The sequence below is a fragment of the Fructobacillus broussonetiae genome, assembly GCF_018437275.1.
GTDB lineage: Bacteria > Bacillota > Bacilli > Lactobacillales > Lactobacillaceae > Fructobacillus > Fructobacillus broussonetiae.
In genome coordinates this window covers 114,747-172,417 of sequence record NZ_JAAMFK010000004.1, presented here as the reverse complement: position 1 = coordinate 172,417, position 57,671 = coordinate 114,747, and the positions used below count along the sequence as shown (strand labels likewise).

Here is a 57,671-nt window from a genome sequence, read left to right as displayed (position 1 = left end):
TACAAAAGTAAACAAAAACCATCGCAAGTGAAAGAACATGGCTATATAAAACAGCCGTAAAACCAACAATTAGAGGCCAGAGTTCATTCCAGTTTTCTTTAATGCTCATAAGCTTTGTTGATTCAACTGATTTTGTTGCCAGTCGATATAAGCCAAGCAAAATTAATGGCATAAATGACATGGCAAAGGTTTCACCAAGAAGCCATTGCTGAATAGACTGTGAAACCAATGCAGTCGATGTCACAAAAATAACAGCTACAGTTGTCGCTTCAATATTTTCTAAGTTCATTTTTCTTGCTACGAATCTTGTAATCAGGAATTGAATCATAAACTGACACCAGATTAAGATATACATAGCTAAAATCGGCTTAAAAACAAACAGCATCAAAGCCCCTAAATATGTAGGGAATGATGGATACATAGCTATAACGTTACTTCCAATTTGATTAGCAGAAAATGTTGAAATGGTTGGAAAGAAATTCAATCGGCGAATATTTTCATGATATTCATACATTCGATTAAAATGAAACTGAAAATCAGCTCCATAAAATAATTCACCATTATGTCCCACCATAAACAACAGGGCCGCCATTGCTATACCAAATAATATAACTGGGATTCCTAGTTGAATTTTTTCATTAAATGTTAATTTCATACTTTTCTCTGTTAAATATTTTTATTATAGAATCACTTAGATTCTTTCGAAATATAAATTGGCCGATTCTTAGTCTCCATAAAGATAGCGGCCATGTATCTTCCAATCACTCCAAGACTCAGCATTTGGATTCCACCAATAAAGAGTATGATGGTAACCATTGATGGCCATCCTGCAACTGAGGTATTAGCAATTAAAGCACGAATCACAATAAAAATTCCCGCAAGAATTGAAATTCCAAACGTTAGCATTCCAAGGAATGTAACAATAGTCAGTGGCATTGTTGAGAATGAAACAATCCCTTCAATGGCATACTTAGTCAATGACCAAAAAGACCAAGATGTGTTTCCAGCAACACGTTCACGATTTTCAAATGGAATGTACTTAGTCTTAAATCCAACCCAAGTGAAAATCCCCTTTGAAAAACGTTGATTTTCAGACATTGCTAAAATGGCATCCACCATTTGACGAGTCATAACTCGGTAATCGCGTGCTCCATCTACAAGGTGCGTTTGAGAAATTTTATTCATCCATTTGTAGAACTGTGCGGAGAACCATGAACGAAGCTTTGCTTCTCCCTTACGGTCTGCTCGCCGTGTTCCAACAGCGTCATATTCTCCAGATTGAACTTCCTTCAACATTTCAGGTAACAGTTCAGGTGGATCTTGAAGGTCAACATCCATGACAGCGACATAGTCACCATTAGCTTGTTCAAGACCCGCGTATAACCCAGCTTCTTTTCCAAAGTTTCGTGAGAAAGAAACGTAGTGAACATGGCTATCCTTTTCACTTAACTCACGTAGAATCATTAGCGTACGGTCAGTTGACCCATCGTCAATAAAATGAAAGTCAATATCGGCCGTTACCTGACTTTTAATGTCTTGAATGGCTTGATAAAAAAGATGAATTGTATCTTCCTCATTGTGTACAGGTACAACTAATGATAAAACTTCATTCTGTGAGTTCGTCATACTTCTCTCCCTCAAATTAATATGTACAGGCTCCTTAGAGCCTTTCTAATTATAACTTACTTTACCTCATCATGTGCGAAGTTAAAGTCGTCATCAATATCAAATTCATCACGTACCGTGTTCAAAGCATCGTTAAACACTTGATCCATATCGAAGTAACGGTACTTTCCCAAACGACCACCGAAAATCACTTCAGGGGCATTCTCGCGTGCTTCCTGAACGTATTGCTTGTAAAGTTCCGTGTTCTTTTCGTTGTTCACTGGGTAGTAAGCTTCCTTCGTACGGTCCCAATCTTGTGGGTATTCACGCGTGATAATTGTTTTTCCTTCGTCAGCCAATCCATCGAAATGCTTCCATTCCATTTGACGGGTGAATGGTGTCTCAGCATCCGTGTAGTTAATCACGGCGTTACCTTGGTAGTTATCAGAATCAATTGTTTCTGATTCAAAGCGAAGTGAACGGTATTCCAATTCACCGTGCTTGTAATCGAAGAATTGGTCGATCATTCCCGTGTACAAAACGCGTGGGAATTCAGCCAAGAATTCATCCTTGTGGTCGAAGAAATCAGTGTCAGTCATCACATCAATCAAGCCATTTGAACGTTCAACCATGTTTTCAAAGATCTGCGTGTAACCACCAACAGGAATTCCTTGGTAACGGTGGTTAAAGTAGTTGTTGTCGTAGATAAAACGTACTGGCAAACGCTTGATAATGAAGGCAGGCAATTCGGTTGCCTTACGTCCCCACTGCTTTTCCGTGTAACCCTTGATCAAGGCTTGGTAGATATCCGTTCCAATCAATGAGATTGCTTGTTCTTCAAGGTTTCTTGGTTGACGGTCACCTAATTCCTTCAACGCTTCAGCCTTTTGTTCTTCAATCTTAGCCTTAGCTTCTGCAGGCGTCTTCGTTCCCCACATTTGGTAGAACGTATTCATGTTAAATGGCAAGTTGAACAACTTACCGTTATAGTTTGCCACAACTTGGTTTTGGAAACCGTTAAATTCAGCAAACTGACGAACATAGTCCCAGACCATCTTGTTATCCGTGTGGAAGATGTGGGCACCGAAATCGTGAACGGTGATTCCGTTTTCAACGTGGGTGTGGGTGTTTCCACCGATAAACGAACGCTTTTCAACAACGAGTGACTTCTTACCGCGCTTAGCTGCTTCGTAAGCAAAAGTCATTCCGAAAGGACCAGCCCCTACGATTAAGTAGTCATAGTTTTTAGTGTTAAATTTATTTGCCATTAGAAATGTACCTTTTTCTTTGAATTTGGGAAGAACTTACGTTTCAAGAACTGTGTTCCTTTATCCACCCAGTTAGTTTTTTCCAGTGAAACGACCGGCATCTCAGTGTAGGAATACCCCCTGGTGTATAACCAGGTGTCCATGAGGCGTTCGGACAGGAATCCGAACACCCGAAGATCTTGTCCCTCCAATGTGGACAAGTCAACACGGGCTTCAACTCTTTCCAAAACACCAAACAGGAAAGAGGCGTAATCCTCGAATATCTCCCTCTTCATCACAAACATGTTAAAGAGGTGAGCTTTCGTTGACTTTTCCATTTGCTGAAAGGCCGGATAGAAATCTGGAAAATCGTTTTTGAGCACGTCCTCCATGATGAAGTACGGTTCGTTTGCATGAGCATGCAAATAATGGTTTCTCTGATTCTCAATGAAGTAGTTCCTTGCCTTTGGTAAGATCACATCGTGAGTCCGCAACAAGTACTCCATTTGAACTTTAGTTAACCGATTCTTCACATCGTGCGACGAATTGCTACCCAAGTAACGACGGTAATGCATTAAACCAATCACATCGGAATTTGAATTCTTCCATGCCCAATAAATTGCAGTTAGCTCATTAAAGTTCGGATTTTTTGTTGAAATGTTATTTCCTGAATCATCCCGAAGGTATCCTTCTGGAATAGCATCTCTGAGTGCTGATCCAACCATAATTGGCTGGTAACACCCATCCTGCGGAATATCGTATTCTTTGTGCGTAGCAACATAAATGGTCATTGCTTCTGCTCCTTTCCAAGGCGTATAAGATGCTGACGATAAAAGAAAAACATCAATAAGTATGGCCATAAATAGATTTTCAAAATAAAAATTGAAGAAAATGCTGCCAATACAATCATAGTTATGAAAGATATATGAATCGCTTTTTCCCAACTGGAATTCTTGTAAACTAATTGCATTTTATATGATTTTAAAATTAATCTAATTAACAACCACAGAGCCGGAATCACAATTATAATTCCAAAAGTCGCTAACCAACCAAGGAAATCAGACAAAATTGGAAAACCATATTGTGAATACAAATGCTGATACTCAAAATTATGTGTTGTTACTTCAGGAACATTTTGAACTATAAAGAACGAAGTAAATCCAGACCCCACTCCCCATAGCGGGTGTTGTAAGAATGTTATCGCCAAAGCAATCGTTCCACCAAGGCGATTGTCGGTCCCACCTTTTGCAAACAAGAATTGGTTAAAAGTAGTATGAACAATAGAAACCTTAAAATAAGCGACAAATAAAAGAAATCCACTAAGTATCAAAGTGCTAAATAAAAATGCTCTAAACCCATTTTTGGACCAAATCATCCAAAGAATAAACGCTATTCCAGCAGTTAAAATTCCAGTCGTCGTTTTCGCTAAAACTAAGGTTAAAAGAACAGAAAAAGTAAATATCGTATTACCGATTAACTGTTTATTTTTAGAAATCGTCGTTTTCCACAAAGAATGTCTTGAAACTGTTAGTCCAATTAATAATGGAAGGTAAACAACTCCTAATAAGTTAGCTAAGTAGGAAGCTTCAGGTTCAAAACCATTTATACGATGCTGAGTTGTTACATACGATCCATGGGCATAAATATCGTATCCCCCCATAGTACGCCATCTCTGTTCAAACAGCGAAGCAAGAAAGTTTACATAAGAAGTTATTTTCTCAAAATGGAAAAGAACAAGGAATTGAGGAACGATTACAAATAATAAATAAAAAGCCAATCCAACTAGGCCAGCTTTAACAAACTTTTTTTCATCATCTGTACTTCTTACTGTTAATTGAATAACTGCCCAAGACAAATAAACAGCGAGCGTCCACCCTAATAATATTATCGACGAATGTATTATACCTGATGTGAGTTTACTTTCACCTGAAACACAGTAGGACAAAAACATTGAAACCAATTGACAAACCCAAAACAGTCCACCTAAGAGAAATGCCTTTTGAGAAGGTATAACTTCGACAACACGATTTGGATAGCGAAATAGTTGAATTACGATAATTAAAGTAAAAACAACAACCGAAATCATTGCCGTTGGTTCAGCTAAAGAGTAAGTATAAGTTTTTGAAAAAAAAGTGATTGGAAGCAGAAAATTTACCATTAGAATTTATATTGCCCTTTTGAATTGGTAATAATTTGTAATAGCACCTACTAAAAGAATTAAGAAAGCAGATAAGGCCAATCCGAATACAGCCCCAAATATTGTCAATTTCTTAGTAGATTTCATTCCTGATTGAATAACGTCAGATCCATTAGCTTCAGAAAGCAGCCGAACATCACCCATATCTGGGTAAATCTGAACTGCCTTTTTAGCAAATACCTCGGCATATGTGTTTGCTAATGTTTTAGCTTTTTCTGGAGTTTCCCCTCCTGACTTAAAGGCCAACATAAGCGTATCCGTTGGATTATCTACTGTTACAGCTGATGCGATATCTGCTTTTTTCATCTTAAATGGCAATGAATTTTTAACCTCAGAGATAATAGAATCATCTTGGGCAATTTTTTCATACGTTGCAATTAGAGACCGGTCTGCCTGAACCCTTGAATTTGGATCCTTAACATCAGTATTATTCTTAGCAACAATAACACTACGCGAAGCTGAGTAATTTGTAGTAACCTTAGCTGATTTAGAATACAAATACCCAATAGCAGAAAAAGCAATAACGGCTAATACAATTAACCAACTATAACGTACAAAACGTTTTAATAAATCTCTCAATGTAAACTCCATGGTTACTCCTTTAAAAAGCCCCATCGGCCTTAAAAATAGCAATGGCTGTCAAAATTAATATTTTAAAATCTAATATAAGGTTAGCATTCTCAACATAACTTAATTCAATTTCTGCTCGCTCCGGATACCCTATATTTGACCTTCCGGAAGCTTGCCACAGTCCGAAAACGCCTGGTTTAACAGACAAAAAGCGATTGATTCTTTCTTCGGTCCCATACTCTACTAATTCTTTTTCAACGACTGGTCGTGGTCCGATAATCGACATTGTACCAATCAAGGTATTCACAAATTGAGGAAGCTCATCTAACGATGTACGTCTAAGTACCGTTCCTATTTTTGTAATACGAGGATCCTCATTAGTTGGTAATTTATACCCATTTTGGACGAATTTTTGATATAGCTTCTTATTTGACCTCAGTATTTCATCTGCATTATCAACCATAGATTGAAATTTATATATTTTAAAATGTTTACCATTCTGACCCACACGGTCTTGGCTATAAAAAACATGTGACGTTCCCTTTGACAGTCTTATCCAGATTGCTATAACTAGAAACACTGGAGAAAAAACGACCAGTGCAACAATTGATACAACAATATCTAATATTCGCTTGGGAAGACGATAGAACAATATTTTTTTCAATGCTCCATTCTCCAGTTATTTATTATTTGTTCACAACCGCTAATTATACCAGAAAGTGACTATTAACGGAATAATGCACGTGTTAGAGATAGCTTTAAAATTGGAGCACGTAAAATAAATAATGCCAACAAATAAACAACTAATCCAATTGCAGATTCAATCACAGTAGAAAGAAAGCCGATATTATGAGTATTGACATAAAGCATCACCACTACATACATAACTGCTGATGCGACTATATAACGCCATATACCGATAAAGTGTGTTTTGATTGACATGTCATTTCTAGTGACTACAAGTTGATAAGCAATAACTGCAAATTCAGATATAGCTGTCGAAACGGCTGCACCCTCAACAGCCCAGAAGTAAATAAAGAAGAAGTTCAGCAAAATATTTACGAGAGCACCAAAAGTAACAGACCATGTATACTCATTTAATCGCTTTGTAGGAATCAAGAACTGATTACCAATGACATTTGACCAACCGATAAAGACGATGATCGGAGTTAAAAGAACCAGTGCAGTTCCAACTTCCCCCCATGACTTCCCCAAAAACCACAGCATAGCTGTTGGACCTACAGCTGCAATACCGGTAGCTAAAGGAATAGCAATTGCTGAAACAAAGTCCATTGAAGAATGAATAGCTTTTTTCATTTTCTCATGCTCCCCAGCAGCAAAATGAGCAGACATACGAGGTAACATAACCATTCCAACTGATGTAACTAAAGCTAAACATACTTTAATAATTTTATCTGCATTATCATATATACCTGATGATGCGGTCGCACCAGTAATAAACGGTAGCATCGTTTTATTAAGCTGCAAATAAATCTGAGTTGCTATCGTTGGTAAGAACATTAGGAAAACAGGGCCCCAATGCTTCTTAAATTCCAGTGATGACCACCTAGGTAACTTGAATTTACCAATAAGATAGAACCACATCGAGAGATTTCCAACAACCTGTGAAATTGCAAGTAATAAAATATATGGTCCCACATCCTGCGGTGTTTTTACTAGAGTAAAAATTAAGACAGTCATCAAGATTTTAATAAACATGTTGCGAAGAACAGTCTTCTTAAAATCCTCCAGCCCAATAAAATACCATGAAATATCAAGAATTCCGGAAAGGACAACCCAAATTTGATACCACAAAAACAGTTCATTATCGCGGATGCGTGTATTTATAGCTCCACCACCATATATAAAAACTATATATAGAACGATTGCCACAATACCGGCAAAAAAATGGATGATTTGAATTTCCCAAAACTTTTTTTGCCTTGCTTCTTTATCATTACGAACATAAGCTATTTCTCTAGATCCATATGTAACGATACCAAGTGATGCAATAAGTAAAAAATAAGTAGCCAGGGAATTAGTCCAAGAGGCAATTCCCACGCCTTCTTTCCCAAGCACTCGGGCTAAATACGGCAATGTGATAATCGGAACAATGATATTTAACAGCTGGTAAGCTGCATTATATAAATAGTTTTTTGCGACCTGCATAATATTATCCCTAATGTTTAATAATTATATTTTACTATGGAATGTAACCAAAATTGTTTGTTTTTAAGAAAATTTAATTAAAAGTAATTAAAAAAGCAAAGTTTTATAACAAAACTTTGCTTTTAGGCTAATTGCAACTCAACACAGAAGAAATAATTTAAGTTTTCAAATCAATAGTGGTTTCCCATATTATCGTAAAATAAAATCTCACCATTTACTTTTCGATATCCCTTAAAAAGAAATCCTGTTCGATAATCGTAAAATTGTTGATGACCATCAATAATCTGATCGCCGAACACCTTATTACCCATATTATCATAATAAAGTGTTCCACCGTTCACATCACGGTAACCTTTATAAAGAAAACCATTTTTATCGTAAAACTGCTGGTGACCATCAATAATCTGATCTCCAAACACTACATTCCCCATGTTGTCATGATACAAGGTACCGCCTTTTACATCGCGATATCCTTTATAAAGAAAACCATTTTTATCGTAGTACTGGTGATAGCCGTTTATATATAAATCACCAAATACCTTATTACCCATATCATCGTAATACAAGGTTTTACCATTTACATCACGATAACCCTTGTACAGGAACCCAGTTCGGTAATCATAAAATTGCTGGTGACCATCAATCACTTGATCGCCAAACACTACGTTTCCCATATTATCGTGGTATAGTGTCCCACCATCCACGTCGCGGTAACCTTTATAAAGGAATCCATTCTTATCATAATACTGGTGGTAACCATTAATAAACAAATCTCCAAATACCTTATTACCCATATTATCATAATAAAGTGTTCCGCCATTCACATCACGATAACCTTTATATAGGAATCCAGTTTGAGGTTCAAAATATTGTTGATGGCCATTAATTGTCTGTTCACCAAAGAGCTGTTTACCATTGTCATCATAGTAAACGGTTCCACCATTTACATCGCGATAACCTTTAGAGGTTGTTCCACCGTCTTCGGTTTTATATAAATTCCCCATATTATCATAGTAAAGTTTCTTACCGTTCACTGTGCGAACACCTTTAAAAAGGAATCCATTCTCATCATAATACTGATGATATCCATTGATTGTTAAATTACCAAAAACTTTATTCCCCATATTATCGTAATACAGCGTTCCTCCGCTCACATCACGATAACCCTTATAAAGGAAACCATTTTTATCATAGAACTGCTGATGGCCATCAATCACATGATCGCCATAGACAGCATTTCCCATATTATCGTAATAAAGTGTTCCACCACTCACATCTCGGTAACCTTTATAAAGAAATCCATTCTTATCGTAAAATTGGTGATATCCGTTGATGAACAAATCGCCAAACACTTTATTTCCCATATTATCGTAATAAAGTGTTCCACCGTTTACATCACGATAACCTTTGTACAGGAACCCAGTTCGGTAATCATAAAATTGCTGATGACCATCAATCACTTGATCGCCAAACACTACATTCCCCATGTTGTCATGATATAACGTTCCACCATTTACGTCACGATAACCCTTATAAAGGAACCCATTCTTATCATAATACTGGTGGTAGCCATTAATAAACAAATCTCCAAATACCTTATTACCCATATTATCATAATAAAGTGTTCCGCCATTCACATCACGGTAACCTTTATATAGAAATCCAGTTTGAGGTTCAAAATATTGTTGATGGCCATCGATTGTTTGTTCGCCATAGACCTGCTTACCTTTATCATCATAATAAACAGTTCCACCATTTACATTCTTATATCCTCTAAATTGACTGCCAGAATCATAAACCTCTGTCAAATTTCCCATATCATCATAATATAGACGTTTGCCATTTACAGTACGGTAGCCCTTAAACAGGAAACCTGTATCAGGTGAATAATATTGTTGGTGACCATCAATATTCTGATCACCAAACACTTTGTTACCTTCTTTGTCATAGTACAAAGTTCCTCCGGTAACGTCTCGATAACCTTTGTACAATAGGCCGGTTTTAACATCAAAGTATTGTTGATGACCATTGATTGTTTGTTCATCAAAAACCATGTATCCATTTTTATCGTAGTAAACAGTACCATTAGCTACATTTCGATAACCCTTGTACATAGCCCCATTTCGAGGATCAAAATATAGTTTCTTACCGTCTATTGTTTGGTCTCCAAAGACCATGTTTCCCATATTATCGTAATAATAAGTATTCCCCTGACTTACACGGTAGCCTTTGTGCAAAAATCCCGTCCCAGGTTCGTAGAATTGATGGTAACCATTTACAATCCAATCACCAAAGGCCTTATTACCCATATTGTCATAATAAACAGTGCCACCATCTACATTTCGATACCCTTTAAACAAAAATCCAGTTACTGAATCAAAGATTTGAGCATTACCATTAATAACTTTTTCACCGAAAACTTTGTTTCCCATGTCATCATAGTAAACAGTACCGCCTTCTACGTCTCGATAGCCCTTATAAAGCAAACCAGTGCGATAATCATAAAACTGCTGACGGCCATCAATAGTCTTATCACCAAACACCTTATTACCCATATCATCGTAATATACGGTCCCATCACTTACATTTCGATAGCCTTTATACAAAAATCCATTTCTAGAATCAAAGAATTGCCATCTTCCTTCAATGCATTGATCACCAAAAACTTTATTACCCATAAAGTCGTAGTACACAGTTCCGCCATCTACATCACGATATCCCTTATATAGTGCTCCTGTTGAATCGTCAAAATGCTTTTGGAAACCATCTATTACTTGATCCCCTTGTAGTCGAACTCCATCTTTATCGAAGAAGTAAGTATTTCCTCTCCAATTTTGCCAACCTTTTTTCTTTTCATTAGTTACGGTATTAATTAAGTACCATTTTCCATCAATTTCACGTTCTTCAAGTGGTTCACCCAGACCTGTTGCTAAGCCAGCGTAATCGATTGAAACGTCAAAAGTGCCGTTAATACCCCAAAATCCAGCATTTGAAGACCATTGCCACATACCGTATTGGCTATTCCATAAATTATTTGATGAAGGATGGTATGGATATCCCGCCATCCAAACATGCTTATCACCAACAAAATTCGTATCTAAATTCATTTGGTTACGATAATACATGTAAGTATATAGAGCAGTATTACGGAACCCACGGTTATGAAGTTGATCATTAAAAGCCCAGCTATTTCCTGATACCCCACCATTTTTTGTAGACTGGTCTTCAAGATCGTTAACCATTAAATCATCCTGATTAAAACCTAATTCGTAAGCATAATCAGAAAAATAGTTTGCTTCCCAGCGAGCCTCATCTTGATTTGTATATACTGAATAGTGGTATCCAGAAACTTTCAATCCTGCTGAACGTGCATTATTTGCTTGCGTACGTGCATATGGATTTCTATAGTAAGTTCCTTCAGTTAACTTAACAATGATTCCTTGAACACCATTATCACGCATGATTTGGAAGTCACGCACTGACAATGGACCATTATGAGAGGAAATATCGACTACGTCCATTCGAGGAATACCTGCCTGTCCCCCCGTGACCCGATCAATGCCCTCTGCACTGACATGTATCGTTGCATTCGAGGCACCTATACCTATAACTGAAAAGGCGGCAGCAGCTACTATACTTTTCTTAAACTTCATTTTAATTATCCGTATTGATGGAAATTTTGCTTAGCATAATCAACCACTGACACACCTTGTTGTGAGGCCTGGGTGATGATAGTTTTAATGTCAGATGGTGCCCAATAATCCACTGGTAAACCAGCATCTCTCAATTGCGCAGTTACATTCTTAATCATCGTAGCATCGACATTTTGGCCAGAAAGTGTCCGGTTAGGGTCATAATTTTGATTATTCTCTTCATTGTTACTATCTTGAACCGAACTGTTTTCAGAGCTTAGTTTAGATTTGGGAATAGATGAACTCACGACTTTACTACTTTTTTGTTTCGTTCTTGTTTCCTTTGTTGAGGTGTTTCGACCAAATTTATAAACACCAAATAGCACAAGTAAAATTAAGATAACTGAAATACTACTAACAATTATTTTTTTCATTTTATTTCCTCTTATATTACCTTTATTCTCTATTAATTTTACACAGTCTTGATCTTTTTTAAAGTGATAAATACCAATCAAAATACTTTCTTTAACATTTTGATTCAAAATAACATATAAAAAAGGAGTTAATAATAAAAAGCCTCCTTAACTATGTGAGGCTTTCTATTATTTATATCTCATTGATTATTTTTGGAATAATCAACTATAATTCCGCAAATAAAATTAATTAATACTAGCAATAGAACAATTGAAAACAGAATGAAAGGCCTAGTACTACCAACTAATATATTTGGCGATAGAGCAATAACTGAACTGGAGAGGATTCCAATTATTAATAATACGATGGTCTCTTTATAGTAATTAAATTTTTTGAAACTTTCATGAAATAAGTAGCAAAGTAATACGAATAACAGTGCATAATACAAATCAGGAAGCCAACTAGCTACATCTGTAATACTAGTTTCGGAAACATACTCTAGCGGATACTTTTTACTAATATTTAAGATATCATTATGAATCATATTTTGCAGTGAGTTAGAAGGAAATCCATACATCAAAACGAATAACGATCCTGCCAGCAAGGTTTCCACAATCTTTTTTTGTTTTATCAAGCTAACCAGCATAACAATAATCAAACCTGCTAATAGTATATTTTGAAAGGTCAACCAATCCATTGAAATTTGGAAAGTACTATCTATTTTTCTAAACAATGAACGCGTGTGATATTCCGGATATCTTTGATTCATAAAATAGGCTCTTGCTTTGTTTCCTGGAGAAACATAAGCATTTAAAATACCCATTAGAGATATAACCCATGTACTGAGTATGTAACATTTCGGAATAGTAACTATCTTATTATTTAATAACTTATAAATCAGAACAATTGAACTAAACATAAACAAAAAAATTGCTATTTGTTCTGAGTTAACAGCAATCATGCTTAATAGCGCTCCAAATCCAATCAGGATATATTGAACACTTTTATTTTCAAGCAACGTTGATTGCCATGCACAATAAAATGATAATATAACACAACAAATCATCCAATAATAATTATTCATTGTTGCGAATACACCAGCAGGAAATACTGTCACTTGGTTATCTGGCTGTAACCCACCAAGTAAATCAATAGAGAAAAAAGTCAATCCAACCAGAACTACCACAAATGATTTTTTAAAACTAATTTTGTATAAATTAGCAAATCCCCTTGAAACAATTATCATTGTCAGCAAAGTAATAGCACTACTTATAAATGACCAAAGAACAATATGCCTAGCCAGTGGAAAGGAAATTAGTTCAATTAAAAATCTTGAAGTCCAAACATGGTATCGATCAACTGCCACATGAAAATAACCACCTATTCCATGATAACTAGACACAGGTATATTTAAATGTGAATCATTACCAATAAAATAGGTAGCCATCCAATCTTGTGGATGTAATATTGTCGCTGCATAGAATAAAGCTGTTAAAAACAAAAACATTCCAATCAGAAATAATGGAAAATAAATGTTTTTATAAAATTTTAAAAATATCTGTTTCATATTGTATCGATCTTTCAATTAATACCTAGTAAAGTTTTCTTTTTTGCTTTAACTATATTTTTTGGATGAATAAAAAGAATTACCCACGCTATTATAGACAGGAACAATGCAATCACGCTTGATAACGGAATAAACTGCCTGATTGTTAGTACGTCTTTTTTTCCTAATGCTGAACTAATCGTAATTTGACCTTTATCAACAGTATAATCTAATCTTTTTTTATTAATATATACGTTAATATCAAAATTATTATACCCGAGAACCGGAAGTTTAATTGTATTTTTTTCAATATTTTCTTGGGATGATAATTTTATTTCTTTTAAACTAGCATTATATTGTTTAACCTCAAAATATTGTCCATTAACCTCCAATTGATGATCAGCTATGTGTGTTGCGTAAGAATCTTCCTTTAAGAATTTTGAAGACTTATTCGCAAGTATTTCACTAGGTACATAATCCGCAAAATTCATCAATCGCCATGTATTTGGATTCTTAGTATGTGAATCATCCATAGCTCCCAGATTAGTTAATTGATATCCATCCAATCCATCGTTCACATGATGATTTAATTGATCATCAGTTACGAGAATGCGTTCACCCTCATCATCAAAATTTGAATAATTAAAATCATGGAGCATAGTACTTGACAAAGCAACAATGAAAAGTGAACAACTACCTAAAATCTTCAATGAGTTCTTATTAAAGTTTATTTTTGTAAGACTAAATAATGAAAACAAAAGACACATAAACATACTATAATTAAAAACTCTATCTGAGAACTGTAAAACAGATAAACTAGTATTTTGCGCATAATAAAGCCAGCCAATAGCACTGGTTCCAAATACTGCCACACCAAGTGTCACCATTTGTCCCATGTTCATCATTCTGGTAACCAATATCATTACGACAATGCTAAAACAAATTATAAATACACCAGGAATTTGTAAAATATAATGTAAGGACCCTGTTCGCTCAAGAAAAACTAATTTTGGAACTTGGGGTGGAAGAATATTATTAGCCTTATCGGTAAGAACGATGGGTACTGTAATTACTAATGTTGTAAAAAAAGTATAAAGACCCGTAAATACATAGTTTTTAATTAGCAGAACTCTGCCTTTTCTTTGAAGCACAATCGACACAAAAAAATAAACAGTTATTAATCCAACTAAATAAGCCGCAGTTAATATATGAGAATAGACAGCCAGTGACACACCAACAACTAAGTAAAAATATGATTTTTGTTGATTCAACTTATAAAGTCCAAATGCAACGAAAGGAAAAGCTAGTCGAGCTAGTGTTTCTCCCCCAATAGTAGTTAAATCAAAAGAAAAAGCAAAAGCCCCCCAGATGAGACTTAAAAAAGTTGCTTTTAAAATTGGTGTATTTAACCCAAAATGTACTAGACAATAAAAAGATAAGAACATGAATATTAACATAATAAACATGAATATCTTATAAACAGTCATAGGCCCAAGATTAAGTGAGTGAGGTATAAAATCAACGATACCTTGCATCAATATTGATGGATAAAAAATATTCGTCGCACTACCTACTTGCCCAATAGTAGCAAAATTCTGTGGGTATAGAAAAGCAATAGGGCTACCATACAAATTATGGATTCTAGAAAAATGGTAGTAGTCGTCTGCGATAATTCTAATGGCGCCAAATAACTCATTATTAAGCACGATGAATGAAAAAAGAATCAAGAAAACAATCGGCACTGCTTCTTTCATCGCCTTATTCTTAAACAAAAACCTAATCACTTTATCTCTTCTTTCTTCAATTAAATAATTTATTCAAATTCAACAGAACTACTTAATTCTATCAAAATAAAAAGACATCTTTATACATAAAATGTCTTTTTTCATTATTGATATCTTTTTATCATATAATAATTACTTTCCCACGAATTGGCTCAACATACCAGTTGCAATTGAGAAGTAGATTAGGATTGATGCCCAGTCACAGACCGTGGCTACGAGTGGGCCGTTCACGATTGCTGGATCAATGTTGAGGCGGTTCAGCGCTGCTGGGACCAAGTGGGCCAGCAATGAGGCCGCGAGGATTGAGAGGGCTAGTGAGAGGCCCACCGCAATGGCGAGGCCATTGCTGCCTTGCCAGAGCAAGGTAACAAGTCCGAGGACGAGGCCTCCGATAATGGCGAGGACAACTGCCGAGATAAACTCGGATACGAGGTTCTTCCATCCGGATTGGTCTTGTCCGTTACCAAAGTGACGGATGGCCAAGGCCAATGACTGCGTTCCGGCATTTCCAGCCGTTCCCGCGATGATCGTGATAAAGGCGGCCAAGATTGGTGCTTCCCGGATTGTGTGCTCAAATACGCCCACAAGCGCCGTTGAGGCCAATCCCAACACCAACAACGTCAACAACCATGGAATTCGCTTAATCGCTGAATGCCAGGCCGTATCGTCCGTATCTGACACGTCAACGGCTGCCATTCCGGAATAGTCGCTCACGGCTTCTTCGTCGATCACATCGACGATGTCATCGACCGTGACGATTCCAAGCAAGTGGTCTTCGTCATCCGTTACCGGAATTGAGAAGAAGTTGTAGTCGGCAACGACCTGAGCAACGTCCTTCTGGTCGTTTTCGGCCTTCACGGAGATAACACGGGTGTTCGTGATGGAATCAATCGTCATATCGTCCGGGTGCGTCAAAAGGTCACGCAGTGACACAACACCAATCAGGCGGTGCGCTTCGTCCACAACGTAAACGTAGATGATTGATTCGGCCTCTTCCGCCTGCTTTTTAACCTGGACCAAAACGTCCTTGATCTTTTCTGACTTTTGGACGGCCAAGTATTCTGTGGCCATGAGTGATCCGGCCGTTTCGTCGTCGTAGTTAATCAATTGCTTGATTTCCTTGACTTCGTCGGCTGGCATCAAGGCCAAGTAAGCTGACACCGTGCGGGCTGGCATCGCTTGGAGGAGGTCCGCTTCGTTATCGGCGAACATGGCAACTAAGATGTCGGCTCCCTTTTGCATTGGCATTTCTTGAAGCAAGGAAACGATTTCTTCAGGGTCAATTTCCAAGTTATCAAAGACCGTGGCCAACGTTTCATCGTCCATGATGCGCCATGCCACTTCACGAATGGCTGAAGGTAATTCAGCGTAAACCTGTGCCTTCTCAAAATCGTGCAGCTTCGTGAATTGCGTCATGAAGAGGTCATCTTGACCCGTGGTAATTAAATTCGATAAGTCGTGGACCGCGTTTGCTAACTGCTGGTCGTTGTCTAGTTCCATCGTTTTGTTTCCTTTCAAGGCTGCGGGATTGCAACCTTCAGAGTGTGTGATTTTTTATTTGATTACTTTAAAGGACTCTTTGGTGAGGCCGTTAACCCGAATCATGGGGTTACGGGGCCGGTACGGCCCCGACTTTTGTATACGTCTAAGAGAATTAATCCTCAACGGCCTTCAAGGCCACCAAGTCCTCCGGCAAATCCGTCTGCAGGTGGCGCGTCTCTTCCGCGAATGGATCGTAGAAGGCCATCTGGTAGGCGTGCAAGGCCTGGCGCTTCAAGCCGTACCAGAGCGGACCGCCGTAGAGGTCATCCCCCACCAGCGGAAAGCCGATGTGCTTGAAGTGCACGCGAATCTGGTGCGTGCGTCCGGTGTGCAGCTGCACCTTCACCCGCGTCATGGGGTGATCCGGATCCTTTTCGTATCGCTGCTCCACCCAGTACTCCGTCTTGGAAGGCTTACCGTCTTCCGTCACCGCTCGCTTGATAAAGTCCCCTTCAAGACGTCCGATTGGCGCCTCGATGATACCGTGGTCGTCAGGCAAGATGCCCGAAACGTAAGCCGTGTAGAACTTCTCCACCGAGTGGTCCTGCAACTGCTGGTCCAACACGGCGTGGGCGAAGCGGTGCTTGGCGAGCAACACGATTCCGGAAGTGTCCCGGTCCAAACGCGTCACTACGTGTGGCACCAAGTCTTCGGCCTCTTGGTCAATCAAGTGACCCTTCACGCGGTTGACCAACGTGTGCAGCCGGTCGGCGTGACCAGGCACCGTCGTGACCCCGTAAGGCTTGTCGACGGCCAGGAAGTGGTCGTCTTCGTAAATCACATCAAGCGGCGTGAAGTCTGGCACGACCAGGTCGTTTCCAGCTTCCACCGGCATGATGATTGTCACCACATCCCCCTTCTTAATGTAGTCGGATGTGTAAACTTGCTTATCGTTTACCAGGATGGCGCCGCCGTTGTGCTTCATCTGTGAAAACATACGGTGGGACACGCCGTGACCCTGGAGGAACGAGCGAACCTTGCGTTCGTCGTCCCCTTCAAATGTCCAAGAAAATTTCATTTCGTGATTTTCGCGGTAACGTCTTGTCTCCGCGTCCTTTCAGGTGAGTGAGTTTGGTTGGGTAATTAATGTTAATTGCTAATGATTAGCGTTCCATAGGCCTTACTTTCGACGTCGAATTTATTCGCTGTCTGAAATGAAGGCCTGTTGGACGCGGTGCCAGAAATCCAAGTGCCGATAGGAAGCAAAGTTAATCTTTTGCTCCGCCACTTCGAATGTCACTGACACGACGTTTTCGGCCAAGATTTCTAGCTGGTCACACGTGATCAGGAAGGAATCATGGTATGGCTTCACCGTGATCTTTTGTCCCGTTGGCACCACCAGCGGTGAGCCCAAGGTACGGAAGATGCGGTTGTTAATCGAAGCGATTTCAGACATCTGGATGGCCGGCAACGTTGGGTGGATAATCGCTCCCCCGTTTGCCTTGTTGTAAGCCGTTGAGCCAGTTGGCGTCGCAATGGCCACACCATCACCCCGGAACCCTTCAAAGAGGTGATCGCCCAAGAAAATGTCGGCGACCAAGGTTCCAATTGGCTGCTTGATTGTTGCTTCGTTCAAGGCCAAGTAGGACTTCTCGCTACCGTCCGACTGACGGGTCGTCAACTTCAAGAGTGGGTAGGAAACCTTCTCCCCCTTGTCGTGAACCAGTGATTGAACGAGTTCCTTCACCTCGTCACCCAGCCAGTCGGTGTAGAAACCAAGGTGGCCGGTGTGGAGTCCCACGAATCGAATGTCTTCTGACTTCCCGATGTATTCGTGGAAAGCACCCAAGAGCGTGCCATCACCACCGACGGAAATCACCAAGTTTGGATTCTCATCGTCGAGTGTTAACCCGTTTTCCTTGAGTTCCTTCTTCAGTTCTTCCACAATCGCTAAAGACCGTTCCTGGTCATTATGATAGAGGGCGACGCGCATAGGGTTCCTTTCTTCTAAATAATAATAGACGACTTTGTCTAAATGATGCTGGTTCGTGGGCGACTTTTATAGCATTACTTTACCCGCGAATGTCTGAGATTTCTTGTTCCAGGGCAAAGGTCTGCTCTGAAATCTCCGTCAACTTCTTGGCCATCTCTTCGTCGATGTCACCGTGCTTGTAGCGGAGATCGTGTTCAATCGTTGCCCAGAAGTTCATCCCCATCGTTCGGATCTGAATCTCGGCCAAGACCTTCTTTTCACCCGAGTACAACTGCACCGGGTACTCGATGACCATGTGATAGGAACGGTAGCCGGATGGCTTCGCGTTCACCACGTAATCGCGTTCTTCCAAGATCGTGAAGTCGGTCCGCTTGCGCAGCCATTCCACCACCGTGTAGATGTCCTCGATGTACTTGGTCATGATGCGCAACCCGGCAATGTCTTGCAAGTCCAGGGCCAAACGGTCCTCGTGCAAGTGCCGGCGCACAATCTTTTCTTCAATTGAGGCTTGTGACTTCACACGGCCGGTCACGGCTTCAACGGGACGTGCCCCGTTTTTTAACTGCCCGTGCTTCAAGTAGCCGAGCTTGGCTTTTAGTTCTGAAACCGCTTGTTCATAGGGTTCAAAAAATGTTTGCCATTCCATGATCGGACCTCCTTTTTTGACGTTAGCAAAATAACGCCTAGATTACTTTCTATTCTACCATAAATGGCAAAAAGGCCGACAAAACAAAAAAGAGTAATCCGTACGGATTACTCTTAAAGGTTTAATGTCTTACTACTTGTTCTTTGCCAATGAAGCGGCACCGATAACACCGGCGTCGTTTCCAAGTTCGGCCAACTTAACAACCGTTGACGTACGAACCGTTGGGAAGGCAAATTCAGTCCAGTTCTTTTCTACGCGTTCGCGCAAGAATTCACCGGCTGCGGCCACACCACCACCGATAACGATGGCTGATGGGTTCAAGATGTTTGAGATCGTAGCAGCTGCGTATCCCAAGTAGAAGCACAACTTGTCGACCGTTTCGTTGGCCAAGAAGTCACCTTCCTTGGCGAGGTCAAAGATAATCTTTGACGTTACTTCTTCACCGTTGTCGATCATCTTGTTCAACTTTGATTCACCAACGTATTGTTCGGCGAAGTCTTGTGCCAAGTGAACAACACCCGTTGCTGAGGCGTATTGTTCCAAACATCCGTAGTTACCACAAGTACACTTGTAACCGTGTGGTTCAACGATGATGTGACCAACTTCGCCACCAGCACCGGCGATTCCGTGAATCAATTCGTGGTTGGCAACCAAGCCACCACCAACACCCGTTCCAAGCGTGATGAATGAAACGTCAGCGTCGTTGTTTCCGGCACCCTTCCAGGCTTCACCCAAGGCAGCGACGTTGGCGTCGTTGTCAATTGAGAGTTCGAAACCAGTTCCAGCTTGGATTGGTTCCTTCACGGCTTCTTCCTTGGCCCAACCGAGGTTGTAGGCACCCTTAACCGTTCCCTTTTCACGGTCAACCGTTCCAGGAGTTCCCATACCAATTCCGATCACGCGGTCGCGATCCAATTGGTACAAGTCCAAGTGGTGGTTGATTGATTCGATGATGTCCGGCACAATGTGTGAACCATCTTGCAACACGTTCGTTTGGATTGACCACTTTTGTTGGACTTCTCCTTCGTCGGTCAAAATCGCAAACTTGATCGTCGTTCCACCAAGGTCGACACCAATTAACTTATCTTTTGCCATAATTGCGTTTGGCTCCCACCTGTAACAGGCTCACCGGGAACCGCCTCCTATTTCTCTTATTTACTCTTTTATTTTAGCAGAGCCCGCTTGTGAAATGCAAGCGTTTACAAAACTTTTATTTCAACGTTTACAGAAGAACTGTATCGCTATCAAAAGCCTTTTTTTAAAGGCCTTTTTGAACCTTTTGCTTTTCTTCTTCATCGTAACTCTGCAAGCCGGAGCGTTCGGCTTCGTCTTTGTGTTCCTTTGCCAAGATGATTTTCATCGTTTCATACATTGGCTCCGAAAGCACCTTCGCCTTATAGAGGTTATCAACCTCCAAGGCCGCCACCTCAATGTCCCAGAGGCGGTGCCCCACGTGGATGTAGATTTCATACTTCTTCAAATACTGCAGAATATCGTAGAAATTCTTGATTGATGCCATGGGTGCCTCCTTCTCCTCTTTTGGAATCACTTCGGCTTTGAGCGCCAGCGCTTGCGTTTTATGACAACGTTGCGCGGAACTTGTTTGCCATTATAGGCGGACTCTTTCAATAGTGCAAGTTTCAAGACAAAACGGCGTTTTAAGTCCGACGCAGTCGGACGTTTTCCCTAATCCAGTTCCATTATCTTATTCGCCGACAGCAACACCAACTTCGCCGGCTCCAATACATATCCCGGGAATTCGTCCTGCAACGCCTGTCTGTACAAGTTCAACTGTCCCCTGTACCGGTGCTTCATCTTCAACAGCGCCTCCTGCTGCCTTGGCCCCTTTCCTCTCGGCACGTAATCCGTCTTATAGTCGAACACCGTCACCGTTTTCTTCGCCTCATCCACGAAGTATCCGTCGATTATTCCGTGTATCAAAATTGGCTGCTCGTCATCCAATCCCTCGTACACCTGCTTTGCCGGCACCAACATCGCAAACGTCGCCTCCCGGTGCAACGTACTTGGGTGGTTTGCGATTCGCTCTGCAAATTCCGTCTGCAAGAATTCCTGCACCTGCTTCACATTCACCTGCGGCGCGATTTCTTCCTCGATTTGTCCCGTTTCGACCAACTTTTGGAGGAGCTTTTTGAGGTCATCCTCACTGTAGTCCTTCTTAAAGTTAATCAACTGCAGGATCAAGTGGGTCGCCGTTCCCACGGCCGTTGGCGACGGCTTCGCCTTCCCGTCCGACATAAAGCTCGGCATTGGCAGCTCGTTTTGCGCGAGCATGTTGGCCTTCAGCTTGTCGTCTTGTGGGGTGGGTTCGTTTGTGTCTTGAGTGGTTTGAGCACTTTGCGTGGTTTGGTCTGCCTGGGCGACTTCCTCTTGGGTTCGGGCGCGACCGTCTTCATCCAGGTACAAGTCCTGGATGTGTGGTCGGTCCGGGTCCTCGAAAAGCTGCTTAATTTCCGATACCGACTGGTAGGCGGCGGTCTTTGTCGCCTCCAGGTGGGCGTAGCGGTAATTCAGCTTTTGCTCGAAGGCTTGAAGGTCGAGCGTGTCGTTTGCGTGGTCGCCTTGAGTTTGATTTTGGCCTTGCTCTTGGGCTTGGTCGGCCTGGGCGGTGGCGTCGCCTGCGGCTTGGGCAGCTTGTTGCGCAGCAACCTTGGCGGACTCCTGCATCAAGTCCTGCTTGGTCGTGAGTTCGTCTTCGTTCACAACCGTCACTTGAATCTGACCCTTACGGTCGGTTTCAGGACCGACCCAGGCCCGTTCGCGCTTGGCATCGGCTAAGAGCACCTTGTCGAGGTCCGCGTTTTCGAGTCGGGCGAAGGCCTGCAACGTCCAATCCAGGTAGGACTTCGCCGTCAAACGCTGTTCCTCTGGGAGGAACTGGGCGTCTGCTTGAAGCGTGTCCTGGTAAAGCTTTTGCTCTCGGGTCTGACTTTCCCCGGCCGGGTCAATGCGACCGATCAGGTGCAACTGTTGCTTGGCACGGGTCAAAGCCACGTAGTAGAGGCGCATTTCTTCGGACCAGGCCTGCTTTTTGAGCGCCAACTTCACGGCGTATTTCGAGAGCGTTGGCACCTTCACCTGGGCGTTTGGTTCGAGGTAGTCGAGTCCGATTCCCGCGTCCTTTTGCAAGACAAAGGAAGAGCGGCTGTCCATTTGGTTAAACTCCTTGTCGAGGTCCGGCAGGATCACGATTGGGAATTCCAGCCCCTTGGACTTGTGAATCGTCATGAGGTTCACGGCGTTTTCAGAGGATTCCTGGGCGACCTCACCAACCTCGGCGCCACCCGCCTGCACCTCTTCGATGTAGCGCGTGAAGGCAAAGAGTCCGGACTGACCGTTCTCCTGGAAGGTCGATGCCCGCTGGTAGAGGGCGTGCAAGTTCGCCTGACGCTGGGCACCACCGGGGAGTCCGGCGACATAGTCCAGCCAGCCAGTGTCCTGGTAGATGGCCCAAATCAGGCCAACCAAGTCGTTTTGGCGTGCATAAACACGCCATTTGTCTAATTGTTCTAAGACATTAGCGGCCTTTTCGTCTTGTTCTGCTCGTGCTCTTAGGGCCGAGTAGAAGTCGTGTTGCTCGTCTGCCAATCGAATCTCGGCCAGCGCCTGCTCCTTGAAGCCAAAGAGCGGGGAGCGCAGGATAGCCGCCAGCGGAATATCCTGGTGCGGATTATCAATGACACGCAGTACGTCCAAGACCAGGAACACTTCCATCGCCTGGTAGTAGTTACCAACCGATTCCGACTGCACCGGAATCCCGGCTTCGTTCGCCAGGCGGAGCAGGTCTGGGTAGACCGTCTTCGAACGGGTCAGGATGGCAATGTCCTCGTAGCGCACGGGACGCATCACCTTTTCCTTTTGATCGTAGACTTTGCCGTCCGCGACCAGTTGCTGCACCTTTTCGAGCAAGTAGGTCAACTTCTTCTCGCGGGTGTCGCGGTCGTCTTCCTCTTCGTCATCGGCCTCGTCGCCGTCTGTGGCCGCCCCGTTTTGGTTCTGCTTCTTCATCGCCAGGAGGTCAAGATTGAAGACTGGCTTCACCGTCTCCGGATAGTCCGCCTTTGCAATCAGCTTGGCTGAACCCTGGTAGGCAACATCCCCCAACTCCTCATCCATAATCTGGGTGAAAATCTGGTTGATGACTTCCGTCACGTTGTTTTCAGAACGGAAGTTGTCGGCGAGTTCGATTCGCTCGTCGTCGTTTTCGTCCTTGGCAAAGTCGGCGTACTTACCGGCAAACAGCTGGGGAGCTGCCTGACGGAATCCGTAGATGGACTGCTTGATGTCCCCCACCATGTACATGTTTTCGCCGTTCGACATGTCCTTCAAGAAGGCTTCCTGAAGGCGGTTCACGTCCTGGTACTCGTCGACCATGACTTCAGCAAACTGGCTTTGAACCAGTTCACGGATGTCATCGTTTTGAAGAATCCTTCGGGCCAGCACCACAAGGTCCGAGAAGTGCAAGACGTTTTCGTCCTGCTTCTGCTCGTCTAAGACCTTGAGGTAGTCCTTAGTCACCTTGACGAGAGCCTGGACCAGACGTTGGCCACGGGCGTTAATCGTCTGCCACTGTTCCTCTGTTAATGAGAAGAAACCGTTAGCGAGCTTTGTCAGCGTTGAATCCTTGCCGGCAAAGTAGTTGGCCTTGAAGGTGAGCGCCTTCTCCAAGTACTCGGCCTTCTGTGCGATGTCATCGTCTTCTTCCACTTTGTTCTTATTGAAACGGGTTGGGAACTTGTCGGCGAAGTCCTGCTGGATGGCCTTGGCGAAATCTTCGTATGGCGCCTGGTTATCCAAGAGTGACTGCAGGTTCTGCAAGTAGGCCTGTCGTTCGAGCAAGGCCGTGGCGGCCTGCTGGAACTTCTTCTCATCCGCTTCGCCCTCGACTGCGGATAACGCGGCCGGAAGATCGGTTAAGGCCTGATCGATGGTTGGACGCACTTGGCCGTCCAAGAAGGCCTGGTAGGCCTCCTGTTCGTTCAAGGGCTTGCTCGTATCCTTGGCGTCGGCCAGTGAGTCGAGCCAGTGGTCCTCCTGCGGACGGGCGGCGTCGAAGTCGGCCAACTTTAAGATGATGTCCTTCAAGCCCTGGTCCCGTGAGACGGAGGCGAAGTTTTCAATCAGGCTCATCAATGCCTGGTGGTCCGGGTGGTCTTCCTGGTAGAGCTCGTCGAAGAGCGCATCCAAGGCGCGGTTCTTAAAGAGACTCACCTCGGCGTTATCCGCCACCAAACGGAAGGCTGGGTCTAAATCAATTTCATAGTAGTAGGATTCAATCAACTGGAGGGCGAAGCCATCAATCGTGGTCACGGCAGCCGTTGGCAACAGCGCCAACTGTTCCTGCAAGTAGACCTTCATCTTCTGGTCGGTCGTCTCCTGGAGCTTGCTCGTAATGGCCTTTTCCAACCGTTCCTTCATCTCGCCAGCTGCGGCGCGGGTGAAGGTCACGATTAGGAACTGGTCCACGCTCGTTCCCGCCATGATCTTTTGAATCAGGCGTTCAATCAGGACTGTCGTCTTTCCAGAACCGGCCGAGGCAGAGACCAGGATGTTGTGACCGGCATGGTCGATGGCCATTTGCTGGTTTTTTGTATAGTTAGGCATGTTGACCATCCTTTCCTGAATCGTTGTTGGCTTCGTCTACCGCCGTTGGCATCCCGTTTGAAGCCGGGCCATTTGGCTCGGCGTTTTGGGCGGAGCCCTCGTTCGTGTTTTCAGCACTTTCGGCGACCAAAGCCTCTAGAATCTGCTTCTTCTTACCGTTGTAAACCGCCTCCTGATAGCTGTCCCCGAGCGCGCGGTCGAAGCGCATGACGTCGGTGTATGCCGAGTAAGTCAGGCTCTTTTCAACCGGGTTCAATGGGAATTGTCCCTTGGTAATTTGCTGGGCGGCCTGCTGAATCAGCTTCTGATTGTGGGCCATGAGCAGGTCCAACTCCTCCGGTGCGATGCCGTCGGATTTCGCGGACAGATTGCCGTCCTTCTTCTTGGCGAGGTTGTAGGACGCTGATTTGCCGCTCGCCTCGATTTGGTCCAAGGCGTCGACGTAGGCATCGTCTGTCAAAGTCAGCCCCGCGAGCTTCGCGCTCTGGGCTGGCAACTTCCCTTCGAGGAGTTCGTCCACCGAACCCTTGAAGTCCTTCCAGGCCGTCTTCTTCTGGTTAATCGGCGCAAAGAAGGCACCACCAACATGACCATTTGTCGCGAGTCCCATCTTCTGGGCGTTCTCGTTTGCGGCCTGCCAGTAGGTCAAAAGCTGAAGTTCCAGACCATTTGCGGCGTCTTTGTATGAGAACTTCTTGCCGTTCAACTTATAATCGACAATCGTTCCGTATTCACCCTGGCCGTCCTGGCGGTCAAAGCGGTCGACCTTTCCACGGATGAGCACCTCATGGGCACCCTTCCCGATCGTCACCATTGGCAGGTCGGATCCCGGGAATCCAAATGGCGCTTCAACACGGGTCGGCTTCGATGTGTTATTCAATCGAGTCGCTGTTCGAAGCTGCTGCAAGACCTTCACGGCCTGTTTTTCCATGAAGCGGGCCTGGGCCTGCCCTTGCCCTTCTTCGGTCAGTTCCGCAAACTCGGCCTGGGTGCTGAGCTCTTGAAGCTTGGCCTGCACTTGCTGGGCGAAGGTTTCGTCTGTGACGTCGGCGAGTCGGCCGTTCGCCTTAATCACCTCGTTCACCACCTGCTCAAAGAGGGCGTGGTAAACCGTTCCCTCGATACGGGCGTCAATCTCAACCGTTGGCTTCTCACGCAAACGCAAACCGTAGCGGAGGAAGTACTCGTATGGATTGCGGTAGAAGGATTCCACCTGTGAGATGGAAACCACGAGTGGCGTTTGGAAAAGCTGCTTAGCAAGTTCTTGTGTCAGCTGTTCCGGCTTATTTTCGTAGTCGGCCGATGAGAGCACGCGGTCGGTCCGAGCTGGATTGCCGGCCTTCTTCAAGCTTTCTTTGACGGCCTGGAAGTCCTGGTTAGCGCGTTGTTCTTCTGGTAACTTCACCAGTTGACCAAGCGTGGCTTGCGGTGTCCCCGCAAAGTGCTTAACAAGGTCTGAGGGATCCTTCGCCTGGGCAGCGATTGGAGTAGACTTGTCAATACCAAATGCGGCTTGGAGGCGGGCAAAGTAAGGTGACGGTTCGTTCACGTTTCCGTCCTGGTCGAGCAGTGGGTAGGACAGCGTCACCTTGTCGCTTGCCGCCTGCAACGCGTTGTAGAACACGAGTGATTCCTGGGCCATTTGCTGCTTGGCCGTTTCCTGGAGGTAGCGCGGGTCGTCTTGCTCAGCGAGCGCTGGCTGAACGAGTAATCGATCCTGATCCGAGAGAAGTGTCTTGTTGTTCACCTGGGCTGGGAAGGCGTTTCGCGTTCCACCGATGAAGTAGAGTTTCTTGTAGCTTTGTGACTGCACAATTCCCGCTTCGGAAATCGTCAACTGGTCGAGCTGGTTTGGGATTCCAGCGAAGGTTCCACCGGAGAACCCCGCCTCGAGTGCCTGCAAGAAGGTCTTGCGGTCGAAGTCGTCATTGCCTGCCACCTGCACCGTCTGGTCGAGGATGCTGATGAAGAGCTGCCACACTTCCATTAACTGCTGGGCCTTCATGAGCTGGCCGTCGTCAATCAGCTGATCGCGCTGTTCCATGACGGCATCCGGCACCTTTTTGTCTTGTAAGTAAGCCATGAAGGCGCGGCCAGCAGCCTCGATTGTGTCGGCCTTTTCGAAAGTTTCCGTCAGGTCCTTGATCAAGGCGTGGACATGCAACTTGAGTTGTGTGATGGCTGCGTTGACCGCCTTGTCGTGGTCGGTCACCTGACTCTCATCGTCCAATGGAACCTGGTAGAGTTCGAATGGCTTGGAATCATCCTCCCATGTTTTGCGGGAGACACGGTGCCCCGCCAGGTAGTTTTCGAGGTAGGCGACGGCTTCGAAGTAAGAAGTGTCGTCTTGGAGTGGGCTTTGTACGCGGTCTGGATTGGGGCCGGCTTGGTTTTGCTTTTGGCCAGTTTGGGTGAGTGGCGCATTTGGGGTGAGTGGCGTGTTTTGGGATTGGGCAGCTCCGGCGGCCATGATTGGTCGCAAATAGCCGGTCTTCAAGACCGTTAGGATGTTTTCTTTTTGATAAAGCGCGTGTGGGTTCTTGAGAAGCGTCGTCGTCAGCTCAACGAGTGGGTGGTTCCCCATCTTCACGTCGTTATCCAGGAAGTATGGGAGCTCGAAGCTCTCCATAACGGCTGGAATCTTGGCCGTGTATGGGTTCAAATCGCGGGCGAGCACCAGAACGTCGCGCAGGTGTAGGTCGGGATTTTGGCGCAAGTCCTCGCGGATGCGGCGGGCCACCTCTTCTAGCTCGGTCACGACGTTGGCCGCAACGAAGGATTCAAGATTGGTTTCCGACTTTTCTTGTTCGTCGGCGGAAAAGTCCTGGTAGGCACCGAGTTTTTCCCAAGCCTGGAGCAAGTGTTGTTGGGATGGTGCGGGTTGGAATTTGGCATGGCTAGGAGTGGCTGATGGTGTGGCGGTGGTGGATGCTTGCGCTTGGGCACCGGCCTTTTGATCTCGGGCACCGACCTTCACCTGAAATTCCACGCCGGCGTTGTGGGCCAGCGTGCGAATCGTGCGGGTCGTTTCGAGCGGCTTTTCGTAGACGGAAGCGCCGTTTTCGTACTTTAACGGATCGTTCGCATCCACACGTCCGAGCATCGCAAAGTGCACCTCGGCCTTCTCGATTAGGAGCTTGACCAGCGCCCACTCGGCGGCGGTGAAGCCCGTGAAGCCGTCGAAGTAGAAGACGGCGTTCGAAAGATCCATGTCTTGGACCTGTTGGACCAGGTAAGGCAGCGTTTCCTGGGCGAGAATGTAGTCGTCGCCCATATTGTCGTTGAAGGCGTCCGCGACAATGGCCAGGTCGCGAAGCTTCTGCTTCAAAGCGGAGGCAGTCAGGGCCATCTGCTGGTCTTGGCCCTCAATCTGTTCAACAATTGAAAGCAAATCCTGGGCGGACACCCGAGAAGCGCGCAATTCAGACAGCTGGCTCACCAGCTTTTCGATGAAGCCCTGCTTGGCTGCCATGCGGGCAAAAACAGGCAGACTGTCCTTTTGTTCTTGCAAGATCTTGGAGACCATGACAAAGAGTCCGGCTGATCCCAGAACGGGCGGTTGCACCTTTCCCTGGTCTTGCAAAAAGCGCCAAGCGAGACGAGTCAGCGAATAAACTTGGACCTGTGACTGGGCGTAAGTGTCGTTTGCTTGTTTTCCCTGTGCTGTTCCGAGGCGTTTTAAGACGTCCACTTCCCCATCAAACTTGACGTGGTTGGGCACGAGGTAGAAGAGGCGGCGTTGGTCACCACCCTCGATTTTGACTTTTAAATCTTGTACAAAACGAGCCCGTTGGTCCACTTCACCCGGTTGAATGTTCACAATAACGGCCATTTTATTCACTGCCTTTCGAATAAGAATTCACTTAGCTTTATTGTACAAAAAAAGCACGGTGAACCGTACCCGAATTTCAGATATAAAAGGCAAACAAAAAAGCAGCCATTCGGCTGCTTTTTTCTTGGTCAACGACGATCATTTAACCGCTGTTGCATCAAATATTGGTAACGGGAGTACCAGACATCCACATACCCTTTTGAAAAAGGCCCCTTACCCTCGTTGATCCAGTCAACGAGAATCTTAACATGAGCCTTCAAGATTTGGTCTATCTCTTTTGGATAGTGCCATTTCTTACTGTGGGCCGCGTATTCATCGGCATCCAACAGATGCTTCTCGCCATCCGGGAAGACTTTGACGTCCAAGTCATAATCGATGTACTTGAGCGCCTCCTTATCTAACGAATAGGGGGAAGCCAGGTTGCAATAGTAGGAAACCCCGTTATCGCGAATCATCGCGATAATATTAAACCAGTACTTCTTATGAAAGTACACAATGGCCGGCTCGCGGGTAACCCAGCGGCGGCCGTTATCTTCTGTCACCAAAGTATGGTCGTTTAATCCAATGATGGCATTCTCACTGGTCTTTAACACCATGGTGTCGCGCCATGTTCGATGCAACGAGCCGTCGTGCTTATAACTTTTGATCGTGATGACATCCCCTTCGCGCGGACCGCGACTTGGTTTATCAACAATCATGCTCGTCCCACTTTTCTGACAAAAAATTCCTTTTCGATTATATCATATTTTTTGTCAAAAGAGATTAAGCTTTGGACTTTTTCTATTGAAGGCTGGGCGGCTGTTTGTTTTTTTTGGTTTTCATATAAAAGTCAAAAACGGACCAGGTTGCTTTGTCCACGCCTCGATTCAAGTTGCCTCGCCAATCGATTCGCATCATGCGCCCGCCCGTCTTACTTGGGCTAATAAAAAAAGACGCTGGGTTGGCCGCGCCTTTTATTCCTCTTCACCGATTGATGGAAGTCAATTTAATTCAAGGGCGCGCCTTTTATTCCTCTTCGCCAAAATCAATCTGTTTGATTTAAGGCCGCGCCTTTTATTCATCATCGCCGAAGTCAATCTGTTTGATTCAAGGCCGCGACCTTCATTCGTCTTCGCCGAAATCAATTTGTTCCAATGCCCACTCGATGATTTCCCCAGAGAAGCCCTTGGCATAGAGCTTTGATTTCACCTTGAAAAATTTCTCCTTGGCCGTTCCCGTTCGTTGACGTCGGGCCGCCTTCTCGGCTTCACGCAAGGCGTTGTCTTTTTCGTCTTCTTCGTCGCTTGCAATATCGATGTTGTTAATGGCCCGGCTCGCAATCTCAAGGGAGAAGCCCTTTTGAACAAGTCCCTGAGCGGTTTTTTGTTGACGGGTGCGCGTTGAATCACGCTTATGCGTTCGGGCCATCTTCTCGGCCATCTTTGTTGCGACTTCCAATTGGGATTCTTCTGAATACTCAACCAAGGCGTCCTCGATGTATTCTTCTTTCACGCCCGCCTTCTTCAAATCCATAAAGATGGCACGCGGTCCCTTTGGTGTGAAGACCTGCTTGGTGTTCACGTAGGCCTTGGCGTAGGTGGCATCACTCAGTAATTGTTGTTCCTTTAGATAATCAACAACCGGATCAATCACCTTCGGATCGATTTCTTTTTTCAGCAAGCGTTCCCGCACCTGCTTTTCAGTCCGTAAGGCCGGTGACAAAAAGTTCAGAGCAACCTTCAATCCCTGGTCAATTTTATCCGCTTCCTTAATACGCTCGATGGTTCCTTCGTCGAGCTCCCGTCCCTTCATCAGGCCAAACTTCGCCAAGACGTTTTCGGAAATACCAAAGGCAAAGCGCCCGTCTAATTCAAGATTGTATCGTCCTGCCCTTTTCTGGGTGGAGATTTTCGTGATTTTTGCCATGGCTTTATTTTAGCGAGGGCGGGCTAAAAAAGAAAGCGGGGATTGGGATTGACGGGCTTGATCGGCACAAATCGAAGAAGGACTTTGGGGGCTGGACCGGGTTTGACTTTTATAGAATATTCTAGTCTTTATGGCTAAATTAGATTAGATTAAAATGACTCTAAAAAGATACAATCACACCCCTATTATGCGTTATAATAATTTCTATCAAAGAGAAGTGAGGATTTTTTAAAATGCCAATCAACCCAGCGAAGGCCCAAGACGTCTGGAAGGACATCGGGCAAAGTGTTCAATTTACTGTCTTGAAGTTCAAGGAAGACGCTTCGCAAGAAGACTTGCAAGAGCTCATCCAAGAATTTGCGGATCGCAGCCAAGCCATCATCCGTTCCCTCACGATTCGTGACGGGCAACAAGACGGTTCCCCTTCAACCTTGAAGGTGGCCTTCGGAATTTCAAACCACGCTTGGGATATCTTGTTCCCAAACACGAAGAAGCCAAAGGAATTGGAAACGTACGAAACGTTGTCTGGTCCTGAATACAGCATGCCGGCAACCGAAGGAGACCTTTTCTTCCACATCCGTGCAAACAACCAAGCAATTGTCGTGGAATGCCAAACGCAATTCATGAAGTTCTTGAAGGACTACGTGGAAGTCTTGGACTCAACGCAGGGATTCCGTTACTTCGAAGGTCGTGCCATCATCGGTTTCATCGATGGTACGGAAGCACCAGCCATGGCTGATGCAGCGCCATACGCCATCATCGGTGATGAAGACCCCGACTACATCAACGGTTCATACGCCTTCGCCCAAAAGTGGCGTCACAACATGGACTTCTGGAACAAGATGAAGACGGAACACCAAGAAGCGGCCGTTGGTCGTGAAAAGTTTACCGACTTGGAATTGGAAGACGAAGACAAGTACAAGAACGCCCACAACAAGGCCTCACAGTACGAAGAAGACGGCGAAGAACAAAAGATTATCCGCATGAACGTGCCATACTCAGACCCAGCAACGGGTAACACGGGTACGTACTTCATGGGATATTCACGTTACTGGCACGTGACGAAGGGAATGTTGATCAACATGTTGGACCAATCCGACTTCTTGCTCACGTTCTCAGACATCTTGTCGGGACAATTGTTCTTTATCCCATCACGCGAAAAGCTTGAAGAAATCGCCGATGGCGAATTAAACTAAGCATATAAAAACAAAAAGTCCGATAACGTTACTCACGTTATCGGACTTTTTTTACCCCGCCGTCTAACAGCGAAACGGCCCTTATTCAAATGCTGAATATCCGCCACACAAAGGCGTTTTAAGCGGTTATAATAAAGCTGCGATGAAGCAAAATGCGGACCCGCCTTTCGATGGAAAGGAGGACTTATGGAAAGACCTAAAAAATCTATTCCACCCCCATCCCAACGAAAGGAGGGCTCGATCAGAAATGATCGACTTTTTTTAAGCGTCTCTCGCGCTTTCTTTATGATGGTGCCCATGTCTCAGACATTGTGGCCGACATCATTATGAAGCGTTTAGAAGAACAAGAAAAAAAGAACCGCGATTAGCTTGCACTGCTTAACGGTTCTTTAAGTAGAATTCGAATAGGCGGGTCCGCATGTGCGGCATCGCCGGAGGAGTTAGTTACCAGCTAACTCCTCTTTTCTTTATCAGTATACCACTTTTTTCCAAAAGAAAAAGAACCGCAATTAGCTTAGCACGCTTGTCGGTTCTTATCTTACCTTTCGATGGAAAGGAGGCTAATATGGATGAAAATCTAGTATTAACTAAATTTCAGAACACACCGCTTTTACAGTGTGTTTGAGGAATTGTTTTCCGCCAATCCCTACACTAGCAGTATACCCCATCTTTTAAAAGTTCACGATGAATGATTCGAATAAAAAGAGTGGATCTACTTGTTTGGACTTCATGGCAATTTCCATGTCCAAGATTTTCAGGTATCCATCACGCACTTTACCCAACGGATAAGTGCGCAATGCTTGGCGAGCCAACTTTACACGGTATGGGTGAACGGATAAGGCCTTCCCTGCTTCTGCGTCAGAACCCTGCAAGCCTGCTACCTGCAGAAGCAAGCGGAACTGGCCAAGGAGTAAGGCGTTCAGGCGCAATGGCGCTTCCCCGTTTTTAACGAGGTCGTGGTAGGTCGCAATGGCCGCTTCCTTCTTGCCCTTCATGACCAAATCAGTCAAATCAAAGGCCTGAGCCGTTGATTCCTTGATGACGAGGTCGTCGACCGCTTGAGACGTGATTTCCTTGGTGTCAGCAGCGTAGGCCAATAGCTTAGGCAATTCCTGTAAAACCTTGCTGTAAGAAGCCTGCGTGCGAAGTAGTAATTCTTGTTTGGCAGCGGGATCAATTTTGAAGCTGCGTTGCTTGAGGAGCTGGGTTAAGGCTTGATCTACCTGGCGATCGTTCAAACGAGGAAGGTCGAGGCTTTCGGCCGCTTTCAGAATAGTCTTTGAAATTTTCTTTCGCTTGTCCAACTTCATGTCGGCAGCGAAAATCACCAGCATGTTTCCGGGAACCGGATTCTCGATGGCGGACAAAAGTGCTTTCTCTTGTCCTTCTGAGAGCTTACCGGTAGCAGACAAAAATGTTGGATTTGTGAGCATAACGACACGGTGATCGCCGAAAAAAGGTGGCGCTGTGAGGTCGGCAATGGCGTCGTCGAGGCCGACGGAGGCGAAGTCGTAGGAGCCGAAGTTCATCTCTTGATCCTCTTCGGGGATGATGGAGGTGAAGGTGCGCTTGGCCTTTTGGAGTAAGGCGGTTTCCTCACCGGTGACAAGGTAGAGGTTGGGGAGCGCGTCGTGTTCGATTTGTGATTTAAGGTCCTGTAGGGTCATGCTTCAGTGTTACCTCGAAATGTCCGTGATTCTTTACGTATACATATCTTAGCATACCCTGGCGCTGTGTACTGTAGACAATCATGTGGTATTTTGCGGCGGTGTCTAGGGTGGCTTGGTGAGGATGGCCGTAGCGGGAGTTGCGACCGGCGGAGACGATGCCGATTTTGGGTTTCCATTTGGCAAAAACGACGGCGCTACTCGCCGTCTTCGAACCGTGATGCCCAAATTTAACGACCTCTGGATGAAAGGCTGGTTGCACGCCCGCAAGCTTTTTCTCCCCTGCTTTGTCTAAGTCGCCCGCAGTAAAGAAAACACGCCCGCCAACAGCGCCACCCCATGCCAGCGAATCCTCGTTTTTTTCCTCTCCTTTGTTGAAGGGATATAAAACTCGCAGAGGACAGTTTTCTACTTTGACCTTGTCGGTGGCCTCAATCACTTTTGTGCGCCTCAAATAAGGCTGAATCTTCTTTTTAAAAGCCGATCCATCCACCATCCCCGCTGGCATCACCAGCTGATTAACTTTGAAGCATTCAAGAATCACCCGCGCATCCCCGATGTGGTCTTGATCCTGATGGGATAGCGACAGCGTATCAATCTTGCTGACCCCACGTGCATGCAAATAAGGCACAATCACCGACCGGGCGAGTCCTTCTTTTTTCTTCTCTTCTTTTTGACGCTCTGCCTCATCACTTCCCTTCGCGGGCGCTTTCTTTCTTAAGTTCATTTTTCGGGTATGGCCGAAAATGACTTTGCCACCCGTATCAAAGACGGTCACGGAATGTTTCATCGGCTCAATCAAGACCGCGGCATCCCCTTGGCCAATGTCAAAAGTCGTAAACTCACCCTGGCGATTAAATCGGACCGCCAACAGCGAGCCACTTAAAAGCAGGCACCAACTAACCGTTAAGCCTACCTTCACCAACCTTCGTTGATAAAGGAAACAAAAAGGAATGGTAAATAAGACGATAAGAACCGGCCAAGAAAAAGCACCGAGCACCACGTTTCCAGGAAGCATTCCCAAGCAGTAAACTGCTCGGTCGAAGAGCCAGACGATTACGTTCGATAGGCTAAGAACACCTGGCACCCAGCCCAAGCAGAGTCCAAGTAAAACGACTGGGAGCACAAGCGAACTAAAGATTGGAACGGCTAGTATGTTTGCGACGGATTGCCAGCAGTTCCAGGTTGACTGCCAGGCCATGATGATTGGAAAAGTAACCGACGACAAGAAGAGGCCTTTTTGCCAGTAATTCAGATCTTTCCCCATGGTAACAGCGAGCGTTAGTGCAAATGACAACTGCCCGCCCAGAGTAAGTAAAATCTGTGGAGTCACAATCAAGCCGCCAAGCAACGACCATGCCCAGATAACCTGACTATCAATCACCGTTCCATAGCTTTCTTTTACAAGCCTTGCCTCGCCTGCGACGACGGCTCGTACAAGAACGGGTGGTGAACCCGTGAAGAGATAGAACATGGGAAGAGCGACCGCCTGAAAGACCGATGTCATTTCCTTGAAGATACGCAGCCGTTGCCCAAACCAGCTGACCGCCGCCAGCAAGAAACCAACGTGCAGCCCCGACAAAGAAAAGAGGTGTACCAGACCAAGCTCCGAAATCTTTGGATTCTCCTCGTACAGTTCATCGGCCTTTCCACCTAAAAGTAAGGCTTTTGTATAATTTCCGAATGGATTGGGCAACGAATTCGTCCAAGTTTCCGCTCGTGCGTGCCAGGTTCGCAACTGAAAAAAGCAGGCCTGCAAGGGATTGCTTGGCCGAGCGGCTTTCACCGACACATCCCTGACCACGATTTGATGCGTGATGTGCTTACTCTCCATGAAGGCAACCCAATCGAACTGAAATAAATTGGTGGCCGGCACTATCCGCTTCAATTCCCCATTCGCAGACAAGTTCAAGGGGCCGTCGTCCATCAAAAAATCATCCAGACTCTTTTGATTTTTCGCCCGATAACTAAAGTAAACGGGCATGCCCCTTGCCAGCTTCGCTTTTCCTCTTACAATGCCCTCTTCGTTCACGGAAAAATCATCGGGTTGCACAACGAGCTCGTAGCACCCCTCTCCAACGGGCATATTTCGTTGTTTCACTAAAGTCGCGTGATCAAGAAAGATGTAGCCGAAAAAGAGCGCACTAAATAAGCCTAATTTTAGGAGATCTTTTTTGACACGTATGGTCAGGCAGCCGGAAAGCACCAGGAGGAATAAGAAGGTGGTGCAGGCGTTCGGCCGATAGACGATTAAAGACAGGGCGGCGCAGGTCAAAGCAAGTAACATCCAAAACCGTTCACGATTCAAAGGGTCACCTGCACTTTCAGCTTTTCAAAGCGCTTTTCGCCAATGCCGGAGATGTCGCGGAGCTGGTCGATGGACTGAAAGGGATGTTCCCGTCGGTAGGCGATGATTTGCTCGGCCTCCTTGGGGCCGACACCGTCGAGGCCCTCGAGCTCCTTTTGACTGGCCTGATTGAGAGAAACTTTGCCGCCGGTCGACTGATCAGTCGGCTGGCCACTCGAACCACCGCCTCCACCTGGCAGGCTGCCTGCATTCTCAAAAAACGGCTTCGCCTCCCCACCGACAGCTGGCAAGTAAACGACCATGCCATCTACCATCGGCTGGGCTAGATTGATCCTGTCCCTGTCCGCGTTATCTGCCAACCCGCCAGCACGCGAAATGGCATCTTGTAAACGTGCCCCAACAGGCAAACGATACATCCCCGGTGCACGAACCGCCCCCTTCACGTCAACAACAAGCCCTTCGCTCGCTGACGAACGAATCAAGGATGACGCCTCACCATCCCCCGCTTTTTTAATTGATCCGCCGCGAGCATAATCGATGCCCGCTGCATCTTCTCGTGGACGGCCTGTGACCAACAGCCAAACCGTGCCAACAGTCAGTAACAAGCCAATCGAGACCAAAGCCGCAATTCGCCAATGTTCGAACAGCCAGTCTTTTACGTCATCCCAGTTCAATCTTTTTAGCATCTTTTCGTCCTCCTTACATAATGAAACGTAAAGAGCACAAAAAAAGCTCACTTTCGTGAGCTTTTTTAATCAATATTTTTCCGGGCTTTAATCGAAGAAAGCACTTTAGTGCTTTCTCACCATGCCCTTCCGGCTTTTAATTTCAGAAATCAGTTCCACTGATTTCTTTCTTTTCTATTCAAAGTGCTCCTGCAATGCCTTCACCACCACGCTTGGTACGAATGCGTCCAAACGCTTTGATGACAGCTTAGCAATTTCTTTGACCATGGATGAGGAAATGTTTTGGTTTTCAGGCTTTGCAAAGAGCAAGACCGTTTCGACATCGTCCAAGGCAGAGTTGGCACCAGCGATGTCACGCTCGTACTCAAAGTCCTTACAGTTACGTAAGCCGCGGACGATGTACTTGGCACCAATTTTTTCCATGTAGTCGACCGTCAAGCCTTCGATTTGACCAACTTTAACGTTGTCCAAGTGGCTAACCGCCGCCTTCACAAGTTCTAGACGTTCGTCCGGTTGGAACAAACCGGCCTTGTTGGTGTTCTTTCCAACGGCAACGACCACCTCGTCAAAAAGTTCGGCGGCACGTTCAATAATGTCCAGGTGTCCGTTGGTCAATGGATCAAAGGATCCTGGGAAAACTGCTTTTTTCATCACTATTCTCCTTAACCCTCAAACTGGTACAAGGACACACGCGTGATGCCGTAGTCCTTTTGCTTGAGTAGGGTTAATTGTTCGTTTGCTTCTGGTAAATCAGCTACCTGATCAGATTCCAACATCAAGACGGCACCAGGCTTTAGCAGGCCGCCCTCAATCATCTGGTCGATATCTTTTTTCAACTTCTCTTTCGCGTAGGGAGGGTCCAACAGCACAAGGTCAAAGGACTTCCCCGCTGCAACAAGGCGTTGTAAGGCGGCGGAAGCCGCCGTTTTCATAACCGTAAAGTCCTCTTCGGCATGCGTTTTAGCGATGTTTTTTTCAATCACCGCCAAGGCTGCCTTCTGTTTGTCGACAAGCGTCGCGTCCGACATCCCCCGAGAAACAGCTTCGATTCCAAGCCCACCGGTTCCGGCGTACAAATCGAGCGCAGATCCACCGTTCAAATACGGCATTAACATGGAAAAGATGGCCTCTTTCACCTTGTCCGTCGTTGGCCGCGTTTCGCGACCCTTCACGGCTTCCAGGCGGAGACCACCAAAACGTCCTGAAATCACACGCATTTAGGCATCCTCCCCATTTTTGGCCGGCTTTTCAGTGGAAGCTTCGACAGAAGCATCCTTGCTTTCAGCATCGCCCGCCTTTAAATCCGGCTTACCATTCGCAGCTTCATCAGAAGCATCCTTGCTTTCAGTATCGCCCGCCTTTAAATCCAGCTTACCATTCGCAGCTTCATCAGAAGCATCCTTGCTTTCAGTATCGCCCGACTTTAAATCCGGCTTACCATTCGCAGCTTCGTCATCAGCCGCTCCCTTAGCATCTGCCTCTTCTTCCAAAGCCAGGTCGATGTCAAAGTCGACATCCCCGTCCTTCGTCTGATTGATGCGGTGCTGCGCTTTTTCGATTTCCTCGTCCAAGGTTCCTTCACCCGCGACTTCTTTGTCGTAGGCTTCAAAGAACACGTTGTCGTGCACGTCACCCAAATCGGGATCAATATCCGGACGGGCAGAAGGCTTCACCGTCTTCACAAAGCGGTATTTCTTGAGCTTTGGCACCAGCTCGTCGACCCGATCTTCATCGACGTAAAGCGCCACGTAGTTCATCTTATTTGAAATGTAAGCAATGTCACCGAACTTCTTGAGCTGTTCGACTTGCTTTAACCCGCGCATGAAAACGTAGAGCGCGCGTCGTTCTTTCATTTTAAACATTAGTGTTTCAGTTCCCTTCGAGCTGCATCATCCTGAGGATTTGGCCGGGCTGGCTTTTTATCAGTAGCAGCAATGTTTAAGGCGTACCCAACGGCCGCCGAGAAGAAGACAAAGGAGGAACCTCCCCCAGAGATGAAGGGGAAAACCACTCCTGTGATGGGCAGAAGTCCCAAGACCCCACCCAAGTTAACAAAGGATTGCATGATGAGTAGTCCGGCGAGGCCGTACAAAAAGAGTCGGTCGTACTGTGAATTTCGCTTGATTCCGACATAGACCAAACGGCCAATCAGAATCAGCATCAAAACCAAGACCACGACAACCAAAATTGCCCCTAACTCCTCGGTGGCAACGGCCATGATGAAGTCGGTGTTTGATTCTGGTAGGTAGGGCTTCAGCAAGGAGTTTCCCAAACCAACACCAAAGAGTCCCCCGTGGGAGATGGCGTAGTAGGAATACAAAAGCTGACGACTCTGGTCCATATTATACCAAGGATCAACGAAGTTCGATAAACGTCTGATGGCATAAGAGCCTGATTCCTTCAAATCAAAGAAGGAAATGATTTGTGGCAGGAAGGCCAAGATTAAGAAGAACAAGACAACCCAGAAGATGTTGTCCTTCAACCTCACACCAGAAGCCAAAAGCATCATCATGAGCACGGCTAACGTAATGAAAAGGTTTCCCATGTCGGGCATGGCCAGCGTAATCGCCAAAATGGCAAAGGGTAAGACCAGCTTTGGCAAGTAACCGCTTTGGTTCCAAGAACGAAGGAAGCCAGAAATCCCCTTACCTGGCAACCAGTGTCTTCGTGACAGGTAGTGGGCAAAGTATAAGATTAAAGCAATCTTTGCCAGCTCAACCGGTTGTAAGGTCACGGGTCCAAGGTTAATCCACCCGTGGGCACCGTTGATGGCAGGTGCGAGTCGAGCTAGGACAAGCAGTCCAAAGGTGACAATCATGAGCATGGACAAAAAGCCCTCCCCACGAATCACCCGGCGGTTCACCTTAAAAGTAAACAGGGCTGCTGCCCAACCTACCGCAACGAAGACGGCCTGCTTGGCAAAGGAGTAGAGTGGTGCCAAGTATGCGTTTTGAGTTGCCGAAAAGACCATGACAATTCCAAGTAAGGAAAGCACGGCGAATGGAACGGCAATCCAATAATCTAAGCGTTGTAGTTTTTTAAACATTAGAACTCCGTGATGCTATCCACAGCGGAACGGTCCAGGTTCTTTGACAGGGCCACGATTAACTCGCGGGCGGCGTCGAAGTCCGGAATGGACCATACCGTTTCGTGCGTGTGAATGTAACGAGAGGCAACACCAAGCGCAACGGCTGGCAAACCAGCGCGGTACTTTTCAACGGCACCGGCGTCGGTTCCTCCCTTTGAGACAAAGTATTGGTAAGGAATCTTGTTATCTTCTGCGGTCTGCAGGATGAATTCCTTCAAGCGGGGTGACGTCACGACCGTTGGGTCGAAGACGCGAATCAAAGTTCCCTGATCCATCAGGCCTTGGCGACCAACGGTGCTGTCCAAATCGTTTGCAGCAGAGGAATCCACCGCAAAGAAGATGTCTGGGTTAAACTGTTGGACGGCAGGTAAGGCGCCACGAAGACCAACTTCTTCTTGAGTGTTAGCGCCCATAATCAAGGTGTTCGGCGTAGCAACACCATCCAAATCGTGCAAGGCAGAAGCGATGGCTGAGACCCCGAAGCGGTTGTCGTAGGCCTTTGAAACGGCCCGGTTCTGGTTAGCCAAGCGCATCGTCTTGGTTTCGGGCACGACGAAGTCACCGGGACGAACACCAAAGGCTTCGGCCTGTTCTTTCGATTCAAAGCCGGCATCGAAGAGAATGTCGTCGATGGATAAGTTACCGGCGCCACCCTTGCCGCGCAGAAGGTGTGGGGAAACGGATGATGAAATCACTGGGAATTCACCGGCTTTGGTGAAGAGCGTAAAGCGGTGTGCGGGAACCGTTACGGGGTTCCAGCCACCCAAAGAAACAACTTGCAGCGCTCCAGTCGGCAAAATGTTTGACACCATGAAGCCGACTTCGTCCATGTGGGCTGCAAACATCACGCGGGGGTCGTCTGCCTTTCCTTCTTTCACACCGAAGAGGCCACCCATTTGGTTGGTTTCGACGCGGTCGACCAACGGCGTGATTTCTTCCTTTAAGGCCGCACGGATTCGTGCTTCTTGTCCGGAGGTTCCCTGCAGCTCCGTGTATTTAACAATGCGTTCCCAAGTGGCTTGATCCATGCGTGCTCTCCAATCGTTTCGTTTTCCTTATTATAGCCTAGTCGAGTCGGTTAGGGCAAAAGTCAGACCCGAATCATCCCGATTTTTCTCGATTTTCCAACGGATAAGCACAAAAAGCGAACATTTTAATGTTCAAGGTGTGTTTTAGCGAACAATTAGTAAAATCTAATGCAATCGTTCGGTTTTATTTGGATATTTCTTCTTTTTTAAAGATACAAGTACGTGATTTGCTGTTAAACTATTCAAGTAGCAAAGATTACTAGAGGAGTTTTCGAAATGTCTAAAATTGCATCATACTTCCGGTTCAAAGAACTGGGCACTTCCTTTAAGACGGAAGCCATTGCCGGGGTGACAACGTTCGTTGCCATGTCTTACATCTTGTTCTTGAACCCAAACGTTCTTGCCGCAGCCGGCATGGACAAGGGCGCGGTCTTTACGGCCACGGCCATCTCAGCCCTTGTTGCCACGGCCTTCATGGGAATCGTCGCCAAGTACCCCATCGCCATTGCGCCTGGACTTGGGGTGAACGCTTACTTCGCCTACTCCGTTGTTATCGGAATGGGTGTGTCATGGCAAACAGCCATGGCGGGTATCTTAGTTGCAGCCATCATTTTCTTGGTTTTGACTTTGACCCACGTCCGTGAAAAGATCATCGAAGCCATCCCCGCCAACTTGCGAATCGCCATTGCAGCCGGAATCGGGCTCTTCATCGCCTTCATCGGTTTGCACAACGCTGGTTTGATTGTCGCCAACCCAGAAACGATGGTTTCAATGGGAAACTTGACGGAAAAGCCAACCTTGCTTGCCATCTTCGGAATCGCATTGACATTGATCTTGATGATTAAGAAGGTACCAGCCGCCATCTTCTTCGGAATGGTTGGAACGACCGTTGTGGGAATCGCCACTGGCTTGATTGCCATGCCAAAGGCCATCTTCGCAACTGCTCCATCATTGGCCCCAACCTTTGGTCAGGCATGGACGCACTTGGGAGACATCGATTCATTCGGTATGATTGTCGTTGCCTTGACCTTCTTGATTGTGGTCTTCTTCGACACGGCCGGCACGTTGATTGGTTTGACGGAACAGGCCGGTATGCTTGAAAACGGCAAGATGCCACGTGCTGGTAAGGCTTTGATGGCCGACGCCGTTGGAATGACGGTTGGTGCAACGCTTGGAACTTCTCCAACGTCAGCTTTCGTTGAATCATCATCTGGAATGGCCGTTGGTGGTCGTTCTGGATTTGCATCCGTTGTGACCGCTGGTCTCTTCGGATTGGCCCTCTTCTTCTCACCACTCTTGTCAGTGGTCACGTCACAGGTAACGGCCCCAGCTTTGATTGTGGTTGGTATCTTGATGTCAGGAAACTTAAAGAAGATTAAGTGGGAAGACATGGCCATTGCGGCACCTGCCTTCTTGATTGTTGTCGGCATGCCGCTCACTTACTCCATCTCAGATGGAATCGCCTTTGGATTCATTGCTTACCCGATCACGATGATTGCAGCAAAGCGCCGTAAGGAAGTGAACTTGTTCATGTACGTCTTGGCACTCATCTTCGTTGCCTTCCTGTTCTACACGCACCACTAATGAATGATGAATAAATAAAAGTCGCTGCCGGATTATTCCGGCAGCGGCTTTTTTACTTTTATAATTCTTTTCCGTTTTGTCTTGCTGTCTTTGAGAAAAGCTCAATCTTACCATCAATCATAACGGCAAGCGTCTTATCTTCTTTGTTGTAATACCCGTTATAACGGACGCCATTCAAACGAAACACAACGAAGTCACCCTTCAAGTGAAACTTCCCTTCACACCAATCGATTTCTGGTGTGAAGTTTGTGACCACGTTGTTATCGTGAAGGGTCAACCCATCACTCGCGTGTCTTTCGTCTTCTGAGGCAACGACCTCATAGGTTCCAGAAAGACTCTGGTAGGCATGTACCTCGTAGATAACGAAGAAGGACGTGACAACCAGTGCGATGGATACGCACCACTTGAAAAACGAAGCCACTCGATTACGAGGATGCCTTTTACTATTATTTTGTTTGGCATAATCATCAAGCCGGTATTCGTTCATCTTGCTTTCTCCCTAAACAAGTGTGAAAAACGGATATCTGGTTCACTGTGACACCAAGCACCATATTTCTTTCTATATACATACACTATGTTACTCAGATTTCATAAAATTGCAAATATTACAGCGCGTCAAAATGCCACTCTAGTGCACTTTTAAGAAAAACGTCACGATGATTAGAAAGATTTTCTAATGTGTTCGTATTTATCTTCACATCAATATGAACCGGGTCATTTCTTACTTTTTTTCTCATGCCACTCATAGCAGTCTTACAGATGAATGTTTCAAGTGAAGACATCTTGTAGATAGAAAATGCAAAATAATATTTAGACGTTTGATTATAATCTAGGAAGCCATCATCAAAAAAGATTTAAATTTTCATATCTTGTTTTTTGGCATAAAAAAAGCAGAAATGTTCAACATTTCTGCTTAAATCACATCATTTACTTACCCGCTGTCTTGCGCAAATCACGAGCGTTAGCCAGGGCAGCTTCCGAGATGGCATCCCCCGAAAGCATCATGGCTACAGCTTCATCCCGCTTATCCTCAGCAAGGTCTTCCACGTGGGTTACCGTGCGATCGCCAACCGCTTCCTTATGAATCAGGAAGTGGTGGTCGGCAGCGGCAGCAACCTGTGGCAAGTGCGTGATGGCCAAGACCTGAGTCTTTTCACTGATTGTCCGCATCTTTTGAGCAATGGCGGAACCGACACGACCGGAAACCCCGGTATCAATTTCGTCAAAGACAACCGTTGGCAATCCCTGTTGTGCGATGAAGACCGTCTTCAAAGCCAACATCAAACGGGAAGCCTCACCACCGGAGGCAGCCTTTTCGAGGGGCTTCATACCCTCACCCTTGTTCGTTTGAACAAGGAAGCTGACCCGGTCGGAACCGGAAGCAAGGAAGCCTTCGATTGGTTCAAAGGAAACTTCAAAGCGGGCTTCTGGCATTAGGAGGTCTCCCAGTTCTTGGTTAACCGCTGCTTCAAGCTTGGCTGCGACCTGCCGACGCTTTAGAGAGAGCTCTTCGGCGGCTGCCGTGATTTTGACTTTTAAGGCATCCTTTTGCTCGGTCAAGGCATCGATGTCTAGAGCGCCCCCATCCAAGTCGGACAGGTCCTTTTCAACCTTTTCCTGAAAGGCGAGGATGTCGTCGACGGTTTCGCCGTACTTGCGCTTCAGGGAATGAATCACTTGAAGGCGGTCGTCAATTTTGACCAAGGCCTCCTCGTCAAAGGAGAGGTTGGCCACGGATTCATCCAGGTCGCGTCCTGCGTCCTGTGCCGCGTAGTAAGCTTCTGAGATTGCTTTTGCGACGTTTTCGTACTCACTGTCGTAACCGGCGGCCGTTTGCAGAGAGGCGTTCGCAGCGGCCAATAAATCAATGGCACCACCATCGAGTCCGGGGTTCAACGCCTGTTGGGCTGAATCGAGCGCGTCCGCGATTTTCTTGTGGTTGGCAAGCTTACTCCGTTCAGCCATGAGTTCATCTTCTTCACCGGGCTGTAAGTTGGCCGTCTTTAATTCTTCTGCTTGGAAGGTCAAGAGGTCCAAGCGCTGGTTCAAATCCTGGGCTTGGTTTTTCACCTGGTTCAACTTCAAGGCCAAGGCACGGTATTCTTCAAAGAGTGACGCGTACTTGTCTTTTGCGGCCTTCAATTCTTCATCGGCGAAGTCGTCTAGGAGTGACAAGTGAGAATCGGGGTTCAAGAGCAAGGAGGTGTCGTGCTGTCCTTGAATTTCAACCAACTGGGCACCGAGCGTGGCCAAGGTCTTTAAGGGAACAATCACACCGTTCATCCGGGAGACGGAACGGCCCTTCAAGTTGAACTCACGATAGATGACAACCTGTCCTTCAGACACGTCGACACCGGCTTTTTCGAATTCGGAAAGGAGCTCCTCATCGGCGTCTTCCAATGAGAAGACGGCCTGCAAGACGGCCTTGTCGGCTCCCTTTCGAATCATTTCGGTTGAGGCACGGCCTCCGGCAAGCATGGCCAGTGCGTCGATGATGATGGACTTACCGGCACCGGTTTCTCCCGTTAGGACCGTTAGTTGGTCGTCAAAGGAAATATCCACCTGGTCGATAATCGCAAAATTTTCAATTACGAGTTGTTCTAACATCGCTTTCTCCAAATTAATTCGCTATGGCTAGCTCCTCAATCAGAAGCTAGTCTCTTAACCCTCTTGGTCGAGTTGACCGTGGGCCTCTTCAATTACTTGATCAATGTTAACGGTGTCCAAAACCTTGGCATCGTCGTCTCGTTCCAGCCAGGCCAAGAATTCAATGTTTCCTTGGCCACCCTTGATTGGCGAGAAGGTCAAGCCCTTCACGGTAAAGCCGGATTCAACCATCATTGGCAAGGTCTTTTCAAGCACTTGACGGTGAACTTCTGGGTCCTTGATGATGCCATGCTTGCCGACGGCTTCACGTCCGGCTTCGAACTGGGGCTTAATCAAGGCGGCCACCTCACCGCCCTTTGCCAAGATGTCCTTCAACGTTGGCAAAATCAGAGACAGTGAGATGAAGGAGACGTCGATCGTGGCACGGGTTGGTTGTCCTTCCATGAAGTCCGCCAACTTGGCATAACGGAAATTCGTGTTTTCCATGACTGTCACGCGCTCGTCGATGCGAAGCTTCCAGGCGAGTTGGTTCGTTCCAACGTCCAGGGCGTAAACGTGCTTGGCCCCGTTTTGCAAGGAAACGTCAGTGAAGCCACCGGTTGATGAGCCGATGTCCAAGACGATTTGGTCTTGCATGGTCATGCCGAAGGTGTCGATGGCTTTCACCAACTTGTAGCCTCCACGAGACACAAATGGGAGCGGTTGCCCCTTAAAATGTAATTCGGTTGTGACCGGAATCTTCTGTCCGGCCTTGTCTAGGCGTTCTTCGTTTTCACCAAGAATCTGCCCGGCCATCACGGCTCGCTTGGCTTGTTCACGGGAAGTGAAGAGGCCTTGCTGAACCAGTAGAATGTCAACGCGCTCTTTTGCGACTGCCATACTTTATGCTCCAATTAGTTTAATTAAGTCTTCTAACAAGCTCTTATCGAATTCGACTTCGAGTGCGGCTAATTCATCCAAAGTCCCTTCCGCACCAGCCAACAATTCGTCGACCATCTCACGTGCGCGGTCCATCCCAATCAAGTGAACGAGTGAGACAACGCCCTCTTCTTCGTCTTGTTCGTAGTCGTCGACGTCGTCTTGAATTTGAAAGAGTAACCCAAGATTCTGGGCGTACTTCTCCACTAAGGCAAGTGCCGGTTGACTCAAGCCCTGGTAGTGGCCCCCGATTAAGGCAGCGGCGATCAAAATATCGGCCGTCTTCTTTTGGTAGACCTGGTCAAGGACTTGAGCCAAAAGGACGGAATCCTTCACCGTGTCATGGTTTTGCATGTCTAAGACCTGACCGTAGACCATGCCAAAGGCACCAGAACGCTCGGAGAGGACGCGAACCATCGAAACGATTTGGGAGGCGGAAGCCCCTTTGACACCGGACAAGATCTTGTAGGCCTGAGCCTGCAAGGCATCCCCCACCAACACACCGGTGGCTGGTCCGTACAAGGCGTGCACGGAAAGCTTACCGCGGCGGTAGGCGTCGTTATCCATGGCTGGCAAATCGTCGTGAACCAAAGAGTAGGCGTGTACCCATTCGATGGCCGAAGCCGCCTTCACGGCATCGTCGTCGATGTTTCGTCCAAAAGAAGCCATCACGGCAAGAGCCAACAGCGGACGGAGACGCTTTCCAGGCGTGAGCAAGGCGTATTGCAAGGCCTTCTCAAAATCCTTGGAAACTTCTGCTCCGTGCTGCTTACTTTCTTCCACGAGGGCTTCTTCAACGCGTGGCTTGTATTGGTTGATGAAGTCCTTGAAATTAGTCATTGTTCGTCAATTCCAAATCCGTCATGGAACCGTCGTCTTGCATGACCTTAGCCAATGTTTTTTCGGCTTCGGCAAGGGTCTTTTGCAAGTCCTTAGCCAAGGTAACGCCCGTCTTGAAATCAGCCAAGGCCGTTTCCAATGGTCGGTCACCTTGTTCCAAAGCGGTCACGATTTGATCCAATTGTTTCAACTTGTCTTCAAAAGATACTTTTTCAGTCATTTTGCTCTCCTAAAATCTTGGCGCTTAAGTCCCCGTCTGCAAAGGTCAGGCGCACCTCGTCGTCTTTTTTCAAATCCTTCTTGCTCTTCACGATTTCGCCATCCGGCCCCTTCACGAAGGTGTAACCGGAAGATAAAATCTTAAGTGGCGATACCAGGTCCAGCTTGGCAGCGGCCAAAGAAACCTTTTCCTTGTAAGGCCGAAGGAGTTGAGTCTTCTGGGCAACCAGCCGTTCAACCAGGGCCTTTTCCTCGTAGCGACGGTTGTCGACTCGACGGGAGAAGGCTTGGTAGAGGCGCTTCTCAAGGGAGTCAACTTCCTGTTGGTAGGTGGCATACAAGCGGTCGGGCTGTTTCATGATTGGTCGCTCGACCACGTAGTTCAAAGCCTGTTTCTTGTTGGCCACAAGCTGTTGGCCAGCTAGGGTCAAGCGGGAGGATAACTCCATCACGCGGTCGACCAGGTTTTGGTTGGAGACCGGCGTGGCTAATTCAGCTGCGGCCGTTGGCGTGGCGGCTCGTTGATCCGCGACCAAATCAACCAGTGTGTTGTCGGTTTCGTGCCCAACGGAGGCAATGACCGGCGTGTTCATCGCGGCAACCCTGCGGACCAGACTTTCGTCGTTAAAGGCCCAGAGGTCTTCGATGGAACCACCACCACGACCGATGATGACGGCGTCAAAGCCCATGTCATCGACACGGTCCAACTGTTTTAAGAGCGATGGCACCGCACCATCTCCCTGAACAACGGCAGGCAAAAGCACGACCTGTGCTTGGGGCAAGCGGCGTTCCACGGTCTTGGCCACGTCTTCGACGACGGCACCGGTTGGTGACGTGATAACGGCAATCTTCTTAGGCAAAGGCTTCAAGGCCTTCTTAGGTTGAGAGAAGAGCCCTTCTTTGGACAGCTTCTCTTTCAACTGCTGTAAGGCCATGAAGAGGTCACCGACACCGGCGGGCGTCATCTGCTCTAAGATGATCGAATAGGAACCGGCCGGTTCGTAGACCTGAACACGTCCGATGGCCTGGACCTTCATTCCCTCTTCTGGCTCGAACTTCAAGCGGGAAGCATAGGAGAACATGGCGGCACGGATGACGGCCTTCTCCTTTGGATCCTTGATGGAGAAGTAGAGGTGGCGGGAGCGACGGTTTCCAAGGTTGGAAATTTCACCCGTCAGATAGACCTTGCCCAGGTGGGGGTCGTTATCAAACTTTGCCTTGAGATATTTAGTTAGTGCACCAACACTTAAATACTGTGCCTGTTCGACCATGGAGACTCCTCAAAAGTTAAAACTGCTTTCTTTATTATAACAAAAGCCCTCGTAAAAATTGGCAATAAAAAAGAGCTAACCGTAGTTAGCTCTTAGTTTGGCATGCCGAATTCGCTTCGACGGGCGGTTTCAATCAGTCACGATTGAAACAAGTCAGCGTCACCCTAGCAAAAGCTAGTAGTCATGGTGAGATATGAAAGTTCCACAACAGTCATAACACCTGCACCAAATCCGTGGCTTGGAATTTAATCCGAGCAGGCCGCATAAGCGTCCTAAAAGACGCGTTCGACTCATCGCATACCTTTATTATGTCAGCTTTTGACTAAAATAGCAAGTGCTCACTTAGTCTTCAAGTTTTTCGATTGTTTCGAGTTGGTCGAGCTTGTCGGACTCATCCAAGACACCGGATTTGTAGTCCATGACGACTTTGAAGATGAAGATGATGATCAGACCAAGAACGAGAATGGCGGTCTGGACAAGGTAATTGATCCAGAAGCCGTTGATGTAACGTGAAAAGAATTCTTCGTATACGTAAAACACAACGAAAGCGTAGCCAAAGCAAAATGTAACAAAAGTTCCCGTCTTCATGATTGTCCCTTTCTTAGTTCGAACACTTCTCTACGGTTGTTGAGATTAGAATATCATATCGTTATTCTAAAGTATATGTGAAAATAAGTGCATGTTTTCTTTTGCTTTACGCCCTTGCAGGCAGGCCTTATACTAAGGATATGCTATTAATCACGAAAATTAAGACAAAAGAATTGAAGAGTTACGGGCCGGCGGAATCCTGGGATTGGGATGACCTGGCAATTCCGGAAACGGGCTTTGGCTCGAAGAAGGACGTGGTGCAGGCGGTGATTGAGGCCTATGACTTGGGCGAGCTGTCCTCCTACTCGCACGTGTCGTCGCCGGGCGTGCTGAAGGCGTCAGTGGAAAAGGACGGAAAGGCCTACCACTTGTCTGCCCATCTTAAAGAAGAATGAAAAACAAAAAGCTGACCAGCACCTGCCGGTCAGCTTTTTTTAAAACGTTAATTTTCTTCTTCCTGCTTCTCTTCTTCAGAAACAGCCGCCGCCTGGTTTTCTCGGATGGCGTCCAACTGCGTTGCGAACCATTTGGCCCCCTTGTCCAAAACGGAGTCTGGGTCGTCCAAGAAAGCAGACAATGACGATAACTTTTCAATCTTCAAAGCGGACTTCGAGACGTGGGCGTTGTCCACAATCATGTAGACGGATAGCTCATAGGCTTGATCGACGTAGACCAACTTCTTTTCCTGGTTCTTGTAGCGGAGTGGCAAGTTGATAACGTTTGCTTCCATCGAAAGCGTCGTGCCACCCTGCTCGATACCGCCGTCAACGTCCAGGGCTGCACGGGCTGGTGTTTCTTGTTTGGCTAAGTCTGTAAAGGCTGCAAAGAGAGAATCCAAATCGATTTCTTTACCGGCTGGATTAGCAACCACTTTATCTTCGTATGACTGATTTTCAACTAAGTCAACGATTGTTTCACCTGATAATTCCATGAGATTCTCCTTTGCTTAACAAAAAGAGTATAGCACAGGGCCCTCTTTACAGAAAAGAAAAAAGTCCAATCACGTACGGATCAGACTTTTACATCAGTAATTATTTTAAACCAGTGGCAAACGACGTTGCAACGTGTAAGCGATGGATGGGAAGACGTAAACGAAGTCGTTTAGCTGTTCCTTTGTCAAGCGCATCTGCACGTAAGGCACGATGGTGTTAATCGTCTCTTCGGCGGCGTTGGCCTTTTCAGCCGCTCCAACCAATTGCTGGCTATCCTTTTCGAAGATCAAGGCGAGCTCTGCGCCCTGTTCGTTTTCAACCTGACGGTACCAGTCACCATCGTATGAAGCCTGGGTGATTTCGTACTTGTCAGGGTTAGCCTTCGCTTCGTCCAACTTCACACCAACCTGAGCGATTCGTGGTGAAGTGAAGACGATTTCTGAAATTGCTGGGTACTGAATTGGGCCGTTGTTTGTCCCCATGAACTTCGCAGCCAAGTAGCGGGATTCGAAGGCGGCCGTTGGCGTCAACTTAGGGATTGTCTTATCCACGGCATCCCCTGCAGCGTAGATGTTTTCCACGTTCGTCTGCAAGTATTCGTTTACTTCGATTCCTCGGTGGTTAGCCTTCACGCCAACCGCTTCCAAGTTCAATTGGTCGTGGTTTGGCACACGTCCCGTTGCATCCAAGACGTAGTCGGTCGTGAGTTCAAAGCCCTTAGGGCCTTCCAAGGTAATCGTGCCGGCCTCTTCGTCCTTTGTTGCACGTTCCACTTCCATGTCAGGAATGAAGCGTACACCGGCCTTCTTCAAGTCCGCTTGGATGGAAGCCGTGTATTCTTTAGGAAATTGCTTCAAGATTTGCTTACCACGGGTAATCACGTCAACCTTGGCACCAACCGCTGAAGCAATCGTGGCGAATTCGATGGCAACAAAACCACCACCCAAAATGGTCACGTGTTCCGGCATGTGTGGCAAGGACAAGAAGTCCGTTGAGTTTTCGGCACCAGGAATGTCCAAACGGTGTGGACGCAAACCAGTGGCGATAACAATTTTATCGGCCGTGTACGTCTTTTTTCCAACCCTAACCTTGTGGGCATCCACGAATTCGGCGTGGCCGTTAATCGTTTGGATGCCGACGTTATCAAGGCGGTCCTTACCGTGTTGGTCCTGTGGCACGATGAGTTCGTGCTTGTGGGCCATGAGGTCTTCCCAGTTCACTTCAGGAACACCGTCCAAGCCACGGCCTTGCAAGGCCTTGATTTGGTCAATTAATTGGAGGGGCTTATCCAAGATAATCTTGGCGTTGCAACCCTTGTTTGAGCAGACACCACCGTACTGTGATTCTTCAATCACACCGACTTTGACGCCTGACTTAGCCAAAGGAACGGCACCGTTCCACGTTGCTTGACCTGATCCAATGTAGAGTACTGAAAAGTCCATGAATAACTCCTTTGTATAACGTTTTTATAAAAGTTGTCTTAACTCTTGTCCCATCTATTGTAACACATAGAATCGAATGTTTTTAATTGGTCTAGCTGAAATATTATGAATAATTATTCATGGATACAACAAAAAAAGAAGCAACCGAAGTTGCTCCTTTTTAATAAATTACTTTTTGTGTGGCATACGCTTCCAGAAGTCAGACTTATTGGTCTGGCGTGTTCGAGCGATACCCATTTCGTGCTTTTTGATGTCGTCTGTGATGGTTGAACCAGCAGCCGTAATGGCTTCATCTTCAATGTTTACAGGCGCGATGATCTTCGTGTTTGAGCCAATGAAGGCGCGGTCGCCAACCTTGGAATCAAACTTGTTGACACCGTCGTAGTTCACAAAGATGGTACCGGCCCCGATGTTGACGTCTTCGCCAAGGGTGGCGTTTCCAACGTATGACAAGTGACCAACCTTTGAACGCAAGCCAACGGTCGCTTTCTTCACTTCGACAAAGTTACCCAAGTGGGCCTCGTCTTCGATGACAGCCTTTGGTCGCAAGTGTGCGTATGGCCCAATCGTCGTGTTGTCCTTCACCGTGGCTTCTTCCAAGTGGGAAGAAGTAATGACATTGCCATCCCCAATCGTTGAATCTTCAATGCGGGTTCCGGCGGTCAAAACGTTGTTTGATCCGATGACCGTCTTGCCCTTCAAGGTCACGTTTCCTTCGATAACCGTGTCCTTTCCAATTTGAACACCAGCTTCGATGTACGTTTGGGCAGGCGCAATGAATTCAACACCGTTTTTCATGTGCTTTTCGTTGATGCGGGCATGCATGATTTCATTTGCCTTTGCCAAGTCCACTCGGTCGTTCACACCAAGTGACTCGAAGAAGTCCATCGTTTCGTAAGCACCGATTGGTTGACCGGCTTCACGCAAAATGTCCAGCGTATCTGGCAAGTAGTATTCGCCTTGGGCGTTGTCGTTTCCAACAGAAGCCAAGGATTCAAAGAGTAACTTGTTATCAAAGACGTAAACACCCGTGTTGATCTCTTGAATACGGCGTTCCGTGATGGAAGCATCCTTTTCTTCAACAATCTTCAAGACCATGCCATCGTCATCGCGGACGATTCGGCCGTAACCCGTTGGGTTATCCGCGTGGGCGGTCAAAACCGTTACAGCGTTTTGCGTGCGAGAATGTTCTTCTAAGAGGGCTTCCAATGTCTTCGTCGTGAAGAGCGGCGTGTCACCTGAAAGAATCAAGGTCGCCCCGGTCTTATCCCCGAGGGCGTCCTTTGTTTGCAAGACAGCGTGTCCCGTTCCCAGTTGCTTTTCTTGAATGACAAAGTCAGAGCGGCCCTTCAGGTGTTCTTGAACACGTTCGGCACCGACACCCGTCACTGTTAAGATTTGTTCTGGCATCAAGGGTTCAACCGCAGAAATGACCCAGTCGACCATGGCTTGGCCGGCCACTTCGTGAAGAACCTTTGGTAAGTCGGACTTCATCCGCGAACCGTTTCCGGCTGCCAAAATGACAACGTTTGTTCCTTCCATAAATCTAACCTAACCTTACTTCTTGTAAATGCGTTCTAAGTAGTTTCCATCCGAAACCTTGATGGCTTCCGCGCCATCGAGGCTCGTGTCGATGTGGAGCAAAGACGTGTAGTCTTCGATCAAGCGGACATTGGAACGACCTTCGGCAAACACCGCGGTTCCAACCACTTCGCCACCGAATTCACGGACAAGAGTTTGCATCCCTTGAACCGTTCCACCGGCCTTCATGAAGTCATCAACGATGAGGACACGGGCGCCAGAGCGCAGTGAGCGCTTGGACAAGGCCATCTTTTCGACCCGCTTTGATGAACCCGTCAAATAGTTCACGGAAATCATGGAACCTTCCGTCACCTTAGCGTCGTCTCGAACGATGACAAAGGGCACGTTTAATTCATTGGCAACGGCCTGTGCCAAAGGGATTCCCTTCGTAGCGGCGGTCATCACGGCGTCGATTTCCTTGTCGGCGTACTGCGTCGTAAGCAAGCGTCCCGTTTGACGGAGAACGTCTGGACGTCCGAGAAGGTCGGATAAGTAAACGTAGCCACCAGGCAAAACGCGCGTGTCGTCAGACACGGCCTTGATGATACCGGAAACGAAGTCTTCGGCTTCTTCTTGGCCCATCAAAGGCGTGTAGTACACACCACCGGCAGCACCTGGATAGGTCTTGAGATCACCCGTTCCGCGGGTCTTGTAAACGCGACGGACGATGGCCAAATCTTCAGAGATGGAGGACTTAGCCGTTTCGTAGCGCTCGGCGAAAAAGTTGAGGGAAACGAGTTCGCGGGGATGTTCCAGTAAATAGTGAGTCATATCGACCAATCGGTCAGCACGTCTTATCTTCATATTTGGGTCGTCGAGCTTGCGCCCGCCTCCTTTAATTAAACAAAATATCCAAACAATTATAGCATAAAAAAAGCCCCAAAAAGCGAACATTCGCCTTTTGAGACTTGAAATATTTGTTACGTTTGCGCTTAGTCCAACTTGGCTAAAGCTAGTGAAAGCAAGTAGATAGCGACTTCAATCAACGCGATGAAAACTGATGTTGGCAAGTTGGTGAGATAGGCCAAAGCTAATCCAGCCCAAGTTCCAAAGAGTGCGAAGAACACTGCCAAAGCAATCAGGCCCGCCACTGACTTTTGATAAGTTCGAGCGGAAGCAGCTGGAAGTGTCACCAAAACGAAGATCAACAGCGATCCAACCAATTGGGATGAAATCGCAACGGACAGGGCCATGATTAAGAGAAAGGCAACCCGGAGGAGGCCCTTTTTCCGTTCGGACAAGAGCAGCCCCGCTTCATCAAAGGCCAAGAGTGACAAAGGCCGGAACAAGATGAAGATGAGCCCGATGACGACAGCTGCCATGAGTGCGAGGAGCGCAATGTCGCCCATGGAGATACCCAAAACAGATCCAAAAAGAATGCCAGTCGCAGCCGTTGAGGAGGAATTCCCCAATGCGAGGAAAAGGATTCCAAGGCCGATGGCCATCGCAGAGATAGCGGAGGTCACGTTGTCGGACTTTACCTTGGCGTTTTCCAAAGCACCGATGGCAAGGGCGGAAGAAGCTGTCGCAATCATCATTCCGAGTAAGGGCGCAAAGCCGAGCCAGAAGCCCAATGCTGCACCAGCGAAGGCGATTTCAGAAAGCGAGTGGGTCAAAAAGTTGTAAGAACGAGCCACGACGAAGGTTCCGACCAAGGCCGAAACAACGGCGATGATGGTCCCTGCGAGGAAGGCGTGTTGCATGTAGGCTTCAGTTAACATCGTTTACCTCCTCTTGGTGGATCGAACGGGCAGCGTCTGGCAGTGAGTCGACAGAGCCAAATTCCGCTTGGCCATCGTGAAGCCAGAGGTAGTTGTCAGAGAAATCCTTAACCCAACTGGTATCGTGGGAAATCCAGAGTACCCCCATCCCCTTCTTTTGCTGAGCGTTTCGGATTTGGCTTACAACTTCTTGGCTATGCTTGGCGTCAAGTGCGGCGGTTGGCTCATCCAAAATGAGCAAGTCGGGATTTTGTGCAAGTGCTTGGGCAATGTAGGCACGTTGCTTTTGACCCCCCGATGCCTTTGAAAGCGGTAGGTCCTTGAGATCAGTGAGATCAACAAGTGCAAGTGCTTCTTGCACGCGCCCCTTTTCTTTCTTTGTTAAAAACGGCCACCCCTTCTGACGAATGGCAAGACCGACAAAGGCCGCAAGTGAAAGTGGGTAGTCGCTGCCGAGATCACGAAACTGTGGTACGTAAGCAAGCTTTTTAGTGGATACTTCAATTCCATTTACCTCGTCAGCCGCAGACTTCGGTTGCAAGTAAGCATTCAGGATGGCCTTGATTAAGGTCGTCTTTCCAGCGCCGTTTTCCCCTAGGACAACGGTTAATTGACCGCTCGGAATGGAAAAGGACACATCCTTTAAGATGACGCGCTTTCCAAAGGCCGCCACGTAGTGTTGTACTGAGATTTGGTTTTGCATATCAATACCTTTTCAATTAATCTGTCGAATAAAAAAAGGCCCGGTCGGGCCTTTTTTTACATTAGTCAGCAAAGTTAACATCAACCGTCTTCGTCAAGACGTCCGTGTATGAGTACGATGCTTGTTTGAACTGGGCCTCTTCGTCCAGTTCTACCACGAATAATGATGGAAATGTTGAACGTAAGATCCCAGAACGTTCTGTATATTTTTTGCGGCCAGCCTGTGAAACTACCGTAACTGTCTCTCCAATGTGCGCGTCTAAACGTGCTTTAATATCCTCTAAGGTTGACATGTAAACCGCCTTTCTCAATTAGACAAAACTAATTATAACTCATTTTGTGAAATTGTTCAATAACTAACAATGTGTCACAAACGTGTCGTTTGTTACGGTTAGATGTCATAAACACCATGTTTTTGGAGAGCCAAGAACAAGTCCGTAAATTCGCCTAGTGTCAAGCGTTCGGCCCGGATTCCTTGATCGATGCCGGCTTCGTCCAATGCAGCGTGGAGCTTATCCTTCGTTTCCTCTTCCTTACCAAAACGCTGGGTCAGATTATTCCATAAGGACTTCCGGCGGTGCGCAAAGCAAGATTTCACAAGTGAGAAAAGCTTGGCTGGCTTTTCAACCGGACGTTCTGCTGGCTTTGGTGTCAAAGAAACGACGGCAGAGTCAACGTTTGGTGCTGGGTTAAAGGCAGCTGCAGGAACCTTTAAGGCCGTTTCAACCTGAGCGTAATAATCCAGCATCACGGTTAAGACACCGTATTCCTTGGTTCCCGGCTTAGCAGCTAAGCGATCGGCCACTTCCTTTTGCATCATAACGACGAGCTGTTGCCAGTTGAAACCTGCTTGTAAGAGGGCGAGCAGAATTGGCGTCGTGATGTAGTATGGCAGGTTGGCCACAACCTTGACCGGTTCGCCTTCGCCAAAGGTCTCAGCAAAGACCGTCTTCAAGTCCGCTTCCAAAACGTCTTGTTCGCGAACTTCGACGTTGTCGTATGGCGCAAGCGTTTCGGACAACACCTTCACCATATCGGAATCGATTTCAAAGGCCAAAACGTCCTTTGCAGCGCGTGCCAAGTATTCCGTCAACCCTCCGATACCCGGTCCAATTTCAACGACGTGATCTTCTTTTGTTAGGTTTGCAGCATCAACGATGCCAGACAAAATGTTGCCATCCGTTAAGAAGTTCTGACCGAACTTCTTCTTTGCACGCAAACCGTACTGATTCAAGATTGCCTGAGTCCGGGCTGGACTGGCAATATCAATTGTTTTGGCCATGTTGGCCTCCTTTTAATGCGTTTAATACGTCTTCTTTTTGGTAACCGAGTGCGGTCAATCGGCTCAGTAGCTGCTTTCCGTTGGCATAGCCAAAAGACAAAGCGTTCCCGATTCGTTCACGCTTTTTCTTGGCATCCCCCGACCCAAGCAAACCGAGTTCAAAGAGAAAGTCCCGGTCAATATCTGAAACCGGGCGAACTTTTCCCGCCTGTTCATCGGCGTCAAGCAACACCGCACGCAGCGTTTCAACAGAGGCGTGTTCGATTCCAAGAGACTTGTGCGGATTATCGCGGTCGGCTCGTCCCTCATCCTTTGAAATCGAAGCGAGCGTTACCTCGGGCACCGCTTTCAAAATCAAGTTTCGTAAGCGATTCCCGTTGAAGTCTGGATCGGTCAAGACGATGACGCCCCGTTCCTCTTGGGCCCGTTTAATCTGATCGAGTACCGGCTTTTCAAGCGCCGACCCCCGGGTCTCAATGGTGTCGCAAGAAACGGCGAGCGCCAAACGCTGCGTGTCCGACCAACCTTCGACAACAACAGCCGCCTTAATCACCGGCAAAGCAGAAGCACTGGATTGTGCACCAGAGCCCTTAGTCATGGTTCAAAAAAGCGCGGTGTGCGTTCTTAACCGTTTGGTCGGCGAATTCATCGCGATTCATACCGAGTGTCTCAGCCAATGAGTCGACCACGTACTTCACCCAAGCAGGTTCGTTCGTCTTCCCACGGTTTGGCGTTGGTGCCAAGTATGGGGCGTCCGTCTCGGTCAAAATGTGGTCGAGCGGCACAACCTTAGCCGCTTCACGAACCTCTTCGGCCTTCTTAAAGGTGGCAACGCCAGAGAAGGAAACGTAGTAACCCAGGTCAGCAAAGGCTTTTGCTTGTTCTGGCGTACCAGAGAAGGAATGGATGATAACCTTCTTCAAGCCCGACTCCTTCAAGATGCGGTAAACATCGTCAAAGGCTTCACGGTTGTGAATAATCAATGGTAGTCCAGACTCCTTGGCGAGTTCGATTTGGGCGTAAAAAGCCTTCATCTGCGCGTCACGATCCGTATCCCAGTGATAGTCAAGACCAGTTTCACCGATTCCGACAACGACGGGATTCTTGATTTGTTCCTTTAAGGTCTTTAAGGCTTCGTCGTCAAATTTTGGAGCATCTTCGGGCTGGTATCCAATGATGGCGTTCACACCTTCGTTTTCTTCAGCTAGTTTGATTGCCCGCTCGTTACCTTCCTTTTCGCAGCCCACAACGTTCATTTCAAGAACTTGAAATTCATGGGCGCGACCAAGGTAAGCTGGTACGTCAAAGTACAACGCATCGTCATTAAGATGATTGTGCGTATCAAAGCTTGGGCTTGGTTGTTTTCT

The 57,671-nt window shown here is 46.7% G+C and carries 50 protein-coding genes (2 of these 50 cut by a window edge); 3 read left to right on the top strand and 47 right to left on the bottom strand.

Going from position 1 to position 57,671, the window contains the following annotated elements:
- The 22 genes from G6R29_RS04470 to recX all read right to left on the bottom strand — a co-directional run.
- Positions 1-655, bottom strand: partial view of a glycosyltransferase family protein gene (locus tag G6R29_RS04470; protein WP_213809158.1) — the 5' end (the start) only. It extends 1,076 nt beyond the left edge of the window; the window shows 655 of its 1,731 coding nt (coding positions 1-655); it begins with the start codon at positions 653-655; the stop codon falls past the left edge of the window.
- A gap of 32 nt (positions 656-687) precedes the next feature.
- Complete coding sequence (locus tag G6R29_RS04465; protein ID WP_213809157.1) at positions 688-1,626, bottom strand: glycosyltransferase family 2 protein; 939 nt, start codon at positions 1,624-1,626, stop codon at positions 688-690.
- A gap of 56 nt (positions 1,627-1,682) precedes the next feature.
- Positions 1,683-2,873: a UDP-galactopyranose mutase gene (glf, locus tag G6R29_RS04460; RefSeq protein WP_213809156.1), complete on the bottom strand. Its 1,191-nt coding sequence runs from the start codon at positions 2,871-2,873 to the stop codon at positions 1,683-1,685.
- Positions 2,873-3,643, bottom strand: coding sequence for a DUF4422 domain-containing protein (locus G6R29_RS04455; RefSeq protein ID WP_213809155.1), 771 nt, complete (start codon positions 3,641-3,643; stop codon positions 2,873-2,875). The genes glf and G6R29_RS04455 overlap by 1 nt, the downstream gene beginning before the upstream one ends.
- Positions 3,640-5,010, bottom strand: coding sequence for an O-antigen ligase family protein (locus tag G6R29_RS04450; protein WP_213809154.1), 1,371 nt, complete (start codon positions 5,008-5,010; stop codon positions 3,640-3,642). The genes G6R29_RS04455 and G6R29_RS04450 overlap by 4 nt, the downstream gene beginning before the upstream one ends.
- Before the next feature lie 6 nt (positions 5,011-5,016).
- Positions 5,017-5,640: a YveK family protein gene (locus G6R29_RS04445; protein ID WP_213809153.1), complete on the bottom strand. Its 624-nt coding sequence runs from the start codon at positions 5,638-5,640 to the stop codon at positions 5,017-5,019.
- 10 nt (positions 5,641-5,650) lie between these two features.
- Complete coding sequence (locus tag G6R29_RS04440; protein WP_213809152.1) at positions 5,651-6,283, bottom strand: sugar transferase; 633 nt, start codon at positions 6,281-6,283, stop codon at positions 5,651-5,653.
- Positions 6,284-6,345: 62 nt separating this feature from the next.
- Complete coding sequence (locus tag G6R29_RS04435) at positions 6,346-7,788, bottom strand: flippase (protein ID WP_213809151.1); 1,443 nt, start codon at positions 7,786-7,788, stop codon at positions 6,346-6,348.
- Positions 7,789-7,958: 170 nt separating this feature from the next.
- Positions 7,959-11,441 carry a GH25 family lysozyme gene (locus G6R29_RS04430; RefSeq protein WP_213809150.1) on the bottom strand — a complete coding sequence of 1,161 codons (3,483 nt, stop codon included), beginning with the start codon at positions 11,439-11,441 and terminating at the stop codon, positions 7,959-7,961.
- A 5-nt stretch (positions 11,442-11,446) separates the two neighbouring features.
- Positions 11,447-11,962: a hypothetical protein gene (locus tag G6R29_RS04425; RefSeq protein WP_213809149.1), complete on the bottom strand. Its 516-nt coding sequence runs from the start codon at positions 11,960-11,962 to the stop codon at positions 11,447-11,449.
- 71 nt (positions 11,963-12,033) lie between these two features.
- Entirely contained in the window at positions 12,034-13,401 is a 1,368-nt protein-coding gene (locus tag G6R29_RS04420) for a hypothetical protein (protein ID WP_213809148.1), read from the bottom strand.
- 14 nt (positions 13,402-13,415) lie between these two features.
- Entirely contained in the window at positions 13,416-15,134 is a 1,719-nt protein-coding gene (locus tag G6R29_RS04415) for a hypothetical protein (RefSeq protein ID WP_213809147.1), read from the bottom strand.
- A 162-nt stretch (positions 15,135-15,296) separates the two neighbouring features.
- On the bottom strand, positions 15,297-16,664 hold the full coding sequence (mgtE, locus tag G6R29_RS04410) for a magnesium transporter (RefSeq protein ID WP_213809146.1): 1,368 nt from the start codon (positions 16,662-16,664) through the stop codon (positions 15,297-15,299).
- A gap of 154 nt (positions 16,665-16,818) precedes the next feature.
- Entirely contained in the window at positions 16,819-17,724 is a 906-nt protein-coding gene (locus G6R29_RS04405) for an RluA family pseudouridine synthase (RefSeq protein ID WP_213809145.1), read from the bottom strand.
- 120 nt (positions 17,725-17,844) lie between these two features.
- Complete coding sequence (locus G6R29_RS04400; protein ID WP_213809144.1) at positions 17,845-18,639, bottom strand: NAD kinase; 795 nt, start codon at positions 18,637-18,639, stop codon at positions 17,845-17,847.
- Positions 18,640-18,718: 79 nt separating this feature from the next.
- Positions 18,719-19,285, bottom strand: coding sequence for a GTP pyrophosphokinase (locus tag G6R29_RS04395; protein ID WP_213809143.1), 567 nt, complete (start codon positions 19,283-19,285; stop codon positions 18,719-18,721).
- Between the two features lie 132 nt (positions 19,286-19,417).
- Positions 19,418-20,380: an ROK family glucokinase gene (locus tag G6R29_RS04390; RefSeq protein WP_213809142.1), complete on the bottom strand. Its 963-nt coding sequence runs from the start codon at positions 20,378-20,380 to the stop codon at positions 19,418-19,420.
- A 163-nt stretch (positions 20,381-20,543) separates the two neighbouring features.
- Positions 20,544-20,795, bottom strand: coding sequence for a YqgQ family protein (locus G6R29_RS04385; RefSeq protein ID WP_213809165.1), 252 nt, complete (start codon positions 20,793-20,795; stop codon positions 20,544-20,546).
- Positions 20,796-20,971: 176 nt separating this feature from the next.
- On the bottom strand, positions 20,972-24,907 hold the full coding sequence (addA, locus tag G6R29_RS04380) for a helicase-exonuclease AddAB subunit AddA (protein WP_213809141.1): 3,936 nt from the start codon (positions 24,905-24,907) through the stop codon (positions 20,972-20,974).
- The gene (locus tag G6R29_RS04375; RefSeq protein WP_213809140.1) at positions 24,900-28,739 is read right to left on the bottom strand and encodes a PD-(D/E)XK nuclease family protein; all 3,840 of its coding nucleotides are present in this window, start codon (positions 28,737-28,739) and stop codon (positions 24,900-24,902) included. The genes addA and G6R29_RS04375 overlap by 8 nt, the downstream gene beginning before the upstream one ends.
- A 128-nt stretch (positions 28,740-28,867) precedes the next feature.
- Positions 28,868-29,437 carry a nucleoside tri-diphosphate phosphatase gene (gene ntdP, locus G6R29_RS04370; RefSeq protein WP_213809139.1) on the bottom strand — a complete coding sequence of 190 codons (570 nt, stop codon included), beginning with the start codon at positions 29,435-29,437 and terminating at the stop codon, positions 28,868-28,870.
- Positions 29,438-29,840: 403 nt separating this feature from the next.
- Complete coding sequence (gene recX / locus G6R29_RS04365) at positions 29,841-30,644, bottom strand: recombination regulator RecX (RefSeq protein WP_213809138.1); 804 nt, start codon at positions 30,642-30,644, stop codon at positions 29,841-29,843.
- Positions 30,645-30,877: 233 nt separating this feature from the next.
- Here recX and G6R29_RS04360 point away from each other — a divergent pair, with 233 nt between their 5' ends.
- A complete protein-coding gene (locus G6R29_RS04360) occupies positions 30,878-31,840 on the top strand; it encodes a Dyp-type peroxidase (RefSeq protein WP_213809137.1) in 963 nt (320 codons plus the stop codon).
- Between the two features lie 671 nt (positions 31,841-32,511).
- On the opposite strand, the gene holA is transcribed toward G6R29_RS04360, so the two are convergent.
- The 8 genes from holA to pepA all read right to left on the bottom strand — a co-directional run bounded on the left by holA (position 32,512) and on the right by pepA (position 40,617).
- Positions 32,512-33,507: a DNA polymerase III subunit delta gene (holA, locus tag G6R29_RS04355; RefSeq protein ID WP_213809136.1), complete on the bottom strand. Its 996-nt coding sequence runs from the start codon at positions 33,505-33,507 to the stop codon at positions 32,512-32,514.
- Complete coding sequence (locus G6R29_RS04350) at positions 33,488-35,815, bottom strand: DNA internalization-related competence protein ComEC/Rec2 (RefSeq protein ID WP_213809135.1); 2,328 nt, start codon at positions 35,813-35,815, stop codon at positions 33,488-33,490. Before G6R29_RS04350 ends, holA begins: the two co-directional genes overlap by 20 nt.
- Positions 35,812-36,501 carry a ComEA family DNA-binding protein gene (locus tag G6R29_RS04345; RefSeq protein ID WP_213809134.1) on the bottom strand — a complete coding sequence of 230 codons (690 nt, stop codon included), beginning with the start codon at positions 36,499-36,501 and terminating at the stop codon, positions 35,812-35,814. Before G6R29_RS04345 ends, G6R29_RS04350 begins: the two co-directional genes overlap by 4 nt.
- Positions 36,502-36,675: 174 nt before the next feature.
- Complete coding sequence (coaD, locus tag G6R29_RS04340; protein ID WP_213809133.1) at positions 36,676-37,152, bottom strand: pantetheine-phosphate adenylyltransferase; 477 nt, start codon at positions 37,150-37,152, stop codon at positions 36,676-36,678.
- Positions 37,153-37,163: 11 nt separating this feature from the next.
- Positions 37,164-37,718, bottom strand: a complete 555-nt coding sequence (gene rsmD / locus G6R29_RS04335; protein ID WP_213809132.1) for a 16S rRNA (guanine(966)-N(2))-methyltransferase RsmD — start codon at positions 37,716-37,718, stop codon at positions 37,164-37,166.
- The gene (locus tag G6R29_RS06545) at positions 37,719-38,363 is read right to left on the bottom strand and encodes a YlbG family protein (protein WP_238476896.1); all 645 of its coding nucleotides are present in this window, start codon (positions 38,361-38,363) and stop codon (positions 37,719-37,721) included.
- A complete protein-coding gene (locus G6R29_RS04325) occupies positions 38,363-39,547 on the bottom strand; it encodes an FtsW/RodA/SpoVE family cell cycle protein (RefSeq protein ID WP_213809131.1) in 1,185 nt (394 codons plus the stop codon). Before G6R29_RS04325 ends, G6R29_RS06545 begins: the two co-directional genes overlap by 1 nt.
- Positions 39,547-40,617 (bottom strand): glutamyl aminopeptidase, encoded by a 1,071-nt coding sequence (gene pepA / locus G6R29_RS04320; protein WP_213809130.1) that lies wholly within the window; start codon positions 40,615-40,617, stop codon positions 39,547-39,549. Before pepA ends, G6R29_RS04325 begins: the two co-directional genes overlap by 1 nt.
- 276 nt (positions 40,618-40,893) lie before the next feature.
- Here pepA and G6R29_RS04315 point away from each other — a divergent pair, with 276 nt between their 5' ends.
- Complete coding sequence (locus G6R29_RS04315; RefSeq protein ID WP_213809129.1) at positions 40,894-42,201, top strand: NCS2 family permease; 1,308 nt, start codon at positions 40,894-40,896, stop codon at positions 42,199-42,201.
- Between the two features lie 58 nt (positions 42,202-42,259).
- Here G6R29_RS04315 and G6R29_RS04310 read toward each other — a convergent pair whose 3' ends face one another.
- The 7 genes from G6R29_RS04310 to G6R29_RS04280 all read right to left on the bottom strand — a co-directional run bounded on the left by G6R29_RS04310 (position 42,260) and on the right by G6R29_RS04280 (position 48,644).
- Complete coding sequence (locus G6R29_RS04310) at positions 42,260-42,688, bottom strand: hypothetical protein (protein ID WP_213809128.1); 429 nt, start codon at positions 42,686-42,688, stop codon at positions 42,260-42,262.
- 440 nt (positions 42,689-43,128) lie between these two features.
- Positions 43,129-44,808, bottom strand: coding sequence for a DNA repair protein RecN (gene recN / locus G6R29_RS04305; protein ID WP_213809127.1), 1,680 nt, complete (start codon positions 44,806-44,808; stop codon positions 43,129-43,131).
- A 54-nt stretch (positions 44,809-44,862) separates the two neighbouring features.
- Positions 44,863-45,687 carry a TlyA family RNA methyltransferase gene (locus G6R29_RS04300; protein ID WP_213809126.1) on the bottom strand — a complete coding sequence of 275 codons (825 nt, stop codon included), beginning with the start codon at positions 45,685-45,687 and terminating at the stop codon, positions 44,863-44,865.
- Positions 45,688-45,690: 3 nt separating this feature from the next.
- The gene (locus G6R29_RS04295) at positions 45,691-46,566 is read right to left on the bottom strand and encodes a polyprenyl synthetase family protein (RefSeq protein WP_213809125.1); all 876 of its coding nucleotides are present in this window, start codon (positions 46,564-46,566) and stop codon (positions 45,691-45,693) included.
- Positions 46,559-46,786 carry an exodeoxyribonuclease VII small subunit gene (locus G6R29_RS04290; RefSeq protein WP_213809124.1) on the bottom strand — a complete coding sequence of 76 codons (228 nt, stop codon included), beginning with the start codon at positions 46,784-46,786 and terminating at the stop codon, positions 46,559-46,561. The genes G6R29_RS04295 and G6R29_RS04290 overlap by 8 nt, the downstream gene beginning before the upstream one ends.
- Positions 46,779-48,056 carry an exodeoxyribonuclease VII large subunit gene (xseA, locus tag G6R29_RS04285; protein WP_213809123.1) on the bottom strand — a complete coding sequence of 426 codons (1,278 nt, stop codon included), beginning with the start codon at positions 48,054-48,056 and terminating at the stop codon, positions 46,779-46,781. The genes G6R29_RS04290 and xseA overlap by 8 nt, the downstream gene beginning before the upstream one ends.
- A 342-nt stretch (positions 48,057-48,398) precedes the next feature.
- Positions 48,399-48,644: a hypothetical protein gene (locus G6R29_RS04280; protein ID WP_213809122.1), complete on the bottom strand. Its 246-nt coding sequence runs from the start codon at positions 48,642-48,644 to the stop codon at positions 48,399-48,401.
- A 140-nt stretch (positions 48,645-48,784) separates the two neighbouring features.
- On the opposite strand from G6R29_RS04280, the gene G6R29_RS04275 reads away from it, so the two are divergent.
- Positions 48,785-49,039: a hypothetical protein gene (locus G6R29_RS04275; protein ID WP_213809121.1), complete on the top strand. Its 255-nt coding sequence runs from the start codon at positions 48,785-48,787 to the stop codon at positions 49,037-49,039.
- Positions 49,040-49,086: 47 nt separating this feature from the next.
- Here the strand turns inward: G6R29_RS04275 and G6R29_RS04270 are convergent, their stop codons facing one another.
- The 10 genes from G6R29_RS04270 to G6R29_RS04225 form a co-directional block, all read right to left on the bottom strand.
- Positions 49,087-49,575: a hypothetical protein gene (locus tag G6R29_RS04270; protein WP_213809120.1), complete on the bottom strand. Its 489-nt coding sequence runs from the start codon at positions 49,573-49,575 to the stop codon at positions 49,087-49,089.
- 105 nt (positions 49,576-49,680) lie between these two features.
- A complete protein-coding gene (locus G6R29_RS04265; protein ID WP_213809119.1) occupies positions 49,681-51,018 on the bottom strand; it encodes a dihydrolipoyl dehydrogenase family protein in 1,338 nt (445 codons plus the stop codon).
- Between the two features lie 168 nt (positions 51,019-51,186).
- Positions 51,187-52,560, bottom strand: a complete 1,374-nt coding sequence (gene glmU, locus G6R29_RS04260) for a bifunctional UDP-N-acetylglucosamine diphosphorylase/glucosamine-1-phosphate N-acetyltransferase GlmU (protein ID WP_213809118.1) — start codon at positions 52,558-52,560, stop codon at positions 51,187-51,189.
- A 15-nt stretch (positions 52,561-52,575) separates the two neighbouring features.
- Complete coding sequence (gene purR / locus G6R29_RS04255) at positions 52,576-53,403, bottom strand: pur operon repressor (RefSeq protein WP_213809117.1); 828 nt, start codon at positions 53,401-53,403, stop codon at positions 52,576-52,578.
- Between the two features lie 128 nt (positions 53,404-53,531).
- Positions 53,532-54,320 carry a metal ABC transporter permease gene (locus G6R29_RS04250; RefSeq protein WP_213809116.1) on the bottom strand — a complete coding sequence of 263 codons (789 nt, stop codon included), beginning with the start codon at positions 54,318-54,320 and terminating at the stop codon, positions 53,532-53,534.
- On the bottom strand, positions 54,310-55,023 hold the full coding sequence (locus G6R29_RS04245; protein ID WP_213809115.1) for a metal ABC transporter ATP-binding protein: 714 nt from the start codon (positions 55,021-55,023) through the stop codon (positions 54,310-54,312). The genes G6R29_RS04250 and G6R29_RS04245 overlap by 11 nt, the downstream gene beginning before the upstream one ends.
- 61 nt (positions 55,024-55,084) lie before the next feature.
- Positions 55,085-55,315: a Veg family protein gene (locus tag G6R29_RS04240; protein WP_213809114.1), complete on the bottom strand. Its 231-nt coding sequence runs from the start codon at positions 55,313-55,315 to the stop codon at positions 55,085-55,087.
- A gap of 98 nt (positions 55,316-55,413) precedes the next feature.
- A complete protein-coding gene (gene rsmA, locus G6R29_RS04235; RefSeq protein ID WP_213809113.1) occupies positions 55,414-56,304 on the bottom strand; it encodes a 16S rRNA (adenine(1518)-N(6)/adenine(1519)-N(6))-dimethyltransferase RsmA in 891 nt (296 codons plus the stop codon).
- Positions 56,288-56,902 (bottom strand): ribonuclease M5, encoded by a 615-nt coding sequence (gene rnmV / locus G6R29_RS04230; protein ID WP_213809112.1) that lies wholly within the window; start codon positions 56,900-56,902, stop codon positions 56,288-56,290. The genes rsmA and rnmV overlap by 17 nt, the downstream gene beginning before the upstream one ends.
- Positions 56,895-57,671: the 3' portion of a TatD family hydrolase gene (locus G6R29_RS04225; protein ID WP_213809111.1), read on the bottom strand. Its footprint extends 18 nt past the window's final position; only the last 777 of its 795 coding nucleotides appear in the window; its start codon lies off the right edge, out of view — the gene reads right to left on this strand; the stop codon is at positions 56,895-56,897. The genes rnmV and G6R29_RS04225 overlap by 8 nt, the downstream gene beginning before the upstream one ends.

Excerpts from the sequence above, each read along its gene's own strand:
- G6R29_RS04465 (WP_213809157.1), bottom strand. The coding sequence starts at position 1,626 with ATGACGAACTCACAGAATGAAGTTTTATCATTAGTTGTACCTGTACAC.
- glf (WP_213809156.1), bottom strand. The coding sequence starts at position 2,873 with ATGGCAAATAAATTTAACACTAAAAACTATGACTACTTAATCGTAGGG.
- G6R29_RS04455 (WP_213809155.1), bottom strand. The coding sequence starts at position 3,643 with ATGACCATTTATGTTGCTACGCACAAAGAATACGATATTCCGCAGGAT.
- G6R29_RS04450 (WP_213809154.1), bottom strand. The coding sequence starts at position 5,010 with ATGGTAAATTTTCTGCTTCCAATCACTTTTTTTTCAAAAACTTATACT.
- G6R29_RS04445 (WP_213809153.1), bottom strand. The coding sequence starts at position 5,640 with ATGGAGTTTACATTGAGAGATTTATTAAAACGTTTTGTACGTTATAGT.
- G6R29_RS04435 (WP_213809151.1), bottom strand. The coding sequence starts at position 7,788 with ATGCAGGTCGCAAAAAACTATTTATATAATGCAGCTTACCAGCTGTTA.
- G6R29_RS04430 (WP_213809150.1), bottom strand. The coding sequence starts at position 11,441 with ATGAAGTTTAAGAAAAGTATAGTAGCTGCTGCCGCCTTTTCAGTTATA.
- G6R29_RS04420 (WP_213809148.1), bottom strand. The coding sequence starts at position 13,401 with ATGAAACAGATATTTTTAAAATTTTATAAAAACATTTATTTTCCATTA.
- G6R29_RS04415 (WP_213809147.1), bottom strand. The coding sequence starts at position 15,134 with ATGAAAGAAGCAGTGCCGATTGTTTTCTTGATTCTTTTTTCATTCATC.
- mgtE (WP_213809146.1), bottom strand. The coding sequence starts at position 16,664 with ATGGAACTAGACAACGACCAGCAGTTAGCAAACGCGGTCCACGACTTA.
- G6R29_RS04405 (WP_213809145.1), bottom strand. The coding sequence starts at position 17,724 with ATGAAATTTTCTTGGACATTTGAAGGGGACGACGAACGCAAGGTTCGC.
- G6R29_RS04400 (WP_213809144.1), bottom strand. The coding sequence starts at position 18,639 with ATGCGCGTCGCCCTCTATCATAATGACCAGGAACGGTCTTTAGCGATT.
- G6R29_RS04395 (WP_213809143.1), bottom strand. The coding sequence starts at position 19,285 with ATGGAATGGCAAACATTTTTTGAACCCTATGAACAAGCGGTTTCAGAA.
- G6R29_RS04390 (WP_213809142.1), bottom strand. The coding sequence starts at position 20,380 with ATGGCAAAAGATAAGTTAATTGGTGTCGACCTTGGTGGAACGACGATC.
- addA (WP_213809141.1), bottom strand. The coding sequence starts at position 24,907 with ATGCCTAACTATACAAAAAACCAGCAAATGGCCATCGACCATGCCGGT.
- G6R29_RS04375 (WP_213809140.1), bottom strand. The coding sequence starts at position 28,739 with ATGGCCGTTATTGTGAACATTCAACCGGGTGAAGTGGACCAACGGGCT.
- ntdP (WP_213809139.1), bottom strand. The coding sequence starts at position 29,437 with ATGATTGTTGATAAACCAAGTCGCGGTCCGCGCGAAGGGGATGTCATC.
- recX (WP_213809138.1), bottom strand. The coding sequence starts at position 30,644 with ATGGCAAAAATCACGAAAATCTCCACCCAGAAAAGGGCAGGACGATAC.
- G6R29_RS04360 (WP_213809137.1), top strand. The coding sequence starts at position 30,878 with ATGCCAATCAACCCAGCGAAGGCCCAAGACGTCTGGAAGGACATCGGG.
- holA (WP_213809136.1), bottom strand. The coding sequence starts at position 33,507 with ATGACCCTACAGGACCTTAAATCACAAATCGAACACGACGCGCTCCCC.
- G6R29_RS04345 (WP_213809134.1), bottom strand. The coding sequence starts at position 36,501 with ATGCTAAAAAGATTGAACTGGGATGACGTAAAAGACTGGCTGTTCGAA.
- coaD (WP_213809133.1), bottom strand. The coding sequence starts at position 37,152 with ATGAAAAAAGCAGTTTTCCCAGGATCCTTTGATCCATTGACCAACGGA.
- rsmD (WP_213809132.1), bottom strand. The coding sequence starts at position 37,718 with ATGCGTGTGATTTCAGGACGTTTTGGTGGTCTCCGCCTGGAAGCCGTG.
- G6R29_RS06545 (WP_238476896.1), bottom strand. The coding sequence starts at position 38,363 with ATGTTTAAAATGAAAGAACGACGCGCGCTCTACGTTTTCATGCGCGGG.
- G6R29_RS04325 (WP_213809131.1), bottom strand. The coding sequence starts at position 39,547 with ATGTTTAAAAAACTACAACGCTTAGATTATTGGATTGCCGTTCCATTC.
- pepA (WP_213809130.1), bottom strand. The coding sequence starts at position 40,617 with ATGGATCAAGCCACTTGGGAACGCATTGTTAAATACACGGAGCTGCAG.
- G6R29_RS04315 (WP_213809129.1), top strand. The coding sequence starts at position 40,894 with ATGTCTAAAATTGCATCATACTTCCGGTTCAAAGAACTGGGCACTTCC.
- G6R29_RS04310 (WP_213809128.1), bottom strand. The coding sequence starts at position 42,688 with ATGAACGAATACCGGCTTGATGATTATGCCAAACAAAATAATAGTAAA.
- recN (WP_213809127.1), bottom strand. The coding sequence starts at position 44,808 with ATGTTAGAACAACTCGTAATTGAAAATTTTGCGATTATCGACCAGGTG.
- G6R29_RS04300 (WP_213809126.1), bottom strand. The coding sequence starts at position 45,687 with ATGGCAGTCGCAAAAGAGCGCGTTGACATTCTACTGGTTCAGCAAGGC.
- G6R29_RS04295 (WP_213809125.1), bottom strand. The coding sequence starts at position 46,566 with ATGACTAATTTCAAGGACTTCATCAACCAATACAAGCCACGCGTTGAA.
- G6R29_RS04290 (WP_213809124.1), bottom strand. The coding sequence starts at position 46,786 with ATGACTGAAAAAGTATCTTTTGAAGACAAGTTGAAACAATTGGATCAA.
- xseA (WP_213809123.1), bottom strand. The coding sequence starts at position 48,056 with ATGGTCGAACAGGCACAGTATTTAAGTGTTGGTGCACTAACTAAATAT.
- G6R29_RS04280 (WP_213809122.1), bottom strand. The coding sequence starts at position 48,644 with ATGAAGACGGGAACTTTTGTTACATTTTGCTTTGGCTACGCTTTCGTT.
- G6R29_RS04275 (WP_213809121.1), top strand. The coding sequence starts at position 48,785 with ATGCTATTAATCACGAAAATTAAGACAAAAGAATTGAAGAGTTACGGG.
- G6R29_RS04270 (WP_213809120.1), bottom strand. The coding sequence starts at position 49,575 with ATGGAATTATCAGGTGAAACAATCGTTGACTTAGTTGAAAATCAGTCA.
- G6R29_RS04265 (WP_213809119.1), bottom strand. The coding sequence starts at position 51,018 with ATGGACTTTTCAGTACTCTACATTGGATCAGGTCAAGCAACGTGGAAC.
- glmU (WP_213809118.1), bottom strand. The coding sequence starts at position 52,560 with ATGGAAGGAACAAACGTTGTCATTTTGGCAGCCGGAAACGGTTCGCGG.
- purR (WP_213809117.1), bottom strand. The coding sequence starts at position 53,403 with ATGAAGATAAGACGTGCTGACCGATTGGTCGATATGACTCACTATTTA.
- G6R29_RS04250 (WP_213809116.1), bottom strand. The coding sequence starts at position 54,320 with ATGTTAACTGAAGCCTACATGCAACACGCCTTCCTCGCAGGGACCATC.
- G6R29_RS04245 (WP_213809115.1), bottom strand. The coding sequence starts at position 55,023 with ATGCAAAACCAAATCTCAGTACAACACTACGTGGCGGCCTTTGGAAAG.
- G6R29_RS04240 (WP_213809114.1), bottom strand. The coding sequence starts at position 55,315 with ATGTCAACCTTAGAGGATATTAAAGCACGTTTAGACGCGCACATTGGA.
- rsmA (WP_213809113.1), bottom strand. The coding sequence starts at position 56,304 with ATGGCCAAAACAATTGATATTGCCAGTCCAGCCCGGACTCAGGCAATC.
- rnmV (WP_213809112.1), bottom strand. The coding sequence starts at position 56,902 with ATGACTAAGGGCTCTGGTGCACAATCCAGTGCTTCTGCTTTGCCGGTG.